This is a genomic window from Streptomyces sp. 11x1 (genome assembly GCF_032598905.1).
Lineage (GTDB): Bacteria > Actinomycetota > Actinomycetes > Streptomycetales > Streptomycetaceae > Streptomyces.
Genome location: NZ_CP122458.1, coordinates 8,780,137 through 8,836,094, shown reverse-complemented (window position 1 = coordinate 8,836,094; position 55,958 = coordinate 8,780,137). Strand labels below are relative to the sequence as shown.

53 protein-coding genes and 6 pseudogenes (2 of these 59 only partly in view) are annotated in these 55,958 nt (G+C 69.9%); 26 read left to right on the top strand and 33 right to left on the bottom strand.

Translation table 11 applies throughout. The features are described from left to right. The 3 genes in view from argB to argC are tightly spaced (each overlapping or abutting the next) and all read right to left on the bottom strand, a layout consistent with a single transcriptional unit that may run on beyond the window. On the bottom strand, window positions 1–372 hold the 5' end (the start) of the coding sequence (gene argB, locus P8T65_RS38845; protein WP_316730042.1) for an acetylglutamate kinase. Its footprint begins 543 nt before the window's first position; the window shows 372 of its 915 coding nt (coding positions 1–372); it begins with the start codon at window positions 370–372; its stop codon lies beyond the left edge, outside the window. After that, window positions 369–1,547, bottom strand: coding sequence for a bifunctional glutamate N-acetyltransferase/amino-acid acetyltransferase ArgJ (gene argJ, locus P8T65_RS38840; RefSeq protein WP_316730041.1), 1,179 nt, complete (start codon window positions 1,545–1,547; stop codon window positions 369–371). The genes argB and argJ overlap by 4 nt, the downstream gene beginning before the upstream one ends. Continuing rightward, window positions 1,544–2,572, bottom strand: a complete 1,029-nt coding sequence (gene argC / locus P8T65_RS38835) for an N-acetyl-gamma-glutamyl-phosphate reductase (RefSeq protein WP_316730039.1) — start codon at window positions 2,570–2,572, stop codon at window positions 1,544–1,546. The genes argJ and argC overlap by 4 nt, the downstream gene beginning before the upstream one ends. A 939-nt stretch (window positions 2,573–3,511) precedes the next feature. Between argC and P8T65_RS38830 the strand changes: the two genes are divergently transcribed. Together P8T65_RS38830 and P8T65_RS38825 are read left to right on the top strand one after the other, a co-directional pair. Next, entirely contained in the window at window positions 3,512–3,820 is a 309-nt protein-coding gene (locus P8T65_RS38830) for a transposase (RefSeq protein ID WP_310771210.1), read from the top strand. After that, complete coding sequence (locus tag P8T65_RS38825; protein WP_316725936.1) at window positions 3,817–4,734, top strand: IS3 family transposase; 918 nt, start codon at window positions 3,817–3,819, stop codon at window positions 4,732–4,734. Before P8T65_RS38830 ends, P8T65_RS38825 begins: the two co-directional genes overlap by 4 nt. Here the strand turns inward: P8T65_RS38825 and P8T65_RS47500 are convergent, their stop codons facing one another. The 5 genes from P8T65_RS47500 to P8T65_RS38805 all read right to left on the bottom strand — a co-directional run bounded on the left by P8T65_RS47500 (window position 4,735) and on the right by P8T65_RS38805 (window position 11,049). Beyond that, window positions 4,735–5,874 (bottom strand): TniQ family protein, encoded by a 1,140-nt coding sequence (locus tag P8T65_RS47500; protein ID WP_399103348.1) that lies wholly within the window; start codon window positions 5,872–5,874, stop codon window positions 4,735–4,737. Window positions 5,875–5,888: 14 nt separating this feature from the next. Beyond that, entirely contained in the window at window positions 5,889–7,157 is a 1,269-nt protein-coding gene (locus tag P8T65_RS38820) for a TniB family NTP-binding protein (protein WP_316730037.1), read from the bottom strand. After that, the gene (locus P8T65_RS38815; protein WP_316730035.1) at window positions 7,154–9,142 is read right to left on the bottom strand and encodes a transposase; all 1,989 of its coding nucleotides are present in this window, start codon (window positions 9,140–9,142) and stop codon (window positions 7,154–7,156) included. The genes P8T65_RS38820 and P8T65_RS38815 overlap by 4 nt, the downstream gene beginning before the upstream one ends. 71 nt (window positions 9,143–9,213) lie before the next feature. Continuing rightward, window positions 9,214–10,137, bottom strand: a complete 924-nt coding sequence (locus P8T65_RS38810) for a TnsA-like heteromeric transposase endonuclease subunit (protein ID WP_316730033.1) — start codon at window positions 10,135–10,137, stop codon at window positions 9,214–9,216. Between the two features lie 195 nt (window positions 10,138–10,332). Beyond that, on the bottom strand, window positions 10,333–11,049 hold the full coding sequence (locus tag P8T65_RS38805) for a TetR/AcrR family transcriptional regulator (protein WP_399101998.1): 717 nt from the start codon (window positions 11,047–11,049) through the stop codon (window positions 10,333–10,335). 66 nt (window positions 11,050–11,115) lie between these two features. Between P8T65_RS38805 and P8T65_RS38800 the strand changes: the two genes are divergently transcribed. Further along, the gene (locus P8T65_RS38800) at window positions 11,116–11,832 is read left to right on the top strand and encodes an NAD(P)H-binding protein (protein ID WP_316730031.1); all 717 of its coding nucleotides are present in this window, start codon (window positions 11,116–11,118) and stop codon (window positions 11,830–11,832) included. Between the two features lie 203 nt (window positions 11,833–12,035). Here P8T65_RS38800 and P8T65_RS38795 read toward each other — a convergent pair whose 3' ends face one another. Continuing rightward, window positions 12,036–12,899 carry a hypothetical protein gene (locus P8T65_RS38795; RefSeq protein WP_316730029.1) on the bottom strand — a complete coding sequence of 288 codons (864 nt, stop codon included), beginning with the start codon at window positions 12,897–12,899 and terminating at the stop codon, window positions 12,036–12,038. Between the two features lie 375 nt (window positions 12,900–13,274). On the opposite strand from P8T65_RS38795, the gene P8T65_RS38790 reads away from it, so the two are divergent. From P8T65_RS38790 to P8T65_RS38770, 5 genes and pseudogenes are all read left to right on the top strand, one after another. Beyond that, entirely contained in the window at window positions 13,275–14,276 is a 1,002-nt protein-coding gene (locus P8T65_RS38790) for a TIGR00341 family protein (protein WP_316730027.1), read from the top strand. 269 nt (window positions 14,277–14,545) lie between these two features. Next, window positions 14,546–15,484, top strand: coding sequence for a hypothetical protein (locus P8T65_RS38785; RefSeq protein ID WP_316730025.1), 939 nt, complete (start codon window positions 14,546–14,548; stop codon window positions 15,482–15,484). A gap of 312 nt (window positions 15,485–15,796) precedes the next feature. Then, window positions 15,797–16,489, top strand: a complete 693-nt coding sequence (locus P8T65_RS38780) for a hypothetical protein (protein WP_316730023.1) — start codon at window positions 15,797–15,799, stop codon at window positions 16,487–16,489. Between the two features lie 664 nt (window positions 16,490–17,153). After that, the gene (locus P8T65_RS38775; protein ID WP_316730022.1) at window positions 17,154–17,576 is read left to right on the top strand and encodes a hypothetical protein; all 423 of its coding nucleotides are present in this window, start codon (window positions 17,154–17,156) and stop codon (window positions 17,574–17,576) included. A gap of 87 nt (window positions 17,577–17,663) precedes the next feature. Further along, window positions 17,664–18,017: pseudogene (locus P8T65_RS38770) on the top strand (transposase family protein); the annotation flags it as partial. A gap of 115 nt (window positions 18,018–18,132) precedes the next feature. Here the strand turns inward: P8T65_RS38770 and ltrA are convergent. Then, on the bottom strand, window positions 18,133–19,596 hold the full coding sequence (ltrA, locus tag P8T65_RS38765) for a group II intron reverse transcriptase/maturase (protein WP_316723494.1): 1,464 nt from the start codon (window positions 19,594–19,596) through the stop codon (window positions 18,133–18,135). A gap of 593 nt (window positions 19,597–20,189) precedes the next feature. Here ltrA and P8T65_RS38760 point away from each other — a divergent pair. Continuing rightward, window positions 20,190–20,591, top strand: a pseudogene (locus tag P8T65_RS38760) (transposase family protein); the annotation flags it as partial. Window positions 20,592–20,812: 221 nt separating this feature from the next. On the opposite strand, the gene P8T65_RS38755 reads toward P8T65_RS38760, so the two are convergent. The 6 genes from P8T65_RS38755 to P8T65_RS38730 all read right to left on the bottom strand — a co-directional run bounded on the left by P8T65_RS38755 (window position 20,813) and on the right by P8T65_RS38730 (window position 26,714). Further along, window positions 20,813–21,904 carry a branched-chain amino acid ABC transporter permease gene (locus P8T65_RS38755; RefSeq protein WP_316730020.1) on the bottom strand — a complete coding sequence of 364 codons (1,092 nt, stop codon included), beginning with the start codon at window positions 21,902–21,904 and terminating at the stop codon, window positions 20,813–20,815. A 118-nt stretch (window positions 21,905–22,022) separates the two neighbouring features. Further along, entirely contained in the window at window positions 22,023–22,883 is an 861-nt protein-coding gene (locus tag P8T65_RS38750) for a branched-chain amino acid ABC transporter permease (protein WP_316730019.1), read from the bottom strand. Then, a complete protein-coding gene (locus P8T65_RS38745) occupies window positions 22,880–23,758 on the bottom strand; it encodes an ABC transporter ATP-binding protein (protein ID WP_316730018.1) in 879 nt (292 codons plus the stop codon). The genes P8T65_RS38750 and P8T65_RS38745 overlap by 4 nt, the downstream gene beginning before the upstream one ends. Continuing rightward, entirely contained in the window at window positions 23,755–24,528 is a 774-nt protein-coding gene (locus P8T65_RS38740) for an ABC transporter ATP-binding protein (RefSeq protein WP_316730017.1), read from the bottom strand. Before P8T65_RS38740 ends, P8T65_RS38745 begins: the two co-directional genes overlap by 4 nt. Continuing rightward, window positions 24,525–25,754, bottom strand: a complete 1,230-nt coding sequence (locus P8T65_RS38735; protein WP_316730016.1) for an ABC transporter substrate-binding protein — start codon at window positions 25,752–25,754, stop codon at window positions 24,525–24,527. The genes P8T65_RS38740 and P8T65_RS38735 overlap by 4 nt, the downstream gene beginning before the upstream one ends. 327 nt (window positions 25,755–26,081) lie before the next feature. Beyond that, window positions 26,082–26,714, bottom strand: coding sequence for a TetR/AcrR family transcriptional regulator (locus tag P8T65_RS38730; protein WP_316730014.1), 633 nt, complete (start codon window positions 26,712–26,714; stop codon window positions 26,082–26,084). Window positions 26,715–26,852: 138 nt separating this feature from the next. On the opposite strand from P8T65_RS38730, the gene P8T65_RS38725 reads away from it, so the two are divergent. The 6 genes from P8T65_RS38725 to P8T65_RS38700 all read left to right on the top strand — a co-directional run bounded on the left by P8T65_RS38725 (window position 26,853) and on the right by P8T65_RS38700 (window position 31,230). Next, the gene (locus P8T65_RS38725; RefSeq protein ID WP_316730013.1) at window positions 26,853–27,800 is read left to right on the top strand and encodes an MBL fold metallo-hydrolase; all 948 of its coding nucleotides are present in this window, start codon (window positions 26,853–26,855) and stop codon (window positions 27,798–27,800) included. A 69-nt stretch (window positions 27,801–27,869) separates the two neighbouring features. Further along, entirely contained in the window at window positions 27,870–28,019 is a 150-nt protein-coding gene (locus tag P8T65_RS38720; protein WP_157873169.1) for a hypothetical protein, read from the top strand. Then, a complete protein-coding gene (locus tag P8T65_RS38715; protein WP_316730012.1) occupies window positions 28,016–28,960 on the top strand; it encodes a fumarylacetoacetate hydrolase family protein in 945 nt (314 codons plus the stop codon). The genes P8T65_RS38720 and P8T65_RS38715 overlap by 4 nt, the downstream gene beginning before the upstream one ends. A gap of 113 nt (window positions 28,961–29,073) precedes the next feature. Next, entirely contained in the window at window positions 29,074–29,838 is a 765-nt protein-coding gene (locus P8T65_RS38710) for a CoA transferase subunit A (RefSeq protein ID WP_316731862.1), read from the top strand. Beyond that, window positions 29,838–30,488, top strand: coding sequence for a CoA transferase subunit B (locus tag P8T65_RS38705; protein ID WP_316730010.1), 651 nt, complete (start codon window positions 29,838–29,840; stop codon window positions 30,486–30,488). The genes P8T65_RS38710 and P8T65_RS38705 overlap by 1 nt, the downstream gene beginning before the upstream one ends. Before the next feature lie 235 nt (window positions 30,489–30,723). Beyond that, window positions 30,724–31,230, top strand: coding sequence for a transposase family protein (locus P8T65_RS38700; RefSeq protein ID WP_316730009.1), 507 nt, complete (start codon window positions 30,724–30,726; stop codon window positions 31,228–31,230). Between the two features lie 107 nt (window positions 31,231–31,337). On the opposite strand, the pseudogene P8T65_RS38695 reads toward P8T65_RS38700, so the two are convergent. Further along, window positions 31,338–31,555, bottom strand: a pseudogene (locus tag P8T65_RS38695) (transposase); the annotation flags it as partial. 324 nt (window positions 31,556–31,879) lie between these two features. After that, window positions 31,880–32,236 carry a helix-turn-helix domain-containing protein gene (locus tag P8T65_RS38690; RefSeq protein ID WP_316730007.1) on the bottom strand — a complete coding sequence of 119 codons (357 nt, stop codon included), beginning with the start codon at window positions 32,234–32,236 and terminating at the stop codon, window positions 31,880–31,882. A 102-nt stretch (window positions 32,237–32,338) separates the two neighbouring features. On the opposite strand from P8T65_RS38690, the gene P8T65_RS38685 reads away from it, so the two are divergent. Then, window positions 32,339–32,722 (top strand): Dabb family protein, encoded by a 384-nt coding sequence (locus P8T65_RS38685; protein WP_316730006.1) that lies wholly within the window; start codon window positions 32,339–32,341, stop codon window positions 32,720–32,722. 241 nt (window positions 32,723–32,963) lie between these two features. On the opposite strand, the pseudogene P8T65_RS38680 reads toward P8T65_RS38685, so the two are convergent. Further along, window positions 32,964–33,448, bottom strand: a pseudogene (locus tag P8T65_RS38680) (hypothetical protein). Between the two features lie 5 nt (window positions 33,449–33,453). Continuing rightward, entirely contained in the window at window positions 33,454–34,374 is a 921-nt protein-coding gene (locus P8T65_RS38675) for a LysR family transcriptional regulator (RefSeq protein WP_316730005.1), read from the bottom strand. A 195-nt stretch (window positions 34,375–34,569) separates the two neighbouring features. Here P8T65_RS38675 and P8T65_RS38670 point away from each other — a divergent pair, with 195 nt between their 5' ends. Further along, on the top strand, window positions 34,570–35,772 hold the full coding sequence (locus tag P8T65_RS38670) for an acyl-CoA dehydrogenase family protein (RefSeq protein WP_316730004.1): 1,203 nt from the start codon (window positions 34,570–34,572) through the stop codon (window positions 35,770–35,772). A gap of 52 nt (window positions 35,773–35,824) precedes the next feature. After that, the gene (locus tag P8T65_RS38665; RefSeq protein ID WP_316730002.1) at window positions 35,825–36,319 is read left to right on the top strand and encodes a flavin reductase family protein; all 495 of its coding nucleotides are present in this window, start codon (window positions 35,825–35,827) and stop codon (window positions 36,317–36,319) included. Window positions 36,320–36,595: 276 nt separating this feature from the next. Here P8T65_RS38665 and P8T65_RS38660 read toward each other — a convergent pair whose 3' ends face one another. Together P8T65_RS38660 and P8T65_RS38655 are read right to left on the bottom strand one after the other, a co-directional pair. Then, complete coding sequence (locus P8T65_RS38660; protein WP_399103344.1) at window positions 36,596–37,324, bottom strand: cyclase family protein; 729 nt, start codon at window positions 37,322–37,324, stop codon at window positions 36,596–36,598. 299 nt (window positions 37,325–37,623) lie between these two features. Continuing rightward, a pseudogene (locus P8T65_RS38655) lies at window positions 37,624–37,973 on the bottom strand (IclR family transcriptional regulator C-terminal domain-containing protein). A 705-nt stretch (window positions 37,974–38,678) separates the two neighbouring features. On the opposite strand from P8T65_RS38655, the gene P8T65_RS38650 reads away from it, so the two are divergent. Beyond that, complete coding sequence (locus tag P8T65_RS38650; protein WP_316730001.1) at window positions 38,679–39,419, top strand: VOC family protein; 741 nt, start codon at window positions 38,679–38,681, stop codon at window positions 39,417–39,419. 72 nt (window positions 39,420–39,491) lie between these two features. Here the strand turns inward: P8T65_RS38650 and P8T65_RS38645 are convergent, their stop codons facing one another. Next, a complete protein-coding gene (locus tag P8T65_RS38645; protein WP_316730000.1) occupies window positions 39,492–41,027 on the bottom strand; it encodes a hypothetical protein in 1,536 nt (511 codons plus the stop codon). Window positions 41,028–41,199: 172 nt separating this feature from the next. Beyond that, a complete protein-coding gene (locus tag P8T65_RS38640) occupies window positions 41,200–41,601 on the bottom strand; it encodes a DUF5997 family protein (protein WP_215450903.1) in 402 nt (133 codons plus the stop codon). Between the two features lie 117 nt (window positions 41,602–41,718). Between P8T65_RS38640 and P8T65_RS38635 the strand changes: the two genes are divergently transcribed. Continuing rightward, window positions 41,719–42,498 (top strand): LysR substrate-binding domain-containing protein, encoded by a 780-nt coding sequence (locus tag P8T65_RS38635; protein ID WP_316729997.1) that lies wholly within the window; start codon window positions 41,719–41,721, stop codon window positions 42,496–42,498. Between the two features lie 100 nt (window positions 42,499–42,598). Here the strand turns inward: P8T65_RS38635 and P8T65_RS38630 are convergent. Beyond that, window positions 42,599–43,098: pseudogene (locus tag P8T65_RS38630) on the bottom strand (carbohydrate binding domain-containing protein); the annotation flags it as partial. 124 nt (window positions 43,099–43,222) lie between these two features. Between P8T65_RS38630 and P8T65_RS38625 the strand changes: the two are divergent. Beyond that, complete coding sequence (locus P8T65_RS38625) at window positions 43,223–43,672, top strand: DUF6314 family protein (protein ID WP_316729996.1); 450 nt, start codon at window positions 43,223–43,225, stop codon at window positions 43,670–43,672. A gap of 10 nt (window positions 43,673–43,682) precedes the next feature. Here P8T65_RS38625 and P8T65_RS38620 read toward each other — a convergent pair whose 3' ends face one another. From P8T65_RS38620 to P8T65_RS38610, 3 genes are all read right to left on the bottom strand, one after another. Beyond that, on the bottom strand, window positions 43,683–44,258 hold the full coding sequence (locus P8T65_RS38620) for a histidine phosphatase family protein (protein ID WP_184896223.1): 576 nt from the start codon (window positions 44,256–44,258) through the stop codon (window positions 43,683–43,685). A 106-nt stretch (window positions 44,259–44,364) separates the two neighbouring features. Next, on the bottom strand, window positions 44,365–44,808 hold the full coding sequence (locus P8T65_RS38615) for a GNAT family N-acetyltransferase (RefSeq protein ID WP_316729993.1): 444 nt from the start codon (window positions 44,806–44,808) through the stop codon (window positions 44,365–44,367). Further along, the gene (locus tag P8T65_RS38610; RefSeq protein ID WP_316729991.1) at window positions 44,805–46,271 is read right to left on the bottom strand and encodes a PLP-dependent aminotransferase family protein; all 1,467 of its coding nucleotides are present in this window, start codon (window positions 46,269–46,271) and stop codon (window positions 44,805–44,807) included. The genes P8T65_RS38615 and P8T65_RS38610 overlap by 4 nt, the downstream gene beginning before the upstream one ends. Between P8T65_RS38610 and P8T65_RS38605 the strand changes: the two genes are divergently transcribed. Then, window positions 46,270–47,223 carry a DMT family transporter gene (locus P8T65_RS38605; RefSeq protein WP_316729989.1) on the top strand — a complete coding sequence of 318 codons (954 nt, stop codon included), beginning with the start codon at window positions 46,270–46,272 and terminating at the stop codon, window positions 47,221–47,223. The genes P8T65_RS38610 and P8T65_RS38605 overlap by 2 nt on opposite strands. A gap of 110 nt (window positions 47,224–47,333) precedes the next feature. After that, the gene (locus P8T65_RS38600; protein WP_316729986.1) at window positions 47,334–47,531 is read left to right on the top strand and encodes a DUF1918 domain-containing protein; all 198 of its coding nucleotides are present in this window, start codon (window positions 47,334–47,336) and stop codon (window positions 47,529–47,531) included. 56 nt (window positions 47,532–47,587) lie between these two features. On the opposite strand, the gene P8T65_RS38595 is transcribed toward P8T65_RS38600, so the two are convergent. Next, the gene (locus tag P8T65_RS38595) at window positions 47,588–48,847 is read right to left on the bottom strand and encodes a family 10 glycosylhydrolase (RefSeq protein WP_316729984.1); all 1,260 of its coding nucleotides are present in this window, start codon (window positions 48,845–48,847) and stop codon (window positions 47,588–47,590) included. Window positions 48,848–49,025: 178 nt separating this feature from the next. On the opposite strand from P8T65_RS38595, the gene P8T65_RS38590 reads away from it, so the two are divergent. Both P8T65_RS38590 and P8T65_RS38585 read left to right on the top strand, forming a co-directional pair. Continuing rightward, complete coding sequence (locus P8T65_RS38590; protein WP_316729982.1) at window positions 49,026–49,901, top strand: 3-hydroxybutyryl-CoA dehydrogenase; 876 nt, start codon at window positions 49,026–49,028, stop codon at window positions 49,899–49,901. 206 nt (window positions 49,902–50,107) lie between these two features. Next, complete coding sequence (locus tag P8T65_RS38585; protein WP_184896212.1) at window positions 50,108–50,365, top strand: hypothetical protein; 258 nt, start codon at window positions 50,108–50,110, stop codon at window positions 50,363–50,365. A 30-nt stretch (window positions 50,366–50,395) separates the two neighbouring features. On the opposite strand, the gene P8T65_RS38580 is transcribed toward P8T65_RS38585, so the two are convergent. From P8T65_RS38580 to P8T65_RS38570, 3 genes are all read right to left on the bottom strand, one after another. Further along, on the bottom strand, window positions 50,396–50,941 hold the full coding sequence (locus tag P8T65_RS38580; RefSeq protein WP_316729980.1) for an NUDIX domain-containing protein: 546 nt from the start codon (window positions 50,939–50,941) through the stop codon (window positions 50,396–50,398). Between the two features lie 97 nt (window positions 50,942–51,038). Further along, window positions 51,039–52,379, bottom strand: coding sequence for a transcriptional regulator (locus tag P8T65_RS38575; RefSeq protein WP_316729979.1), 1,341 nt, complete (start codon window positions 52,377–52,379; stop codon window positions 51,039–51,041). 212 nt (window positions 52,380–52,591) lie between these two features. After that, the gene (locus tag P8T65_RS38570) at window positions 52,592–53,584 is read right to left on the bottom strand and encodes a PP2C family protein-serine/threonine phosphatase (protein ID WP_316729977.1); all 993 of its coding nucleotides are present in this window, start codon (window positions 53,582–53,584) and stop codon (window positions 52,592–52,594) included. Window positions 53,585–53,966: 382 nt separating this feature from the next. Here P8T65_RS38570 and P8T65_RS38565 point away from each other — a divergent pair, with 382 nt between their 5' ends. Beyond that, window positions 53,967–55,178 (top strand): IS110 family transposase, encoded by a 1,212-nt coding sequence (locus tag P8T65_RS38565; RefSeq protein WP_316723618.1) that lies wholly within the window; start codon window positions 53,967–53,969, stop codon window positions 55,176–55,178. Window positions 55,179–55,305: 127 nt separating this feature from the next. Here the strand turns inward: P8T65_RS38565 and pheT are convergent, their stop codons facing one another. Further along, window positions 55,306–55,958: the final stretch of a phenylalanine--tRNA ligase subunit beta gene (gene pheT, locus P8T65_RS38560; RefSeq protein ID WP_316729975.1), read on the bottom strand. The gene runs 1,861 nt beyond the window's last position; the window shows 653 of its 2,514 coding nt (coding positions 1,862–2,514); its start codon lies beyond the right edge, outside the window; the stop codon is at window positions 55,306–55,308.

Below are 55,958 nucleotides of genomic sequence, written 5' to 3'. Positions count from 1 at the left end.
CGGCCCGTGCTGATTGAGCAGTCCGACCAGCTCGCGCTGCACCTGTCCGGCGAGCACCATGCGTACGACGTCCATGGCGTCCTCGGTGGTGACGCGCAGGCCGGCCCTGAACTCGCTGACGATGCCGTGCCGGTCGAGGGCGGCGCTGATCTGCGGGCCGCCGCCGTGCACGACGACCGGCTTGAGGCCGGCGTGGTGCAGGAAGACGACGTCCTGGGCGAACGCGGCTTTCAGATCTTCGTCGATCATGGCGTTGCCGCCGAACTTGATGACGACGGTCTTGCCGTTGTGCCGGACCAGCCAGGGCAGCGCCTCGATGAGGATCTGGGCCTTGGGAAGGGCGGTGTGCTTCCGCGCGGGTGTGTTGCTCATGAGGAGTACGCGCTGTTCTCGTGGACGTAGTCGGCGGTGAGGTCGTTGGTCCAGATCGTGGCCGTCTCGGACCCGGCGGCGAGGTCGGCGACGATGTGCACCTCGCGGTAGCGCATGTCGACGTTGTCGCGGTCCTCGCCGACTCCGCCGTTCTTGCAGACCCAGACGCCGTTGATGGCGACGTTGAGGTGGTCCGGCTCGAAGGCGGCGGACGTGGTGCCGATGGCGGACAGGACACGGCCCCAGTTGGGGTCCTCGCCGTGGATGGCGCACTTGAGGAGGTTGTTGCGGGCGATGGAGCGGCCCACCTCGACGGCGTCGTCCTCGGTCGCCGCGTTCACGATCTCGACCTTGATGTCCTTGCTGGCGCCCTCGGCGTCCCGGATGAGCTGCTGGCCGAGGTCGTCGCAGACCTGGCGTACGGCTTCGGCGAACTCCGCGTATTCCGGAGTGACTTCGGCGGCGCCGGAGGCGAGCAGGAGGACGGTGTCGTTGGTGGACATGCAGCCGTCGGAGTCGACCCGGTCGAAGGTCGTCCGCGTGGCTGCGCGCAGGGCCCTGTCGAGGACGTCGCTCTCCAGGTCCGCGTCGGTGGTGAGCACGACGAGCATGGTGGCGAGGCCGGGGGCGAGCATGCCCGCGCCCTTGGCCATGCCGCCGACGGTCCAGCCGTCCTTGGTGACGACGGACGTCTTGTGCACGGTGTCGGTGGTCTTGATGGCGATGGCGGCCTTCTCGCCGCCGTGCGGGCTGAGCTGGGCGACGGCCTTGTCGACGCCCCGCTTCAGCTTGTCCATGGGCAGGAGGACGCCGATGAGGCCGGTGGAGCAGACCGCGATCATCCCGGGCGCGTGACCGCCCAGGTCGTCGAGCCCCGCCGAGTTGAGGGAGTCGGCCACCTTCTCGGCGGTCGCGTGCGTGTCCTGGAAGCCCTTCGGACCCGTGCAGGCGTTGGCGCCACCGGAGTTGAGGACGACCGCGGAGACCTCGCCGCCCTTCAGCACCTGCTCGGACCAGAGCACCGGCGCGGCCTTCACACGGTTGGAGGTGAAGACGCCCGCGGCGGCGAGGCGGGGCCCGTTGTTGACCACGAGGGCCAGGTCCGGGTTGCCGTTCTCCTTGATCCCGGCGGCGATGCCCGCCGCCGTGAACCCCTTGGCTGCCGTCACGCTCACGGTGCGACTCCGATCGTGGAAAGCCCCGTCGTCTCGTGGAGTCCGAGGGCGATGTTCATGCTCTGGAGGGCGCCACCGGCGGTGCCCTTGGTGAGGTTGTCGATGGCGCTGATCGCGATGATCCTGCCCGCGGCCTCGTCGTACGCGACCTGCACCGATACGGCGTTGGAACCGTAGACGGACGCCGTGGCGGGCCACTGCCCTTCGGGGAGCAGGTGGACGAACGGCTCGTCGGCGAAGGCCTTCTCGTACGCGGCGCGCACGGACTCGGCGGTGACGCCGGGCCTCGCCTTGGCGCTGCACGTGGCGAGGATGCCGCGCGGCATCGGTGCGAGGGTCGGTGTGAAGGACACGATGACCGGCTCGCCCGCGACACCGCCGAGGTTCTGCATCACCTCGGGTGTGTGCCGGTGGCCGCCGCCGACGCCGTAGGGGGTCATCGACCCCATGACCTCGCTGCCCAGCAGATGCGCCTTGGGCGCCTTGCCCGCGCCGGAGGTGCCGGAGGCGGCGACGATCACGGCCTCGTTCTCGGCGAGGCCCGCCGCGTAGGCCGGGAACAGGGCCAGGGTGACGGCCGTGGGGTAGCAACCGGGTACCGCGATGCGCTTGGAACCCTCCAGCGCGGCGCGGGCACCCGGTAGTTCGGGGAGGCCGTAGGGCCAGGTGCCGGCGTGGGGCGAGCCGTAGAACTTCTCCCAGTCGGACGCGTCCTTCAGCCGGAAGTCGGCGCCCATGTCGACCACGAGCACCTCCGGGCCGAGCTGCTCGGCCACGGCCGCGGACTGCCCGTGCGGAAGCGCGAGGAAGACCACGTCGTGGCCCGTCAGCACCTCGGCGGTGGTCTCCTGGAGCACCCGGTCGGCCAGCGGCAGCAGGTGCGGCTGGAGCGCGCCCAGGCGCTGGCCGGCGTTGGAGTTGCCGGTCAGTGCACCGATCTCGACCTCGGGGTGGGCGAGCAGCAGGCGCAGCACTTCGCCGCCCGCATAACCACTCGCTCCCGCCACCGCCACGCGTACCGCCATGGAACCCTCCTCTTGGATGGCATGACTATACGTATCGCTGCACTTTTATGCAATCTTGTCTCCGCCGCGCGCGAGGGTCGGTGAGACTGAGCAGCCGATCTGGCGGATGAGTGCCTGACTTGGCGGGGCTGAGCGTCTCAGTTGGCGAGGGGCCTTCCGGCGTCGACGTCTCGGGCGAGTTGCCGGGCGTGCTCAGTGAGTGCTTTTCGCAGGTCAGCGTAGTGCCCGCGCGCATCGACTCGGGTGAGCTGGAACCATGTCGTATTGCGACGGCTCGCCCACTCCTGTCGGATGTGCTCGGGTTGCTCCGCTTCGAGCGGGCGTGGAGCAAAGCGGTGCTCGCCCCGAGTGGCTTCAGTCCAGACAAAGATCGATGCGGCTTGACGTTTCCGGTCATCGACAGCTGCTGGCCATCCGTTGTGGGGAGGAAGTCCCCTGACGAGGGTGTCCCAGGCTTCTGGGCTGAAGATCCATTCTCGGAGCACTTCTCGTCTCTGCTGATAGTTGATAAGCGGGCGTCGAGGGGCCCCCAACTCTTGTGCCAGAGACTGGAGTGCCCTTTCGAAGTCGGCCGGGACGAACCCTTCGCGGTGCCAGGCCCGGGCATTGTTCACCGGCTGGTACTGGTTGCCCGCAGGGTTGATACCAAGGTAGGTCGCGGCAGCTCCCATCGACCCTCCCGTGACCCACTGAACGAGTCGGACTGCGGCCGACCGGCGGAGCGTCCTGGGAGGGACGCCGGTCAGGTGGGCGAAGTGACGCTCGAACCAGTCTGGCTCCAGATAGGCAGGGATGTTCTCGGGCCGGTAGTCGTCGCGGACTGCGGCGCGAGTGCCCTGCGGTCCGCCGTTCTTGCGAAACGTGCGGGTGTGAGGTTCCCCCGAGATGCGGGAAGAGGTGACAGAGGGTCAGATGGTTCTCATGAGAGGAGCATCGACCATGGCTGCACCCAGGAAGTACTCGTTGGAGTTGCGTGAGCGTGCGGTGCGGATGTATCGCACTACGGAGCCGAGGCCGCAGATCAAGAAGCTGGCCGTCGACCTCGGCGTGCACCCGGAGGCCCTGCGCGGCTGGATCCGTCAGGCCGAGGCGGACGCCGGCGAGCGCGACGATCGGCTCACCACCGACGAGCGGGCCGAGCTGGTGGCTCTGCGCAAGGAGAACGCCCAGCTCAAGCGGGCCAACGACGTGCTGCGGACGGCCTCGGCTTTTTTCGCGGCGCAACTCGACCCGACCCGGCCCAGGTGACGGCGCTCCTCGACGAGCATCCCCGCCTGGGAGTCGAGTGCGTACTTCGGGAACTGCACATCCCCTCCTCCACCTACTACCGCTGGCGCCGCGCCGAGCGCGAGCCGTGCGAACGGCGTCAGCGTGACGTCGAGCTGACCGAGCGGATCAAGGAGATCCACACGGATTCCGGTGGCGTCTACGGCTCACCGCGCGTGCACGCCGTCCTCAAGCGGGAGGGCGTCCACGTCGGGCGCAAACGCGTCGAGCGGCTGATGCGCGAGGCCGACATCGCGGGTGTGAGCCCGAGGCGGAAGGGCTTCACGCGCCGGGATCCGAAGGCCACGCTCGCCCCGGACCTGGTGGAGCGGGACTTCACCGCACCCGGGCCGAACCGGCTGTGGGTCACCGACCTGACGATGATCCCGACCGGCGAGGGCCCGTTGTGGCTCTCGGCGATCCGGGACGCGTTCTCCCGCCGTGTGGTGGCCTGGGAGACCTCGGCCCGTGCGGACGCGGACCTGGTGCTGACCACGCTGGAGTACGCGCTCGCGTCCCGCGAGGTCGAGCCCGGCAAGCTGATCCATCACGCCGACCACGGCTGTCAATATACGTCTATCAAGCTCACAACTCGTCTGGTGAGAGCGGGAGTTCAGGCGTCCATGGGGTCGGTCGGGGACTCGTTCGACAACGCGCTCGCGGAGAACCTGTGGATGCTGATCAAGACGGAGTGCGTGCGCGGTCGCGTCTTCGCCACACGTGCCGAGGCGAACCTCGCGCTCTTCGAGTACATCGACGGCTTCTATAACTCCCGGCGCATCCAGCAACGGCTCGGCTGGCTCAGTCCGATCGAGTTCGAGGAGAAGCACTACACCAAGCAGGCGACGGCCGAACCGACGAACCTGAACACCCGTCAACCCACTCTGACCAGCTGATCAGCACCTCCCGCACAGTGGGGGAACCTCAGTGAGAGGCTCAGCGGAGGTCCTCATACGTTCGGAACAAGCGTCCTCATGTCGTGCGAACGCGGTAGTCCAGGCGAACCTGGCTCCCCGTTCTCGGAAGGCCGCCTGAACGAGGGGGGCGAGCGTGTCGGATAGATCGCTCTCGGCGAGCACTCTCTGCGCGGCCTGCAGGAGCCCTGCGCATGCAACCGCGTCACGAGGTGCTGCGTCGATGACCTGATAGCGGTGTGGGTTGCTGCTGGTGCCGCGGTGTTCTGCAGCCCGTTCGTGGACGTGGGCAGTCACATGTCCGGCAAGGCCGGTGTCAACGAGTTCCTGGGCCTGAGGCCAGGAGGCGCTGAGCAAATCGGCCACCAGCCGCAAATCTGTGAAGTACTCGGCGGCAGCCTGAGCCGGGGCGGAGGAGTCAAGTCGGCGAAGGATGTCCTGCTGGAACCTGATGAGGTGCGGTGGGGGCTGCGGCCTGGTGTCGGAGGTGTGAGGTATTTGATCAAGCCGGTATCCGCACGCTCTCGTTTTCCGCTTGGGGACGGTCGGGTCGGGGAACGTCCGTCGGCATTGAGCGGGATGAAGGGTGGCGTCGTTCGGACGCTGGATCAGCAGGGGCGAGCCGCTCCAGGAATGCTCGCACTGCGGGCAGCGAGACTGGAGGAAGGCTCGATGCTCGGCGCATATGAAGACGATGGGAAGGTGCCAGGACTTCCTCCACGGCCCTCCGTGGAGCTCTTGAGCTGACGATCCATCGCCTGCCAGACATCGCGGGCAGAACCTCGGGTTGCTGAGGAACAACCATCCGTCTGGCCGTGCTGATGAGATGCCGTTCGCGAGAGACCGCCGGATCGGTGGATAGCGGCCCTTCCACGACGACAGGGTTAGATCCGAAGCTTCCTCCGCGGTGAGCCGAGTCAGCCGAGCAAGATCAGCGATATGAGGATCATCGAGTTCGAATAGCACCGACCTGCTGAAACGATTGCCGAAGAAGCCCGTCTGCCAGCCGAGCATGCGGACAAGATGCAACGGTGGGACGCCAATACGGTGAGTGAGCCGCAGCAGGTAGCCGACGAGGGACTCTTCTGGGATCGGCTCCAGGCTCCGAGGCAGTGGGTGCATCACGGTTCCGATCCTCAGGTTCCTGTGCTCGCGGCAGGGCCGTGATCGTCGAACACCGTGTTCCGGGGACGCTTGCGTTTGACCGGGCGGTCCTTGGCAGCGGTATCGCTCCCGGTCGGTGGAGTATCGGGGATCTCTCCAGCGCCGGGATCGCGAGACGGGTCCCCGAGCGTGATGGCGATTCCTTCGAGGAGGGGTTCGGTCAGGCACTCCAATTCGGAATCAATGGCTTCCTGGCAACCGTCTTCGACCAGCCGTTCCAGTAGGCCGACCACGCCGTTCGTGCGCCCGAAGAGGTACTCGGGCATGCGGCCCGCGGTAAGCATGCCTCTGTGCGCCTTCAGTAGCCTGAGCTGGTCTTCGACGCCGGTGAGGTGGTCGATCCAGGCAGCAATCTCCTCGTCGGTTTCGTAGCGGAAACGGTCGAGTTCGACGAGGTCGAAGCGTCGTTCGGTCTGGGTCGCCTCGCGCCCGTGGACTTTGCTCTGCTGGGCGGGCGGGAACGTCACCTGGCCCGTGTCAGGATCATGTCGGCCTTCTCGCAGCAGGCCCGATCCGGGGATATCGACGCCGATGAGTACGAGAGTGACGTGCATGCTCATGAAAGCCCGGATCAGGTCGAGAGTGTCCTGGTCGTCGGCCCGGTGGAGGCGGAGCCTCGTAATGTCGTCCAGTAGAAGAGCCCTTGTTCCATGGTCATGCAGAGAGGCGGCGACCTGCCGGAGCAAGTCGGGCAGGTCCATGCGCGGGTGCAGCTGGGCGCCGTAGAAGTTGAGGATGGCCTTGCAGAGGCTCTTCGGCTTCGCGGTCACCGGGGTCTGCACGTAGGCAACGGGAACGTGCAGGTCGCGGGCCCCAGGGACGGCATCGGGGTTGAGGTGACGGTGCAGTTCCCGCCAGATGTCCTCGAACGTCGCCAGGATCTCGCAACCCGTCTCCGTTTTCCCCTGATAGCCCCCGCCCGTGACCATGACTCCGGCTCGGGTCGTCGGCTTGTGCTTGAGCGCATTGGTCATGACCCGTCCGTGCAGCAGCTTGGTGACTGCATCGGCCATCGGGGTCTGGAGCAATTGCAGATTGGCGTGGGTGGCCGACCGGTGCAGATCGTGCAGGGACTTCTTCCTGGGGCTCAGCAGCCGCCATTCGGCCAGGCTCAGCCGTGGCGCGGGCATGAAGTCGCGACGTGTGACGCGCCAGCGCTCCCAGCCCTCCACCGTGTCCCGCATCGGCGGAGGCCCCGGCAGCACGAAAGGGACAGGTCCGCTGCCGCCCTGGGTACTCACGAGGACTCCGGGCCCGGTTCTTCAGCCTGACCGGCATTATCAACTTCCTCCTCGTCGGGCAGCACGAACAGGTTGCGGGCCCGAAGTGCCTCGCCCAGCAGGGGCGGCGCTGTCGGCGGCTGTGAGACGCCGGCCTCCCGGCGTCGCTGCCGGTCCGCAGTAACAGCCCGGCGATGGGCGGCGGCCAGGTCGGCGGGCCGGGCCGGCGGAGGAAGCTCGCTCAACGGGGCCGCTGGCCGGTCGGAGGCAGCAGAGCGGGCCCGTGCCAGCTCTCGGGCCCGCTCGGACCTCTGCTTGATGGTCATCTGGGTCGGCCAGGCTGTCACCGGTGTGCGGGAGGCCACCAACTTCAGTAGTACCGGCAGTAGTTCTTTGTCGTCGCGCGGCTTGAGGCCGGCCCGCACTGCCTCGCGCAGGACTTCGCGTACGCGCGCATCGGAAAAGGCCGGGACGTCATCCCCTGGCGGCAGGCCGTTCCAGCTCAAGGCGTGCCAGAGCCCTGACTGTTCAGGGTCCTCGAAGTAGACATATCGGCAGTCCCTGGGATCGCGGCTGATGGCCCACTTGCCTGCGTGCCGACCGCTGCGGGCGGAGCGCTGGCCGCGGTACGGGTCCAGGACTGGGGCGGTGCCGCCGTACCAAAGTCCGCCGATCTTCACCCCGCGGCGGCGGTCGATCTTCACGGAGTGGGCGGGCAAGAGCTCGAAATACAGGTTCGGTTCGGGGATCTCCAGGCTGATCCCGTCGCGGGCCGCCGCAGCGGCGAACAGCGTGTTCGGACTGTGCCGCCCGCCGGGATCCCAGGCCGGCGCGTACTGGTCGAGTTTCCGGTTTTGCCACACCGCGACGATCCAGGTCGCCAGCAAGTGCTCCATCTCCGCCAGGGTCCAGACCGCGTCCCCTTCCGGGTCCACTCCACGATCAGCCACGTCGACACCCTGGTAACCCAGGAGGAGTTCCAGCAGCAGCGACTGGATACCTGCGAACGCGCGTTCGCAGGCGGCCTTGTCGGTCGGGCGCATCGCGCGAGCAGGCAGCAACTCCATCTTCAACGTGCGGGCGACGTGGACGATCTGGTGGTTCTTGTAGATGCTGCCGTGATCGCTGGTCACTGTCTCCGGAGCGAAGAACGGCAGGCCAGCCACCCGGTAGCCGGCGAACTCGGCGACCAGTGCGGCCGGAACACCGGGGTAGGGCCACTCCAGTTCCTCACCCCAGTCCGGGCGCATCGGCAGCGGCAGCAGCACGTCCCTCAGCAGCATCGCCACCTCCACCGAGGAGTCCGATACCGGCGTGAGGCGGAAAGCGACCAGCGAATGCGAGTAGGCATCCAGAGCGAGGGTGAGGTGCACGGAGATCGGAGTGCCGAAGACATCGTCGAGGACTTTCACCGGCAACGGCGTGGTGTCCAGCACGACCACCTGCCCCGGCCGGAGGATTACCACCTTCGCCTTTCCCGTCTCCACCGCCGCGGCGGAGCGGATGTATCGCTGCCTCGCCCCTTCGGTGCCGAACCACTCCTTCCACACCTTCGCCAGCGTGGTGTAGTGCGGAACGTCGACCTCCTTGCCCTTGGCCTCGAACTTCTCCCGCACGTACTGGTGGATCATCCGTTCCTTCGTCTTCATGCTCACCTTCGAGCGGTGCAACGACTCCGCGTGAACGGCCCGGATCGCCTCGGCGACCTCCTCGCTGATCGCCCAGCGGCCCCGCAGGGGCGGCGTCCACCGCCCGTCCGCCAGCCCCATCACCCCGTGCTCGTCGTATTTGGCGGCCATGCGCTCAAGCGTGCGCTCGCTGATCCACTCCAGCCCGAGCTGCTTGGCCTCCTGGCGGTCGAGTCCCTGCAGCTCGGCCACCTTCGCCCGCCGACGTTCGGTCAGTGTGGTCCGTTCCGGGTCGTATTCACCCCGAGGCTCTCCCGGCCGGGCCCACGACCGGCTGCCGCTGCGGTAGCCGGTCTCCACCTCCAGCAGATGCGCCATCCGGATCCGGGCCCGCGTCAGGTCGTGCTCGGGAAGATCCTCACTCCGCGGCCTCTGCCGCCCACCGTTCATCACGGCCTTCCCACCGGGTAGATCCACGCGGCATCGTCCAGCGGCAGGGTCAGGTCCATCGCCAGCCGACGGTGCCAGAGCAAATGGACGGCATGCGTGCGGGCCACCGCCGGCAGCGAGGTGTCCTCCACCAATTCGCCGAACCGCCGCGGCCGCTCGTGGACCTGGTCGAGCAGTTCGTCCTGTAGCCCGAGCCGGTCGGTCATCGGGCGCCGCCGTGCGGACAAGGCGTCAAGGGCGGTCAGCACCTGGCGGCGCCAGCCGGACGCCACCAGGTAGGTCCATCCCACCGCACTGGCGGCCCGGTCCGTCGCGGCAAACTTCACCAGATCCTTTTCCTTGATCAGATGGGCGGGCCGGACATCGACCACCACCGCCGTCCCGGGCAGCAGCACAAGGAAATCCGGGGTGTGGTCCTCGCTGCCGTCCGCGGTGGTGAACTTCAGCTTGAACGGCTGCGACAACACCTCGGTCGCGGCGCCGATGAAGTCCAGGGCGAGCAGCAGGTTCCGCTCGGCCAGGCTTTCGAAGCCGTGCATCCGTCCCGTGGCCAGCAGGTACTGCAGACCGGGACGGTGTCGCTGCCCCGCCCGCCAGGTGAACCCGCGTACCGGCACCGATGCGGATGCCGGGACACTGGCCAGTTCCCGGACCGGACAGATCACGTCCGCACTCGCGGTCTTCCACCTCGCCGTCCACCGCCGGGCCCAGTCCGGCCCCGTGTCCAGCCTCTCCATCACGGCTGAGTCGATGGTGTACGGCGCGACGAGATCGTCCAAGGTGCAGCTGTGCGACCACATCGGCCGAGATTCGATATCCGGCGTACGGACCGAAACCTTCATGCCTCCAGCACAGCCCGTGGCGCGGGATGCTGTACGACTTCCCAGCAAAGCGGCGCAGGTAAGCGGCGTGGCCCCTACCATGCGCGCCACCTGTACCGCTCAGCCTCGCCAAGTCAGGCACTCATCCGCCAGATCGGCTGCTCAGTCTCAGCAGCGGCTGTGACGGAGCGCTTCAGTCGGCGGCTGAGTGCTTGGCCTGGCGGCTCCGAGCGCTCGAGGTGGCGGGGCGACGCCCTGGGCAGCGGCGCTACGGCCTGGACGTCTCGTTGGGACCATCTAATCTGGGCCAGCGGTCTCGTCCGGGTGGAGGGCGTCGAGGATGAGGGTGAGGCCGAAGGTGAACTCGTCGGCGTAGTCGTAGCCGGGTTTGAGGACGTGCTCAACGGCGAGCTCCGCGAGGTGGGGGTAGGCGTTCGCGGGCATCTCCCGAAGGATGGCGCCCGCGACCTCGTCCAGCTCCGCCGAGTCGCTGAACGGCAGACTCAGCTCCTGGAGCACGAAGCCGTACAGGTAGCTGTCGATCAGTGAGAAGGCGTGTGCGGCCATCGGAACGGAGAACCCTCCGGCGCGCAGCACGCCGATGACGGCGTCATGGTGGCGCAGGGTCGCGGGGCCGGGCCGGCTGCGGGAATCCATTAGGCCGATGGCCCACGGATGGCGTCGCAGCACGGCGCGGGTTGAGGCCGCGCGGTGGCGCATGGCGCTCTTCCAGTCCGTATCGCCCGGCGGTAGCTCGATCTCGTCGAACACCGCGTCCACCATGCCGTCGAGGATGTCCTCCCGTCCCGCGACGTGGTGGTAGAGCGACATCGCCTCGACGCCCAGCGGTTCGGCGATGGCCCGCATGGTGAGTGCGGCCGACCCCTTCTCGTCCGCCACCGTCACCGCCGTGCGGATCACGCGCTCGCGGCTGAGCGGGGTGCGCGCCGACGCCCCGCGACGGCCCTTGCCTCCCTCGCGCATCCGCCCCTCCTTCTTCCACTCCACTTGCATGCCTTACGGCATAAGGTTACCGTGCCTTACGACATAAGGTTGACGCTGCGGCGAAAGGGCTGCGCCATGGGCACGGATCGTGTGAAGAAGGTCTGCATCGTCGGAGCTTCGGGCAAGCTCGGGCAGTACATGGTCCGGCACGCGCTGGACCGCGGCTACGAGGTGGTCGGTGTGTGCCGGGAGCGCAGCGTGCCGAAGCTGGCCGCGTTCGCGGACCGGATGACCATCGTGCCCGGCCCCACGAACGACCCGGAGGTGATCCGGCGGGCGGTCGCGGGGTGCGACGGGGTGCTGACGGTGCTGGCGCCGTGGGGTGTGCGGCAGTACTCGTCGGGCACGGCTCAGGCGGTGCTCGACCACGCACAGCCAGGCGCGCGCCTGGTCTTCTCCTGCGGCTGGCACATCACGCGCGACGGCAAGGACCGGTACTCGTGGATGTTCAGGACGGCCGTCCGGGTCGTCGCCTTTCTGGCCAAGCTCGTCCGCGCCGTCGAGATCGACGACCAGGTGGAGGCGTGCCGCAGGGTGTTCGCCAGCGACACCCGATGGACCGTGGTGCGCGGCAGCGACCTGGAGGAGGGCGAGAGCCAGGGCCTGCCCGTGTGGAGCCGGCACGTGGGCGACCCGGTACTGGCCAGCAACCTGACGCGCCGTGTGGACTTCGCGCTGTTCATGGTGGAGGCGCTCACCGACGACGCCCTGGTCCAAGAAGCCCCGGCGATCGTCGGCCGCCGCGCCCCCAGCGCCCTCGCCCACACCGGCGGCCCCCATGGGCACGCCTAGGCTCGGGTCCGATGTTCATGCACGCAACGCCATGTTCAACGGTGCCCCGTCGCCTCGGCTACGGCGCCGGGGGCGGCCGCATCGTGCTCCGGCGAGTCCAAGGCAGCGGGCCAGTTCGTCCACGGCGGCGCGGTCCCCGGTGGGCAGGTTCCCGCGTACCCCCAGGGAGAGGCCCACGTCGGGGTCGTCGAGCCTCGGGGTCATCACGGCAGCCCCCACGAACGGCGTGGTGGCGGGCAACCACATCGCCAGACGCTGTGCCCAGACCAGCTCGGAGCGGACCCACGCCGTGCCGGTGCGGGCGGCGTCAAAGAGGAGGATCGTGGGCCTCGTACTGGCCTGACGGAGCTTCTGGTCGTCTTCCAGGACGCGTCCTCCACGTCCATCATGTGCGGGCCCGGCTCCGCGCCCCAGAAGCCGCCGGCGACGATGATCCGCGATCCGTCCGTGAGGTCGGGCGCCTGGAAGAGGCCGACGTGGATCAGGAGGCGCTCGCGGGCCGACCAGGGCTGCTCCACGGTGGTCACCGCGGTGCCGTAGTCCTGGCTGCGCGCCCGCTGGACGGTCTCTTCGACCACCTTGTCCCGCACGGCCTTCTTGATCACGAGGGGCTGGGAGTCCGGCCTGAGTTCCACCAGGACCGACGGGGTGATGTCGGCGAGCGCAGTCTGGAGTTCGTCATGCAGGTCCCGCAGACCGTCCAGGCGGCGGGCCTTGACCTCGATGGCGAGGTTCATCTCGCGCAGCATCAGGTCCGGCTTCGTGGCGCCGTTGCTCCGGCCGAAGTCGAAGGGGATCCCGGCGCGGGCGAGCTTGGCGCCGGCGGCCATCTCCGCCCGCGGAATCAGCAGGTCGTCGGTGGTCGCTGCCTTGCGGAAGTCGTGGCGTATGCCGGCGAGCCGCTCGGGCTTCGCCTTCTCCAAGGCGTCGATGATGTTCTCGAAGGCCGTGCCGATGGCGGAGGCGACGCGGTCGGAGGCGCCGTTTCCACTGGCCGGATCAAAGTAGTCGCGCTGCGGGTGCCCCTGCGGGTGCCCCTGCGGGGCCTTGTCTATCCAGTCCTGCAAGAAGGGGAGTGAGGAGTGCGTCCCCGCTTCCGGGCGGCTCGCCAGTGCCTTCATCCCGGACGTATCGACGCGAGTCCGGAAGAGAACTACCGCAGCGAGACCACAGCGCGTACTCACGGCCCCGAAGGGCCCTCCGAGCGTTCATAGGTACTGGCCGGTATGGCAGAAGGATCCGATCCGCAGCAGGACGTCACCTGCCGACGCCGGCCGGGTCCGTGGGTCTCGAGGTGTTCGACGACGTCAATGTCAGCGACGCCGAGTTCAGCGGGCCAAGGAGAACATCCCCTGTTGGTCCACTGGCCGGAGACGGACTCGCGCAGGCGCATGCCTGTGTCCTGTATGCCGAAACTGGGCTGATCGTGATTGTTTGGGTGCATGATCGGCAAAGCCCGTGCCCGTGTCCTGCCGGCCTCTCAGCGCCGCTCGCTGGATGAACTGGCCGAGGATCTGGACCTGTCGTCCGGGGACACCACGTCCAAGCGTTCGGCGTTCTGGACGATGCTGACGCTGTCGTCGGTCATCGCGTCCGGCGGAGTGCTCACGGACTCGACGGCGACCGTGATCGGCGCGATGATCATCGCGCCGCTGTCCACGCCCATCATGGGCATCGCCCTGGGGTCGGTGCAGCGCCGCCGTACCGGATCGGCCAGGGTCGTCCTCCTTGCGTGCCTGCTGGTGATCGCGGTCGGGATGGTCATGTCGGTGGCTCTGCCCAGCGACTACGACCTGCTGTCCAACAGTCAGATCTCGTCGCGGACGTCGCCGGGCCTGATGGATTTGGTCGCGGCCCTGGCAACCGGTTTCGCCGGCGCGGTGGCGCTGGCCCGCCGGGACGTCGCCGCCGTGCTGCCCGGAGTCGCGATCGCCATCTCCCTCGTCCCGCCTCTGGTGGTGGCAGGGGTGTGCCTGGGAAAGCTGTCGGGATGGCTGGCGCTGGGCGCGCTGGTGCTGTTCGTGTCGAACCTCTTCGCCCTGGTCTTCGGGGGCATGGTGCTCTTCGCCTCGCTCGGCTACGGCGTGGAGGCCGACAAGGCAGCCGGACGTCCCGCCCGCAGGACTTATGCCGCCATGGTCCTGCTGTTCACCGTCGTGTTCGTTCCGCTGACGGCCAACACCGTGATCACACTCCTGCTCAACACGTGGACCGGACGGACCAAGGACGCGGCACAGCAGTGGCTCGCCGACGTGCCGGGCGCGTCCGTCACGAGCGTCGACGCGACCTCCCGGACGATGTACGTCCACGTCCGCAGCCCCGAAGACATCCCGCCGGTGCAGTCCCTGCTCGACCGGCTCGAAGGGCGGATCCCGGACGGTATCCCCGTCGTGGTGGACACGTCGCGTGGCCGGCGCATCGACGCCGGAGTGGTCGGCGGCTGAGCACCACCCGGGCCGGGCCGTCCCACATCGTCTGCCTGGGTACGCCAGTCGTGCCTCGTCCGGCGCTCCGGCTCGCACCGCGGGGCCGCCGTCACCAGCCGGCAGCTCCTGGGAATGGTGATCGGGACTTTGCCGGCCTCGGCCGCGCCGTCCGGAACGTCGCCGGTCGCAACCGCGTGTGGCCGCCAGGGCCGTACGGTCCTGTTTCGGTAACCCGGCCTCGGTGTCCCGTGGTGCTGCCGCGTGCGCGGCAGCACCACGGGACACCGGTGGCCACGGCACCAGCGGATGCCGTGGTCTGCGGCGCACTGATCGGCGTGGCCGACTCTCTGTTGTTCGCCACGAACTCCCGGCAGCGGATCATGAGTCTGTTCGAGGTCTCCTTCGACACCCACGACAGCCGCATGTCCTGGTTCCGCTTCTACGACCGCCACAAGAACACCTGCTCACAGCAACTGCGCGAGATCTTGAAACCGCTGGTCAATGCCACCCCGGCCACTGCCGACCGGTTCGTCCCCCGCGGCCCAGGGTTCGCGCCCCACCACGTCCCGGCCTTCCTGAAACAGGACTGGCACGAACGTTTCATCCGGCCAGCCTGCATCCCCCTCGATGAGCGCCTCGTCCGCCGTTGCGCGGCCATCCAACTCGTTCGCCGGGCCGCCCGCTGCGACACCCGCGAAGCGGCCCTCCTCCTGGGCATCCCAGTGGACAAAGTTCCCCGAGGCATAGACGACGACCGCTTCTGGATCGGCGCCAAGGACGCCCCAACAGACTTCCGCATTGCCGTGGACGAACTCGGCCTGCACCTGGGCGAGAACATCGACCAGCCGCCCGACTACCAACGGCGGCGGGACGTCCTGCGGAATTGGGTCCTCCCTCCAAGCGACTGGCTGGAAGTGACCGCCCAGCTCCCCAGGATCATCGGAAAGCAGCCCGTCCTCGACGACCGCAAGCGCCAGGTCGCCTCCATCTTCATCTGGACCCGTGTCACTGGTGGCGAGCACCTCTTTGCTCCCCGGCCCCTCGAACAGACTCAACCCCAGCACATCCAGCGGGCATGGGCCGCACGCCGCCCCACCACCTGGCACCAGCTCGTCGGCCGACCGGACCCGGGTCCGCACTACGCGGCCCTCCGGCGTCTCCTCGGCGAGTACGCCGACGACCTGATCAACAGGGTCGACGCCGGGGCACTCTCGCCAATTGAATGACTCAGCCCCGCCAACTCAGCCGCTCACCCGCCACCTGAAGCGCTCAGTCACAGTCGGCGGTGCGACGGAGAGTTTTAGTTGGCACATGGAGAACGCTGGTTGGCAAATCTTGGTCCCGTCACGCTGTGTTGCGGGCAGTACCGGCGAAACGCCCCCGTCGCCGGTCGAGTGGTGCTTCTCTGGATGAGTGGGCGAGGCAGCGAGAGCGAAGATCCCTTCGGATTCAAGTCAGCTGGACCACCTTGTCACGGCGTACGACGGGGACGCCGGAATGCGGGATCGGCTGCGGCTCGGGGACGACTGGCCGCGTCGGTGGAGTTCGACGTGGCAGGTGGGCGCCGACGAGGTCTGCTGGCCGGTCCGGGACATGGCTCACGTACCGGTGATGTCGTCCCGGCCGATGCGGGGGTTCACGTGGCGGGCGAAGCAGCCCGCCCCGGCCTGGAGGCGATGGCGTCAGCGGGCGGGAAGCATGGCTTCGAGTCGCTGAAGGAACTGAGCCTGCTGGTCGCGCTGGACTTTTTGAGGGCATCGGAAGTGCTGTCGCAGCCGTTCCGGCTGGACTTCGAGCATGCGGACGGGCGCGCCTGGCACATCCCGGACTTCCTGGCCGTGATCGGCGGTGGGATGTGGTTGCTGGACGTCCGCCCTATGGAGCTGATCAAGGAAGAGGACGCGCTGAAGTTCGCGGCGGCCAGGGAAGTGGCGGCTGCCTGCGGCTGGCGGTACTCGGTGGTCGCGGGCTGGCGACCGCATGTCCGGAGCGTTCTTGACCACCTGTCCTCGCGCCGGCGGCCGGCGAGGGACCTTCTCGGCATGCGCGAGCAGCTGCTCACCGCTATCAGCGGGCAGCAGGGGCAGGCGATGACGTTCTCCGACCTGGCGGAGGCGACCAGCGTGCCTTCCGTTGGCCGGGCGAACATCGTCCGGCTGCTCTGGCACCGCGAGCTCGGCGTTGACCTGGGCAGTCCCTTGCGCCACAGCTCACTGATCTGGGCGGTGTGATGGCAGCGAGGGGGTTCCTGCAGATCGCGCCGGGTAGGCGGGTCGCGCTCAATGGCGTCGAGTGGACGGTTGACGACGTCCACGGCCAACTCGGCCGGCTCGTCCTCGTGAATGACGACGGCCGCGCGGAGACCCGCTCGTTCCGTTGGCTCATCAACCATGCTGACCTGCGGCTTCTTCCGGCAGTCGTGTCAGGGCGCCCGCCGCCGGTCGCCCGGCAGCCGAGGACACTGGCCGACTTGACCAAGGACCAATTAGAGCGGGCCCGGCTGCGGGCGGCGCACGTGCTGGAGGCCGAGACGGGGTACCGGGAGGGCCACCCGGCTCGCGCCCTGCCGGGTGAGCCCCGGCCCGCCTACGACCCGGACCGCACGACGTTGACTCAGCGTCGGTACGCGAAGGCCGCGGAGATGGCGGCGATGCCCCGTCCGGAGGCGGTCCGGTGCGGTCTGCAGCACCTCAGCTACCGGACGCTGTACGTCTGTCGGGAGTGGCGGGCGACAGTCTTCTGCTGGCCTGCGCGGACGGGCGCTGGACGCGGCGACGCAGCGGGCACCGCACCATCACGAAGGAGGTCCGGGAGGCGATCTTCGCAGTAAGGGCCGAGTGCGGCCCACGCGCCCGCCTGAGCCAGGGTGCCAAACACCGGTTGATGCACCAGTACATGCGTGAGCGATTCCCGATGTTTCCCACTGAGAGGATTCCTTCCCGCTGGACGCTCGCGGCCGTCTGGAAGGAGTGGTTCGGGCCCGGCGGAGCCCGGCCGCGTTACGGGCGGACGGCGGAGGCGGCCGCGGAGGCCGGGGTCTCCGGCCGGATGGTGGTCCACCGGCCGGGCCAGGTTCTGGTGCTGGACTCGACCCCGATGCCGGTGAAGCTACGCGAGACCGTGTTCGGCGACGCGATCACCGCGACGCTGACCCTCGCACTCGATCTCTACACGCACGGGTTGCCGGCCTTCCGGCTTACGCTCCAGTCCGACACCTCGGTCGACATCGCGATGCTGCTGCGGGATGTGATGCTGCCGCTTCCGATGCGGGACGGCTGGGGCGAGGACATGGAGCCCTTTTCAAGCTGCGGTGCCTGACCGCGAGTTGGACTGTCCTGCGCAACGACGAAGCTCCTGGCAGACGGGTTCTCGACCAAGATCACCCGTGTCCGCCAGGAGCTTCGCGTGCTTGTCCACCCGTCCTCGATTGATCTGTCCAGCCGCACCCTGCGGTTCCTGACCGGACAACTGACAGCCCGGCGGCAGGAGATCGGAACACGGTGGCGGCGCCTTCCCGCCGCACGTCAGGCACTGCTCGCCCTGGCCCATCTACGGTGCCGTGACACCTACGCCCAGCTCGCTGCCGGGTTCGGCATCGGGATCGCGACCGTCTACCGCTACATACGTGAAGCCGTCGAGGCCCTGGCCGCCATCGCCCCGTCCCTGGCCGAGGCGATGAAGACGATCCGGACGAAGGCGTTCGTGATCCTCGACGGCACCCTGCTGCCGATCGACCGCATCGCCGCCGACACCCCGTACTGTTGAGTCGGCACGGAGCGCGGTGCTGGTGTTGCCACCGGTCCGTTTCTCCGTGCCGCTCGCCGAACCCGGCGTGCGGCTCTCACCGCACCGGGCTCTCCACGGTCTCTGCCGTTCAAGCGTGGTTGAGTGTCCAGGGGCTGGGGATCGTGTTGCCCCGGTATCGGTAGCGGGTGACCGCAATCGAGACCATGGGGAACAGTTCGATCCCGTCCGCCGAGAGCTTGTGCCACCGGCCGTTGTGGTCGGTGAAGCGCCGACGGACGTCCTTCCACCTCCAGCGATGCAGCACCATCCACCAGCTGGTCACCCGTCGCCATACGAACTGGTCCAGGGCTTTCAGCGTGGTCTTGCATACCGCGTGCTTGAAGTAGTTGACCCAGCCGCGCAGAATCGAGTTGATCCTCTTCAGCACGGTCCCCGGGTCCTGCTGCGACGTTCTGTTCGTCAGGGCACGGATCTTGTCCTTCAGCTGCCGGATGGGCCTCTTGGCGATGAAGGTGTAGACGTACCACTTGTTCGATCCTCGCTTGCGGCGCCACTGGATGTGGAACCCAAGGAAGTCGAACCCGTCCGACATGTGCACGATCCGAGTCTTGGCCGGTGACAGCCTCAGCCCGAGAGGGTGCAGTACGTCGGCGATGTCCTCGCGCAGGCAGGCGACGTCGTCACGGCTGCCGTCGACCAGGACGACGAAGTCGTCCGCGTAGCGGACGATGCGCCAGTTCGCGCGGCCGTGAAGACGATGGTGCGCCCGCCTGCCTCTGGTGGACATCCTCCCGCCCGGCTCCCACGGCTCCATCACGTGCTCGTCGAGCGCGGACAGGGCAATGTTCGCCAGCAGCGGGGAGAGGATGCCGCCCTGCGGGGTGCCGGTGAAGGTCTCCTCGCGGCCGCCGCCCTCCGTGAGGACGCCGGCCTTGAGAAACGCCTTGACCAGCCGCAGCACGCGCTTGTCCTTGACTCTCGCGCGCACCCGGTCCATCAGGGCCGTGTGGTCGATGGAGTCGAAGCACGCCTCGATATCCGCATCCAGCACCCAGCGATAGCCGCTGGTGCCGTAGCGGTGGATCTCGGCGATCGCGTCGTGTGCGCGCCGCATGGGCCGGAAACCGTAGGAGACCGGCAGGAAGTCGGCCTCGAAGATCGGCTCGAACACCAGCTTGAGGGCTGCCTGGACCACCCGGTCGGAGACGGTCGGGATGCCGAGCTTGCGCACCTTCCCGCTTCCGCCGGGCTTGGGGATCTTGCGTTCGCGCACCGGCAGCGGGCGGAATTCACCCGTCTTCAGTACGCGTTGCAGGTCCTCAAGGTAGCCCGGGAGGCCGAGTTCCCGCTCGACGTTGACGACTGTGAGGCCGTCGACGCCCGGGGTGCGGGCTCCCTGGTTGCCCGCGACCCGTTCGAACGCCACGAGCAGCGTCGCCGGGTCGCATACGAGGTTGAACAGATCGTCGAACCTGCGGCCATGGTCAGCCGCCGCCCAACGGTGAAGCTTGGTCTGCATCCCCGATACTCGCTGGTGAGACCCCAACGGGGCCTCGGGAGCACCACTGTTCAGTGGTGCGTCTTTCGGCATTGCAGCCTCCTTCCCTTCTCGAAACCGCTGCCGCCCTTCCCCATGTGCCGGGCTCTCCCCGGCTCGGAGTACTACGGCGGCTCCGCCCCGTCCCGGCCCGATCGGCCGACGATGGACCCAGCCCTCCGCCCGAACTGGACGCGCGGCAGGAGGGCGGAACCGGGACGGTTCCCGTGTTCGCTCGCTGTTCGATCGTCGGAGTAGGAGCCCGGCTATACCCCCGCGGCCTCGCCACGGCTACCCCGCAGCACTTCACCGTGGCCTCCCCGCGCGACCGAAATAGACCACCCAGGAAGTTCCCCGCCAGCCGAATATCCAGCAGGGACGCACCGCATCCAGCCGTCATCCACCAGGTTCGAGCTGGCGTGCCTTAAGGAGGCGTAGACGCCGGTTCCTCGCGTACTCCTCTCCGTCTCGCTTGCCGGACCCGCACCATCTGGCAGTACTGGCACGTCCCGGCTTTGTCGGGGCTGCTTCCCGCCCTCCCCGGCACCTCCCGGTTCAGGCTGCCCCCAGCTTCAACCGCCCTGCTGCGACAGGGCGATGGTGGCGGTCTTTCACCTCCACTCGAACAACGAGCGCCTCACGGCGCACACTCCGGGAAACACAAACGCCACGGCATGAACGTCCAGGTCCTCACCGATCCGTTCGGACGGCTGCTCTGGGCCTCGCCGGCTCTGCCCGGCTCGACTCACGACCTGACCGCCGCGCGGCAGCACGGCATCATCGAAGCCCTCGCCGATGCGGGACTCAAATGCTGGGCGGACAAGGCATACCAAGGCGCCGGCGGACCCGTCCGCGTACCGTTTCGGGGCCGCCGCCTCAAACGATGGCAGCGTCGCCACAACACCACCCACGCCAAGATCCGCTGCCTCGGCGAGCGGGCCATGGCCACCATCAAGGGCTGGCGCCTCCTGCGGAAGATCCGCTGCAGCACCAACCGAATCACCGACGTGGTGAAGGCCGTCCTCGTCCTTCACCACGCATCAGCGTGAGGTTGGAAAAGGCTCATCGACTCGGGTGCAGGCAGATAACCAACGGTCATCCAGTCGGGTGGCCCGAGGGGATCTCACCCTCGGGCTCCCACAGATCCGGGACGCCGGCCACGCCTGAACACACATGCCTGTTCCCGCAGCCCTGGCTGCGGGAACAGGCACCGAATCCGCGGTCGCCGGGCGAGAACGGGCGACCGTACGCGAGACTCACCGGTGAGGTATCACGAGGACGCTCGCCCAGCGATGCGGCGCTGCCACGCGTCGCGCAGTGCAGGGACGATGCCGCGCGGCAGGAACAGCACGACGAGGATGAGAAGCGCGGCGTACACGGCGTAGTTGAGGATGCTGGGGGCGCTGGCGGGCATGCCCGGCCTGGAGCCCAGGTCGTTGAGGAACTGCACGATCAGGGTGGTCGCGGTGGCGCCCAGGAGCGCGCCCCAGATGGTGCCAAGCCCGCCGACGACGGCCATCACCAGGAACTGGATGGACAGCAGGACCGGGAACGACCCCGGATTGATGTAGCCGATGAAGAAGGCGTAAATCCCTCCCGCCAGTCCGGCGAACGCGGCAGCCAGCGTGAACACGGCGAGTTTGTAGCGGGCCACCGGCACTCCGCTGGCGCTCGCCGCCGTCTCGCTGGTGGCCAGCGCGCGCAGTCCGCGGCCGGCCCGTGAGGTGACGACGTTACGGGCGACCAGGACGGTGGCGGCCACAGCAGCCCAGGCCAGGTAGGCGTAGTGGATGTCCTCGCCGAGTTCGGTACCTCCGGCGGAGAGTCGTGGGATGCCCTGCAGACCGACCGAACCACCGGCCCAGTCCGCCTCGCCGAGCAGGGAGATGAGGATGAGCTGCAGGGCGATGGTGGCGAAGGCCAGGTGGTGCCCCCGCAGTCGCAGCAGCGGTCCGCCGATGGCGGCGGCGAACAGTGCGGCGATCAGTGGTGCCGCGGCCAGCGCCAGCAGCGGTGGCGTGCCGTGGACGCCCAGCAGGCCGGCCGCGTAGGCGCCGATGGCGTAGAACGACGCCTGGCCGATGGAGACCTGGCCCGCGTAGCCCATGAGCAGGCTCAGCCCCACGGTGACCACGGCGGACAGGGCGAGCAGGATGTACACCGAGAGCTGGCCGGCGGTCAGCATCGGAGGCAGGGCGAGGGTAACGGCCACCGCCGCGCCGGCCGCGACGAGGCCGGCCCGCCTTCCCCGGCCGGCGAAACGGGCGCCGAGTGGCACTCGGGCGTCCGACGACTCGGTGTCCCCCGCACCGCCGGAGGACTGGGAGGTGGCCCGGTCACGGCCGGAGGTGACGGCGCTCATGTCGTGCTGCCTTTCTGGTGCGGCGGATACGGATCGAGCACGGCCGGGGTGCCCCGTGCGTGCATACGCCCGGTGTACGCGGAGGGCAGCGGGCATCCCACAGAGGACTGATGAGGCGTCATCCGGCCTCCGCCACGACGCTGTGGGTACGGGCCGCCTGCCCGATCATCAGCGCCAGGACCAGACCCAGCGCCACCACGGTCTGGTACGTGGCGCTTCCATAGCCCGCGACCATCGCTTCGGCCACTCCGAGGAACAGCGCACCGGCCAGGGTTCGGCCGATGTGATGCATGGACCCGACGACCGCCGCCGCGAAACCGTTGATGATCAGCGCCACGTCGGAGTCGAAGGCCATCGAGTTCATGGGCGCCAGTAGAACGCCGGCCAGACCGCCGAGAGCGCCGCCGATGGCGAAGGCGATCAGCCCCATGCGGGTGACGGAGATCCCGACGACGCGGGCCGCGTACGGGTTGGAGGAACACGCGGAAAGGGCCTTGCCCGCGTAGGTACGGCCGAACAGCACGGCCATCGCGGCGAAGACGGCTGCGGTGACGCCGATGATGAGCAGATAGTGGGTCTGGATACGAGCGCCGAACACGGTCACGGCACCGGAGAGCCCCTCGGAGGACCGGCCCTGGTCCCCCCAGAGCATGACCTCCACGGCGTACGCCAGAATGCCCAGTCCCAGGGTGACCATGAGCGCGGCCTGGGGCGAGGTGCCCCGCCGGCCGATGGCGACCATGCCGAAGAGCAGTCCCACGACGGCGGCGACGGCGACCCCGAGCAGTTCGGCGAGCCCGTGCGGGAGGCCGGCGTCGAGGAGCGAGATGGCGGTCAGCGCCCCGACGACGGCGAAAGTGCCCTGGGCGAAGTTGACCACCCGCGTCACCCGGTGGATGAGCACCAGGCCACTGCCGATCAGCGCGATGCCGCAGCCGGTGCCCAGTCCGGTGATGAGGTAGACGAGGAAGTCGCTCATTTCGCCTCCCGTGCCGCGGCGTGCGAGGCCTGGACGGTGGTGCCCTGGTTGCCCCGGGCGGTCTTGGCAGTGCCGGGTGTGGGTGCGGGGTCGGCCGTGGCCCGGTCGTGCGGACCCGTGTCGTCCGGACCCGGGTCGTCCTGAGCGTCCGGTGGGCTCGGGAGTCCCTGGGCCTCGCCGAGGTAGGCCCGGGCGATGTCGGGGCTGGCGGCCAGGTCGGCACTATTGCCTTCGGCGGCGATCCGTCCCGCTTCCAGGACGTAGGCGCGGCTGCACAGGTCCAGTGCGAGCCGCGCGTTCTGCTCGATGAGCACAACGGCCGTGCCCTGCTCCCGGTTGAGCTCGGCCAGGTGCTCGGCGAGGTCGGCGACGATGAGGGGCGCGAGGCCGAGGGAGAGCTCGTCGATCACGAGGACCTCCGGCCGGCTCATCAGGGCGCGTCCGACGGCGACCATCTGCTGCTGGCCTCCCGACAGCCCGCCCGCCTTCCGGTCGCGTACCCGCACCAGGTCGGGAAGGAGCTCGTACACCCATGAGGTGTCACGCTGCTTGCGGCGGCTTCGGCCGCGGCCGGACAGCTGCCAGGCGCCCAGGCGCAGATTGTCGTCGACGGTGAGGTCGCCGAACATCTGCCGCCCCTCGGGTACCTGAGCGATCCTGGTCCGTACCTCCACGCTGCCGAAGGCCGGTGTCAGGATCCCGGTCAGGGTGTTGACCAGGGTGGACTTGCCGGCTCCGTTGGGCCCGACGAGGGCGACCATCTCACCGGGCGCAACCCGCAGCGAGACGCTGTCGAGGGCCGTGGCCGCGCCATAGCGGACCACCAGGTCGCGTACCTCGACGACATCGCTCTGGGACGGTGGCGAGACGTTCATGCCGCCGCCTTCGTGCCCAGATACGCGGTGACGACCCGCGGGTCGGTACGTATCTCGTCCGGTGTGCCGTCGGCGATGACCTTGCCCAGGTCCAGGACGGTGACACGGTCGGCGAGGCGGCCGACGAGAGCGACGTCGTGTTCGACGAGCATGATGGTGAGTCCGTCCACGCGCAGTTGCTCGATGAGGTCGGCGAGTCGGTCCCGCTCCGCGGCCCGCAGACCCGAAGCGGGTTCGTCGAGGAGCAGCAGGGTGGGTTGCCCGCACAGGGCGCGGGCGACCTGGAGCGCGCGCTGCTGCCCGAGCGGCAGCAACTCCGCGGGGCGGTCCGCCCAGTCTTCGAGCCCGACCCTCCGTACCGCCTCGTGTGCCCGCTCGGCGATCAGGCGTTCCTCCCGGCGGTGGCGCGGCAGCCTGAGTGCGGCTGCCGCGAACCCTGCGCCGGTGGTGGCGTGGGCTCCGACCATCGCGTTCTCCAGCACGCTCATCCCGTGGAAGGTGCGGGCGCCCTGGAAGACGATCGCGATCCCCAGGCGGGCCCTGTGGTGGGGTGGCAGCCGGTCGATGCGTCGTCCGTCGAGTAGGATCTCGCCCCGCTCGGCAGGCAGTTGACCGCTGACCAGGTTGAACAGGGTCGACTTGCCCGCCCCGTTGGGGCCGATGACGCCGAGGACGCTGCCACGGGCCACCGTCAGGTCGACGCCGTCCACGGCGTACACCCCGCCGAACGACCGTGACAGGCCGCTCACCCGGAGCAGGGGCTCGGTCACTTGGCCACCTTCTCCAACTCGCTCTTCGACCAGACGGTCGGCGCGAACTTGCCGTCGGTGACGGCGTTGACCGAGATGTAGTCGGGGGACAGACCCGAGTGGTCCTTCGCGCTGTAGCGGTAGGTGCCGTTCGGGGTGGTGAGCGTCAGCTCCTCCATCGCCTGCCGGATCTTCTCGTGGTCGGTGCTCTTCGCCTTCTCGATGGCGGCGGCCAGCAGCTGGACCCCGGTGTATCCGTCCTGCGCGAACTGCGGCGGCGGGTAGTTGTACTTCTGCGTAAACGGCTTGTTGACGGCCTCGATGGCCTTCTTCTGCGCTCCGTCCGGCAGCGTGTCGCCGACCAGGCCGATGGAACCGGCGACGACGGCGCCCTCGGCGGCCTTGCCGGCCGGGTCGAGCCACAGCTTGCTGGCCTGGGAGCCGGTGAAGGAGATCGGGATGTCCAGTCCCGAGGCGGCGTACTGCTTGGTGAGGACGACGGAGGCGGGGCCGGTCACCCACACCGCGAGCGCCTGTGCGTCGCTGCCCTTGACATGCGTGAAGACAGCGCTGAAGTCGGAGGCGGTGCTCTGGATCTCCTCGGTGGCGACGATCTTGATGCCGTACTCCTCGGCCTTCGCCTTCATCGCCTTGTAGCCGGCGGTCGGATACGCGGTCTTGGTGTCGTAGGCCACGGCCAGCTTGGTGATGCCCTCCGACTTGTAGTACTGCAACAGCCGCTCGGCGTAGTCGGAGGCCAGGGCCGGTACGACGAAGACGTAGGGGTGGACGGGCGCCACCTGCTCGTCGGCCGGAGACAGGGAGATGTACGGGATCTCCGCCCGGTCCACCGCGGGCAGCGTGGCCAGCGCCGACCCCGCGGACGGTGAGCCGAGGACCGCGGTCACGCCCTGGTCCTTGAACGCATTGAAGGCCAGTACGGACTGGTCGGGCAGGCTCTTGTCGTCCTTGACCGTCAGTTCCAGCTTCCGTCCGAGGACCCCGCCGTCCTTGTTGATCTGCTCGACCGCCAGTTCCGCGGCCTTGCGGCCCTCGGTACCGAGGGTCTGGAGCTGACCGGTGAGCGAGGTGATCATGCCGATCTCGATCGGGCCGTCATCAGCGGAGGAAGACTCGGACGAACCCCCTCCGCACGCTGTGACGGCAAGCGCCAGACCGGCGGCGAGAGCAGCAAGGGGGGTACGAGGGCGCACGGGAACCTCCCGGTTACGGAGCGGGAACGGCATGAAGGAAGGGGCACACGCATCCGGAGGACACCGAACGTGCACAAAGTTGAAGCAGGAAGAGTCGTTTTGCGGGCTTTCGCGGCTTGCTACCCGATCGACGGGTTGAACATAAGCCGGGGCCACATGGCCGTCAACACTTCAAGCCAAGATTCTTGGACTCAAGTCCAAAGCTACCCTCGGGTCCACCAATGGCCGGAACGAGGTGGCGGCGCGAGGCCGTCGGCGAGCCGGGCGAGGCCGCCGTAGGCGGGACACAAACGATCACACCCCTCGGCCGGGGCGGAAGCCATGCCGCTCCAGCGGCGCCGTCCCGCTTCCCCCTGCCGGTCAGGAATGCGCGAGGATGCCCAGCAGGACGATGTCGAGCGCCCCACCGAGGCGACCGGGCAGGTCGAACGGCGGCGGCTCCTCCCGGATCCAGCGCAGAACCGAGGAGAAGTAGCAGGACGCCAGCAGAGCGCCGGCCTGGTCGGCGTCGACCTGCGGCCGGATCTCTCCGCGCCGCCGCCCCTCCTCGACGATCTTCGCGAGTTCGGTCTCCAGGGAGGGGTCCTGCAGCAGGTGGCCGAAGCGTGCGGAGGCGTCCATCAGGACAGTGGTCTCCGCACGGGAGGCGACGTTGAGGTCGGCCATCTCCCCCAGGTAGCGGCGCAGCCGGTCACCGACCGGCAGGTCCTCGGCATGCTCCTGGCCGAGGATGGCCGCGACCCGGGCTCGGCGGCGGACGCCCCACTCCTCCAGGAAGCCGACCTTCTGCGAGAAGTGGTTGAAGACGGTGGCTCGGGCGACGTCGGCGGACTCGGCGATCTGCTCCATGGTCGTCGCCTCATAGCCCTGGGCGACGAACAGTTCCACCGCGGCGCTGTAGAGCTGGTCGCGCACCTGCTGCCGCTTCCGCTCGCGCCGCCCGAGGGGTGGGGAGCCCTGTGCGGGTGCGCCCCCCGCCTCAGAGATCGTCATGGGTCCAGTACAGCACAGGGACGCACAGGTATTGACCCTCCCCGAGCCACCTCTTTAGATTACGCCCCACGAATGGACTCCAGTCCATCAATGGATCCCAGTCTCGACTTTTCCGCTTCGGGACGTGGAGGAGGCAGCGTGGCTTCCGTACTTTCCCCAGCCGGCCGGATCGACCTCGGCCACGGCTGTCATGCGTGGGTAGCGGGTACGGCCGGATGGGGAATGAGCAACGCCGGGCTGGTCACCGGCCGGGGCGAGTCCCTGCTCGTCGACACCCTCTACGACCTGCGCCTCACCCGGGCCATGCTCGACGGGCTGGCGCGGGTGACCGACGCCGCGCCCATCTCGACCGTGGTCAACACCCACGGCAACGGCGACCACTGGTTCGGCAACCAGCTCGTGGCCCACGCCGAGATCATCGCGGCCCGCGGCTCGCTGACCGACATGCGGCAGGTGGGCCCGGCCGAGATGCGGGTACTGACCAGCGCGGACACCGCCGCAGGACGGTTCGCCCGCCGGATCTTCGGCCGCTTCGACCACTCGGAGATCCACCCCGTGCTTCCGCACCGGGTCTTCGACGGCGAGACGGTCCTGGACATCGGCGGGACGGAGGTCCGTCTGATCGACGTGGGCCCCGCGCACAGCGCCGGGGACACGATCGTCCATGTCCCGCGGGCCCGGATCGTCTACACCGGCGACATCGTCTTCGCCGGTTCCACACCCGTCATATGGCACGGCCCGTTCGCCAACTGGCTCGCCGCCTGCGACCTGCTCCTCGGCCTCGACGTGGACATCATCGTGCCCGGACACGGCCCGGTCACCACGAAGGAGGCGGTCCGCACCGTCCGCGACTACCTGTCGTACGTCCACGAACAGGCCACGGCCCGCTTCGGCGCGGGCATGCCCGCCGAGGCGGCCGCACGTGACATCAGCCTCGGACGCTTCGCCGACCTCGACGAGAGCGAACGCCTTGCCGTCAACGTGCACACCGTCTACCGCGAGCTCGACCCCTCACTGCCCCCGCTCGACGGCCCCCAGTTGTTCGGCCGCATGGCCGGCCTCGCCTGCCCCTGTCCCGGCCTCTGAGCCGCATGAGCCCCCGGTCCGCTGCCTGGCCGTATCGCCTCGGTCTCCACGGACCCGCCAAGGAGAAACATGGTCACCAGCACCGTCCGCGGCGCACCCGCCGTCCCTTCCGGCGGTCCGCCCGCCCGGCACACCGGCGCCGTCATCGCCGGATGCCTGGCGATCCGCCCCGCCTGGCTCCACCCCGCCCCGACCGAGACAGAGGAGAGCGCGGCGTGAAGTTCGCGACCTTCGTACACGACGGGAAGCGGCAGGCGGGAGTTGTCGCCGACGACCATGTCCACCCCTTCCGGTACCCCGCCGAACTGCTGGACCTGATCGTGGAGGGCGCCGAGTCCCTGCGCGCTGCGGGAGAGCACGCCCTGGCCGGCTCGCTGCCGGTGCCCGTGGCCGATGTCGTGCTACTGCCGCCGCTCCAGCCGCCGACCGTCCGTGACTACATGACCTTCGAGAGCCATGTCGCGGGTGTCGCCCGGGGATACGGTGACACCGTCCCCGAGGAGTGGTACGCCGCGCCCGCGTTCTACTTCACCAACCCGTACGCGACGATCGGCGCACACGATGACGTACCCGTGCCACCCGGCTGCCTCCGCTTCGACTTCGAACTCGAGGTGGCCGCCGTCATCGGCAAGGCCGGCCGGGACCTGACCCCCGAGCGGGCTCGCGAGCACATCATCGGCTACACGATCCTCAACGACTGGTCCGCCCGCGACCTCCAGGGCCGCGAGATGAGGGTCAAACTCGGCCCCGCCAAGGGCAAGGACACCGCCACCACCCTCGGTCCCTGGCTGGTCACCACGGACGAACTCGAACCCCACCGCGACGCGGAGGGCTTCCTCGACCTGGCCCTCACCGTCCAGGTCAACGGCGAGACGATCGGGCGGGACAGGTTGGCCAACATGGCCTGGACGTTCGAGGAGATGGCGGCGTACGCCTCCCGCGGCACCTGGATCCACCCCGGCGACGTCCTCGGCTCCGGCACCTGCAGCAACGGTGGCTGCCTGGCCGAACTCTGGGGCCGCAACGGCGCCCTGGAACCCCCACCGCTCATCCCCGGCGACCACGTCACCATGACGGTCGAGGGCATCGGAACCCTCAGCAACACCGTCGTCGAGGGCGTCGCTCCGGTTCCTCTGCCTCCTGCTCGCCGCAGGCGATGACCGCCGCACGTCCGGGAAACAGGGGCGGGGTCACCCACCGGCGTTGACGACACTTTGACGACACCCCGGTGCCGGACCGCCCGTCCGGCACCGGCAGAGAGGCACAAGACAACGTGGACAAGGTCATGGCCTCGGCCGCCGACGCGGTCGCCGACATACCGGAAGGCGCGTCGCTGGCGGTGGGCGGCTTCGGGCTGTGCGGCATCCCCACCGTCCTCATCGGCGCCCTGCACACCCAGGGCACCGGCGGACTGCGCGTGGTCTCCAACAACTGCGGCATTGACGGCCATGGGCTCGGCGTCCTGCTGACGGCCGGCCGGATCGCCCGGGTCACCGGCTCCTACGTCGGGGAGAACAAGGAGTTCGCCCGCCAGTACCTCGCCGGTGAACTGGAGGTGGAGCTCACCCCGCAGGGCACCCTCGCCGAACGGCTGCGCGCCGGCGGCACCGGCATCCCCGCCTTCTACACCCCGGCCGGGGTCGGCACCCAGGTCGCCGAAGGCGGACTGCCCTGGCGCTACCGCCCCGACGGCAGCGTCTCCGTGGCCTCCGCGCCCAAGGAGACACGGGAATTCCGCGGCCAGACGTACGTCCTGGAGGAGGCCATCACCACCGACTTCGCCCTCGTGCGGGCCGCCCGCGGCGACCGACACGGCAACCTCTACTTTCACCGCAGCGCCGCCAACTTCAATCCCCTGGCGGCCATGGCGGGCCGTATCACGATCGCCGAGGTCGAGGAACTCGTCGAACCCGGCGCCATCGACCCGGACGCCGTCCACCTGCCCGGCATCTACGTCGACCGGGTCGTGGGCCCCGTCCCCACCGACGACAAGGGCATCGAGAAGCGGACCGTCCGCACACGGAAGGAGCGGCACTGATGGCCTGGACCCGCGACGAGATGGCGGCACGCGCCGCCCTCGAACTGCCCGACGGCTCCTACGTCAACCTGGGCATCGGTCTGCCCACCCTCATCCCCGACCACCTCCCGCCCGGCGTCGACGTGGTGCTGCACTCGGAGAACGGCATCCTGGGCACCGGCCCCTACCCGGCGGAGGACGAGGTCGAACCCGACCTGATCAACGCCGGCAAGGAGACCGTCACCGTCCGGCCCGGCGCCTCCTTCTTCGACTCGGCGCTGTCCTTCGGGATGATCCGCGGCGGCCGCATCGATGTGGCCGTGCTGGGCGGCATGCAGGTCTCCGCAGCCGGGGACCTCGCCAACTGGACCGTACCCGGCAAGATGATCAAAGGCATGGGTGGTGCCATGGACCTGGTGCACGGCGCCCGCAAGGTCATCGCCCTCATGGAGCACACCGCCAAGGACGGCACGCCGAAGATCGTTGACGAGTGCACGCTCCCGCTGACCGGGCGTGCCTGCGTCCACCGGATCATCACCGACCTCGCCGTACTCGACATCACGGCCGACGGCCTGTCCCTGGTCGAACTCGCCCCTGAAGTGTCCCTCTCGGACGTCCGCGCGCGCACCGGACCGAAGGTGGGAACGGCGCTCTCCGTCCGCCACAGCTGACCTCCACCAGGAAGAGCGCTCCGTATGTGTCCTGTCCTCACCAACCCTTCCAACAGGCAGCGGCTTACTCCGGGGCCAGGCGGCGCCGCTTCCTCCAGAGACTGGGAAGGATCGCGGTCGTTGGCGGACTGATGTGTGCTCAGAGCACGAAGGCCCTTCCGTCCGCCGGACGGAAGGGCCCATGACCAGGTGTTTCTCTGGGCCTCCGGCAGGTTTCGAAGCTGCGACATCCGCTTTGAACGATACGACGGTGCTGCTCGGTCTCGACGGGGTGTCCGTCGCCCGGGTCGAGCGGCCGGCGGATGGGACACGCCGAGTCCACTTGGTCACCGCCGATGAGAGGGCCTGGGCCTGCCCGGCCTGCGGAGTCTTCGCCACCCGGGGGAAGGGCTCCGCGACCACCCGGCCCCGCGATCTGCCGTACGGCGAGAGCGGACTGGAGTTCCGCCGGCACAAGCGTCGCTGGTGGTGCCGGGAGCCCGGCTGCCCGCGCCGGTCCTTCACCGAGCAGATCCCGCAGCCACCGGCCGACGCGCAGATCACCATGCGACAGCGAGGTGCCGCCGGGCGGCGAATCCGCGACGCCGCCCCCACCGTCATCCAGGCCGCCCGGGATCTGCACCTGTCCTGGCAGACCGTGAAGGACGCCTTCCGCGCCTCTGCACGCGAGGTGATCGAGGCACCGCTGCCAGAGGTGCGGGTGCTGGGCATCGACGAGACCCGGCGCGGACGGCCGCGCTGAGAACAGGACCCCGCCACGGGAAAGTGGAGGCTGACGCGCGACCGGTGGCACGCCGGGTTCGTCGATGCACTCGGCACCGGCGGCCTGCTCGCCAGGTCGAAGGCCGCCAGCGGGAGGGCACCGATGGAAGCGGGCTGGTCGACGATCACCAGGACGGTGCGAACTTGGTCTTCAGCTTCTCGAAGACGTTCCGCAGTTTCGGTTCGGTGTTGGGCAGCTGCTTGTCGAAGACCTTCTTGCCGGCCGGGGTGAGCCCGTGCCCGTGGTGGGCGGTCTTGCCGACGTCCAGACCGAGGAAGACGCCTATCTCGTCGCTGACGTACAAGCCGTCATCCCGAACGGATGTCGTGCGTGCTGGCCGGGGCGTTGGTGTCGTGCGCGCATCCGCGTTATGCAGACCTGCCGCCCGCGAACTGCCCGGCATTGCGCCGGACCGGACGGTGGCCGGACCTGGTATCAGCGTCTCCAACGGCGCCTCTCGGGTCCGGTGGCGCCCTCCAGGTCATCAGTTCGACAGGGGAACAGCCACGCGGGGCCCGGAGGCCAGCGGCCCTCTTGCAGGACGACGGACCACATTACGGGGGGCATCACGTGGCGGGCGATGCCTGCGGATTTCCCCGCGTGGGACCGTGTCTGCGCCAGGCCGACGTCAAAGGCCGGGCTGGCTGCGGGATCGCGTCCATTGGTCGAGCGCGCTGATGGCCCGCCGCAAGCCGAGACCGTCCTCGGTGAGCCGGTACTCGACGCGGGGCGGAACCACAGGGTGGGCGGTGCGTGCGACCACGCCATCGGCTTCCAGTGCCCGCAACTGCTGGATCAGCATTTTCTGCGTCACGCCTGGAATGAGCTTCTCCAGTTCAGAGAATCGCAGGACGGGGTGCCGGAACAGGTGGTAGACGATCACCAGTTTCCAGCGGCCCTCCAGCACCCGCAGACCGGCCTGAGCGTGATCGACCACGCACTCGACATCTGGCACCGACCTTACTTTTTTGTCAGTACTTGTCATTTGGTCAGCTTAACTTAGTGTTGCCGGTGGACATCGTGTCGCACGGGAAAGTGCAGCTCACAAACTGTGTGACCCCTTCTAGCGGACAGGAATCACTCGATCATGAGCATCACTCACATCAGCCTCTGGTGGCTGAAGGAACCCGATAACAGCGAGCATCACTCCCAGATCCAGAAGGCATTGGAGTCGCTGCGGGACGTCCCCGGCGTCCGCGATCTGACCTACGGACCTGTGTTGTCCGGAATTCCGAAACCGGCCGGGACCTACCCGCGTTTCGAACAGGCCGTCAGCGCCCTTCCCATCGAGTACGACGCCACCTACGACTACGGGATCTCGATCACGTTCGACTCCACAGAAGGGGTGGACGCCTATCAGCCCCATCCGGTGCACGTCGCCGCAGTCGATGTCATCGGGCAGTTCACCCGAAGGATCTACACGCTCTACTTCGATGACTCGGCGGTTCACGCCGGGGCTGCCGTCCGATAACCGCTGAATCTCAGCTTGACGTTTGCCGTCTACGGTCGAACATGGCCTCGAACTTGCTGACGATTTCGGCTGAGTGCCTGACGTGAGAGGGGCCTTCGCCTGATCCTGTGCTCCGTCACAGAAGCACTTGACCAGTGGCAAGGTCGTAGCCATGAGCCCGCTTCAGCGGGACGTTCCGCGGGATGCGTTTGCCGAAACACCACCAGCACCGAGGCGATGATCTACCGGTCGATGACCCTGCTCATGACCTGCCGCCTGGCCCGCTCACCCTGCGGGCAGGCCTGAAGCGGCCCGGCGCCGGCCCGGTCAGCCAGCCGCGCGCGACCAGGCGTTTGGCCTTCGACCTCAACGCCTCCACCCGCTCCGGAACCAGGTCCGTGCCGAACAAGGCGGCCATCTCCTGGCAGGTCAGCGGACCCTGCCCGAGCCGGGCCCGGTCCGTGAGCGCGGCGAGGATGCGCTGGTAGTCCACCGACAACGCCGACCACGCAAGCCCTTCACGCCACACCGGCACTGCGACTTCGTCTTCGCCGATTCCGGGGTTGGCGACGCCTCCTGGGCCTGCCCGTCGGCGGCCGGCGCCGGCCGATCGGCCCGGTCGCCGCCATGCCCGGTACCGTCCGCCGGGGCAAGCACCTCGCCCACCCGCGAGCGAGCGATGGCCCATTCCTTTGTATGACGCCCCGTCTCAAGTGGCGACCAGCAGGCCGGGCGGGAGGTCGGCATTCTGGTCACCCGGAGGCGGCCAAGTGGGGCGTTGCGGTGCTGAAGGTGGCCGGAGTTGACCAGTCCTGTTGTCGGAGCAGGTCCAGCAGGGCGGTTTCGGCCGGTCCCGGGTCGCGGCGCAGGCCGGCCAGGACCCGTTCGGAGAGGGCGGGGGTCAGTGGCTTGGCCAAGTGGGTGTAGGGGGTGGGGACGGCGGAGGCGGGGATCATGGTCACGCCCAGGCCGTGGGCGACCAGCCGTACCGCTGTGGAGATCTGGGATGCGCGGGCCACGGTCGCGGGAGTGAGTCCGGCGTCCTTGAGGACCTGGCCGAGTTGTCCGTCCAGAAGGCTGCCGCGGGTGAACCGCACCCAGGCTTCGCCGGCCAGGTCCTCCAGCCGTACGGAGTCGGCCTGGTGCAAGGGGTGGTGGGCGGGCAGGACTGCGGCATAGGGTTCCTCGCCCAGTTCGTAGGGGTCGTAGCCGCACTCGGGGGTGAGGCGGTGGTACAGCACCAGGTCGACCGTGCCGAGGTGGTCGAGGTGTTCCATCTCCACCGGCGTGGGTTCTTCGACGAGGGTCACCTGCAGGCGCGGATGGATGCGGCGCAGTTCGCCCAGGGCAGCGGCAAGCTGGTTGGTCGCCAGGCCGGTCGAGGCGACCACGACGAGTTCGCCCGTCAGATCGCCTCCGCTGGCACGTGCCACGACGCGGGCTCTGCGAGCGGCGTTCACGGCGATCTCAGCCTCTTTGAGGAAGGCCCGCCCGGCGACGGTCGCGGCGACTCCGCGCGGGATCCGGGTGAAGATACGGACGCCGAGATCCTTTTCCAGCGTCGCGAGCTGTTGGGAGACCGTGGGCTGGGCGACGCCGAGCCGGGCGGCGGCTGCGGTGACTGAGCCTTCCTCGGCCACGACCAGAGCGTATTCGTACTGGCGCAGGTTCATCGGGTTTCTCCCCCAGATCGATCCATAGAGGAACTCTATACCAGCCATGTAAATGGACTATTTGCTTCTATGCTTCGTCTCTTCCTACCGTGATGCCCACGACGCGGTCAACGCGAGAAGTTCCTGCGGAGCACCGTTGCCGCGCGCCTTCCCTGAAGACGGCGAATGCGTTCCGTCACTGACACAGGAGTGGAAATGGGAGAGAAGTCTGCATTTCTGGACCGAGAAGTCCAGGAGCTGATCGACAGGGCCACGGAACTCATCCCCAAGCTCGCCGACATCGGCAACCGCTCGGACCGGCTGAGCGAGGACCCGACGGCGGCGATGAGACTGCTCAACGACGCCGGCTTCTGGCGCCTGCAGGTCCCCGCCGCGTACGGCGGGCTCGGCGACGGCCGGATCGGGTTCGGACTGGAGTCCCTGTACAAGATCTATCTGTCCATCGGTCGCGGAGATGCCGCCGTCCTGCTCAACACCATCGTCGGCTCCGTCGCCCTGGCCGAGTTCTTCAGCAGCGACTTTCCCCAGGCGACCAAGCGTCAGGTGGCCGAGGAGATCGCCACCGGCCGAAGGTTCCGGTTCGTCGCGTCAGGCTCGGAGACCGGTGTCACCACCGGCCCGACCACCGCACGCAAGGTCGACGGCGGGGTGATGGTCAACGGCACCAAGTCCTTCAACAGCAACAGCGGCAGCGCGGCCGAAAGCTATGCCAGCGTCTCAGCCCAGCTGGAGGGCTCGACGTCCCTGGTCACCTCTCTGATTCCGCTCGACGACCCGGCCGTGCGCCTGCACGGCGACTGGGACGTGATGGGCATGCGCGGCACCCAGAGCCAGCGCATCACCTACGACGACGTCTTCGTCCCCGACGGCTGGTACACCGTCCAGGCCGCGCGCGATCCCCTGCTGTTCCCGCTGGCCCAGGCCGGCCAGGCGATGATCGTTCTCGGCCCGGCCTACGGGGCGCTGGACGCGGCGATCGACTACGTCAAGGCGTCCACGACCCCCACCGTGAAGATCTACGACTCCATCCAGGTCGACCCCTTCGTCCGGCGACGCATCGGCGAGTTCCGCATCAAGCTGGACTCGGCCCGTGCCCTGCTGATGGAACTCGTCCGCACCATGGAAAACGCCGACGAGACGACCGACATGGCCCAGCTCATGATCGACGCGCTCTCCGCCAAGACCGCCGCGACCAGCATCGCCGTCGAAGTCGCATCCGGGATCGTCGACCTCACAGGGACCCGCAGCGCCGCCGCCAAGTACAACATCGACCGCTTCTGGCGCAACATCCGCACCTTCTCCCAGCACGACCCCAAGGTCGATGCGGCGCAGTACTTCGTCGGCGGCTACCACCTGGCCGGAGAGGTCCCGGGCATGGAGGTCTACGTCCGTGTCTGACCGACTCCAGCACTCCCCACCGGCCCAACACGACACAGAAAGGGAAACCCCCGTGACCGAACCCCACAACGACATCGAGATCGCCGGACCCTTCCGGGAGGCCATGGCCTCGTTTCCCAGCGGCGTCACCATCGTGACCACGGTGGACGAGGACGGACGCCCCTGGGGGTTCACCGCGAGCGCCTTCTCCTCGGTCTCGGCCGAACCACCGCTCGTCCAGGTGTCCCTGTCCCGGTCAGCCGAGTGCCACCCGGTGTTCGAGCGCTCCTCACGGTGGGCCATCAACATCCTCCACGACGGTCACCACGCGCTCGCCCGCCGGTTCGCCACACGAGGTGCGGACAAGTTCGCCGGCAACGAGTTCCGCCTCACCCCCGAGGGCCTGCCATACCTGCCCGACGCGTCGGTGCGTCTGGACGTCTCCGCCTACGACCGCCACGTCTCCGGCGACCACACCATCCTCGTGGCACGCGTGCACGACGTCCAACTCGGCCAGGAACCCGCGACCGTCTACTTCCAGCGCGGCTTCCACGCACTGGCAAGCTGAGATCCACCCTTCCGGTGAGTCCACCGCCCAGGGGCCGCACGTTCAGCCGTGCGGCCTCCGCATGTTCCCGAGCACCCGCGACCGGTCAATGCCCGGATCGGCCCTTCGGAGCGAGAAACGCAGTGCGGAGTCCCACCGACACTTACTCCAGCTCACGCAAGGTGAAGCACGGAGTATCCATGATCGAACCCTCACCGGCGTCGGCGAGGGACGACCGCCGCTGATCGGCTTCCGCACGGTACCGACGCCCCGGGTGTGGCCCAAGGGCCCGGTTCGTCAGCGCAGTGCGATCGCGTTGGCGGGTGATCCCACTTCCCCGACGATCGTCCGTGGCGCGGCGGTGAGGAGAAAGGACCAGCGGTTGTCGGCGGCGCAGGCCGCAGCCAGCGCGTCGAGGTCCCACAGTTCGCCGAGCGGCATGCCGAGCAGTCCGATCAGGGCCCGGTGCATGATGCCGGAGTGCGGGTCGCGATGGCCGTCCTCGCGTTCGGCGCGGGTGAAGAACGGGCTGTCGGACCGGGCGGGCCAGCATTCGAAGGCAAAATTGTCCGCTGCGGCGAGGCTGACACGGCGGTCCCACAGCCAGGCGAGGATGTCGTGCGACTGGTCGAGGCCGGGGTGCACCAGGGTGTGTTGCAGGTGGGTGCGGGTCTCCTCGGTGGCCGACTCGCGGTACCAGGTCAGCCAGCCGAACCGGATGAGCACGATGTCGCCGGGGCGGATGGCCGTGCCCTGTGCCTGCCCCGTGTTCTCCAGATCCTCGGCGGTGACGGCCTGACCGCCCTCCTGGTCCAGCGGACGCCCGGCCTCGCGCAGGAAGCGTTCGACGTCGAGCATTACGGCGCGTCCCGCGATCGGTAGCGCGGCGAGGTGATGGATGCTCAGCAGTTCGTCGCCAGGTGTGAAGCGCGTTGGGTCGGCGCCGTTGTAGAAGCCGTGTTCCGGATGCGCGATGTGGCGCAGGCCGTCGAGCTGGGAGCCGTACTGCGGATAGAAGCGGTTCAGCCATTCGTCGCGGTGGAAGGGGGTGCGCTCAAAGATGTGATGCTCCGCGGGACTGCGCGTCGGGGCCGGCGATGTGGAGATCGCGGTGGACGGAAGGTCCAGGGAGAACGCCTCGCCGGTGCGTACCTCGGCCGCCGCGGCGGTCAGCGAGTTCAGCCGGAGCAGATTCAGGGTGCGGAGTTGGTCGTCCTTTCCGAACAGGTACCAGCTGGCCCCCCGGAGGGTCGTCGGTGCGGGCGAGCAGTTGCTCGTAGGTGGGGAGATCGCTCAGGTCGGGTGTCACATTCACCAACTCCGGTTCATGCGGGCGGATGTGGATCGGTGCGGGGTGCGCGGCCCCCTCCGATGGCTTCGCTGATCCGCCGGGCGGCGTGCAGCAGGGGCGGCAGCAGCTCGTCGACGAGCCGGTCCATCGAGCACTCGACGGTCCCGCAGGACAGTGCGAGCGTGGCTACGACCCGGCCGTCACCGTCGGTAACGGGGGCGGCGGCGGAGCGCCGGCCGAGCTCGAGTTCCTGGTCGACGGCGTCCCAGCCGCGCTGCCGGACGAGTTCGAGTCGGGCACGCAGGGTTTCTGCCTCGGTGACCGTCCGGCCAGGTACTGCTCCAGCTCGGCCGGTGTCAGATCGGCCAGCAGGACATGTCCCATGGAGGTCGCGTGCGCCGGAAGCCGGGTCCCGACGGCGAGGTTGATGCTGGTGACCCGCTGCCGCTGCACGCGGTCGACGTAGACGATCTCCGCGCCGTCGAGGGCGGCGAGGGAGGTTCCGATGCACAGGTCGTCGGTGAGGGACTCCATGATCGGGCGGGCCACGTCGGTGAGGCGCACGGAGGACAGGTAGGCGTACCCGAGGGCGAGCACCTTGGGAGTGAGCGCGTAGAGGTTGTCCTCACCGCGCGCGTAGCCCAACCGCTCCAGGGTCAGCAGGATGCGCCGGACCGTCGGCTTGCGAGATGATGGATTTGAGTAGCTAGGCCACCACTCGGCCGCGCTGGTCGTGGGTGGGCGGGGTGCAGGCCGCCGGTGGTGGGGGCGGGCACCAGGATGAGTCACGCGGGCATCGGCGGAGATCCAGACCAGCGAGGCATCGGTCAGCGGGCGGCCCGGCTTCCTCCTGGCCGGGTCAGCGCTTCGGCGACCGCCGAGAACGGCGCGTCCAGCCTTGTGCGGCGCACTCAACCTCTCGCGGCATCGTCGCTGGTAGAGCGACCACCAGTGACAGAGAGTTAACGAGTGCCTTCATGATTTGCCAACAAGGATTCTCCACTCACCCCCGACCTGCGCGTCTCAGACCATGATTCGCCGACTAGAGTTCTCGGTCACAGGCGGGAGCGGGCGCATAAGATCGCCGGCATGGCGCTGCGACCCGTTCAAGTGAACATCAAGGCTCTCGACGCCGGGGCGGTCGGACGGTTCTGGGCGGAGGCGCTCGACTGGACCGCCTACAGCCCCGGCGTGACCACCTATGTCGGGCCCGCCGGCGGTCTGGTCTGGCCGCACCCGGTCGCGGTCGGCATCGACGTCGTTCCCGTCCCCGAAGGCAAGACGGCGACGAAGAACCGTACGCATCTCGATCTCGCCACCGCTTCCGGGGCGCACCAGGCGGAGCTGGTCGCGCGGCTGCGGGCGCTCGGCGCGACGCCCGTCGACGTGGGCCAGGGCGACGTCCCGTGGACCGTCCTCGCCGACCCCGAGGGCAACGAGTTCTGTGTGCTGGAGCCCCGGGAGGTCTACCGGGACACCGGCCCGATCGCCGCGATGGTCGTCGACTGCGCGGATCCGCGGGCCATGGCCCGGTTCTGGGGCGGGGCGACGGACTGGGCCGTGCACGAGGTGACCGACGACCAGGCCGTGCTGCGCTCCGCGCAAGGGGTCGGCCCCTACCTGGAGTTCCTCCGCACGCCCGCCAACGCTCCCGTCCCGGACCGTGTCCATCTCGATCTGCTGCCGTACCCCGGTGACGACAAGGCGGCCGAGGTGGCCCGGCTGCGCGCCCTCGGCGCCACCGACCTCGACGTCGGTCAGGGCGAGGTCCCGTGGACCTGCCTGGCCGACCCGGAGGGCCACGAGTTCTGCGTCCTCGCGCCGTCCTGACGCACCGTCCTGACGCGGGGCCGCGATCGCCCCGGTCCCGTCACCCCGGCACCTCGTGCACGGCCCTCCCTCTCAGGAGGCCTGCCCGTCGATCGCCCTCCTGGTCAGTACCTCCATCACGGCGAGCGGCAGGGACGGGTTGGCGGCCGCGGCTTCCGCCACCGGGGCGGCGGGGTCGGAGAGCAGCTCGACGACCATCTCCGGCGGGAGCGCCGGGTGGCGGGCGGCGAGGGGCCGGAAGCGTGCGTCCGCCAGGCAGGGCAGGAGCGCGGGGGCCGTCGCCCGGGGGTGCCGGGCGATCTCGCGCAGCGCCTTCCGCACCGGCGGCCGGTGCCGGGCCACGCGCTCCAGGACGGCCGGGGTGGCGTCCGGATTGGCCGCCGTGCCGGTGAGGACCTGGGCGCTGTGCCGGTCGACCATGGCGTGCAGCCGGGCCTCGGTGAGACCCGGGTGCGCGGCGACGGCCGCGACCACCTTGGCGTCGGGATCGTCGGCCAGCGCGTCACGAATGCCGTCCGGCAGATCACGCCGTCGCGCCAGGAGCGCGCGTACGGCGGCGTGCGGCGACCGGGCCAGCTCCTCGACCTCGGCGGCCGTGGCGGAGGCGATCCGTGGCAGTGGCATGGCACCGATCCGGGTGGTGGCGGTCAGGTCCGCGAGGACGTCGAGCGGCACGCGTGGGTTGTGCGCGAGCGCGCGCCGCACGTCGGGCGAGCTGTCGCCGGCCAGCACGCGGATCAGGGTGTCGTCGATCGCGGGGTTCGAGGCGAGGTCGGCGCGCACACCGGGCGTGGGGTCCACGGCCAGTCGCGCGTACGCCTGCGGAGGCAGGCCGGGGCGGGCCGCGAGCGCCCAGCGCAGCAGCATGGAGGGGTGGTCGGCGAAGCCCGCTGCCGCCTCCGCCGGTGTGGCCGGGTTCTCCAGGGCCGCCCGCAGGATGTCGAGGGCGGTGGACTCGTGGGAGCCGTCGCAGGAGGCGCCCGGCCGCAGCTCACAGTCGGGCCGCGGGCAGTCCGGGCTGTGTGCGAACGGCGGCTCCTCCCGGTCGCAGACCAGGCAGTGCCGGGCCGGAGGCAGCGCCTCGCCGCCGACGAGGGCGGCCAGCACCTCCGGTGGCGTCGTCTCGTTGGCCGCCACCGCGCGGCGGACCTCGGCGTGCGGATGCCGGGCGAGCCGCGCGGCCACGTCCGGCTCGCCCCACAGGGCCAGCTCCACGACGACCCCTACGTCCGGGTCCGCGGCGAGGGTCTCCACCACATCCGGCGGCAGTCCCGGGCAGGCGGCCAGCCGCTCCCGGTGTGCGACGACCGGGGACGCGGCGAGGAGGCGGGCCCACGCGGGGTCGCCGGCGCGTTGGTCCAGCAGGGCGAGGGCGACGCGTGGCTGTGCCGTGGGGTCGGCGTCGGCGGCGGTCAGCAGGCCCTCGTACGCCAGCAGCACACCGCCCGCCTCGTCCCGCGCGGCCAGCGTGATCGCCTGGGCCCGGCCCAGGTCGTCGCGGCGGGCGAGTTCGTCGTCGATGTCGGGGTCCGCGAGCGCAATCAGCCCGTCGACCAGCGCGACAGGCAGCGCCGGATTGCCGGCGAGCCCGCACAGGAGAGGATCCACAGGGGGCATCCTGCCCCGGGCTCCCACCGCGCGGCTCCTGGTTTTCGCCGCCGCGGGGCCTGGTTTGACCGCCGCACGGCTCCTCCCCTTACCGCCGCGCGGCTCCTGGTATCACCGCCGCGCGGCTGTTGTGGTGCCTCGGCAGTCCACGTCCGCCCGCCGCGTCGCGACCCTAACGCCGGTCGTCCGCCTGGGCCGCCCGCTCGGCGTTGCGCTTCTTGATGCGGGCGCCCTCCTTGCGGACCTCGGCCTGGGTGGCGCGCTCCTTCTGCAGCCACTCGGGGCTGTCCTGCTTCAGGGCCTCGATCTGCTCGGTGGTGAGGGGCTCGGTGACTCCGCCGCGCGCCAGTCCCGCGATGGAGACGCCCAGCTTCTCGGCGACCACCGGGCGGGGGTGCGGGCCGTTGCGGCGCAGTTCCTCCAGCCAGGCCGGCGGGTTCGTCTGGAGCGCGCTCAGCTCGGCGCGCGAGACGACGCCCTCCTGGAACTCGGCGGGCGTGGCCTGGAGGTACACACCCAGCTTCTTCGCCGCGGTGGCGGGCTTCATGGTCTGGGTGGTCTGGTGCGACGTCATGGGGTCAAGGGTATCGAGCGCGTGCGCGACCGCCGACCACGCCGCTGCTCGGCGCCGGGAACACCACTGCCCGGCGGCGAGGACCGGGCCCGTCGCCCCGCCCGTTAGCCTGGTCACGTGACAGGCTCGGAAGCACCCTCCTCGCTCCCTTCGTTCCGGCTCGCCTACGTCCCGGGGGTGACGCCCGCCAAGTGGGTGCGGATCTGGAACGAGCGGTTGCCCGACATCCCTCTGACCCTCCTCCAGGTGTCCGCCGCCGAGGCGTTCGGTGTGCTGCGGGACGGCGGGGCCGACGCCGGTTTCGTACGGCTGCCGGTGGACGGCACCGACCTCAGCGCGATCCCCCTCTACGCCGAGACCACGGTGGTCGTGGTCCCCAAGGACCACGTCGTCGCGGCGGTCGAGGAGGTGACCACCGAGGACCTGGCGGACGAGGTCGTGCTGCATCCCCTGGACGACACCCTCGACTGGGAACGCCCGCCGGGAGAGCCCGCGTTCGAGCGTCCCGCCACCACGGCGGACGCGATCGAGCTGGTGGCGGCCGGGATCGGGCTGCTCGTCGTGCCCCAGTCGCTGGCCCGGCTCCACCACCGCAAGGACCTCACCTACCGGCCGGTCACGGACGCCCCCGAGTCCCGTGTCGCCCTGTCCTGGCCCCAGGACGCGACCACCGACATGGTCGAGGACTTCATCGGCATCGTCCGGGGCCGCACGGTCAACAGCTCGCGGGGCCGGGCGAAGCCCCCGGAGGAGAAGAAGCCACAGCAGAAGGCGCAACGGGAGCCCAAGCGCCCCGGCACCGGCAAGCCGACCGCCCGCACCCCTCGGGCCGGCTCGTCCGGCGGCAGGAACGCCAAGAGCGGCGGCAGGCCCGGAAAGCCCCGCCGCCGCTCATAGCCGCCCTCGACGGGCCGCAGGCCCGATCAGGGGCGCGGGACGTGTCATCTGCGGCTCCGCCGCGTGGGCCGACGCTCCGCGTCGTGTCCTTCCACTGGTGCGAGCGCTTGCGCTCCCAGCCGCCCTTGACCGACACCCGACGGGCCTCGGGGAGCGTGCCGCCGGTGTCCTGGAGGGCGACGTCAGCGCCGTACGGCCGTCGGCGCGCGCCCATACCGAGAAGTCGTACTTCTTGCCCTCCTCGACGTGGACGCCGGTGTTGCAGCCCGCGTTGGTGACGGCCGAACCGGCGCCCAGGGAGAGGCAGTTGCGGTTGCGCTCGCTGAGCCGGCCGGCGTCGTTCACGACGTGCGCGGTGCCGTCCACGGCCCACGAGGTGAGGGGGGTGTAGGCGCGGTTGTCGGCGGTCGAGTACTCGAAGGACCGATTCTGCACGAGTTCGGCGTACAGGCCGCCTTCGGCGGCCCGGTTGATGTCCTCGAAGAAGACGCCGTACATCGTGTCGTCGATCTTCGCGCCCTTGGCCCTGGGGTCGACGCCGATCGCGCAGTCGGTGACGTCCTCGGCATGCACGGGGGCCGGGACGGAGGCGGCGGCCACCTACCTGGATGGATCTGTTCGAAATCCTGAACGGCGATCAGTACTTCGAACGGCAAGATAGGGAGGTGACCAAGACACCGTCAACGGGTCGCACGGCACCGAAAGTCTCGGAGAAGAAGGACGGATGAGCGGTCTCCTGCCAGTTCCCGACGCGTCGGCGTATCTCCGCGGAGAGTGGCGGGTCCTGCGGTCCGTGCGGGATCTGGCCAGCGGCGCGGGAGGAGAGTTCTCCGGGACGACCGTTTTCAGCCCACTGGACGGCGGCGGCCTCCTGCACCGGGAGACCGGAACTTTCGTCTGGCAGGGCGTCCCCCGTCCCGCCGAACGCACGCTGCGCTTCCTGCCGGGGGCCGCGCCCGGAACGGTGGACGTCCGCTTCGCCGACGGCCGCCCCTTCCACGACCTGGATCTGACGACGGGCCACTGGCGGACGGAGCACCCCTGCGCCGCCGACCTCTACCGGGGCGAGTTCGCGGTGTACGACGAGGACCACTGGCGGACGACGTGGCGGGTGGGCGGCCCCGCGAAGGACCAGCTGCTGGTCACCGACTACACCCGGGACCCTCCGGCTTGAGCCCGTCCGCTCACTGCGCGGCGCCCAGCCGCAGGTTCCAGCGACCCGCGTGGCCCGCGACCGTGACCGTCGACAGGGGACGGATGTCCATGTTCCAGTACGACGACGGCGGGGCCTTCAGGGCGTAGACCAGGGCGGCGCGCAGCACGGACGGCTCGGCCACCGCGACGACCCGGCCACCCGCGCCCGCCGGCCGGGTCTCGAGCCAGCCGCCTATGCGGGAGATGAAGCCGACCAGCGACTCCCCGCCGTGCGGGGTCGCGTGTGGGTCGGCGAGCCAGGCGTCCACGGCCGAGGGCTCCCGTGCCATGGCCTCGCCCAGAGTGAAGCCGCGCCACCGGCCCATGTCGCAGTCCCGCAGCGCGGGCTGGGCCAGCGGCGCGTAGCCGAGGGCGTCCCCGGTGGCCCGGCTGCGCGGCGTGGGCGAGCAGTAACGCAGCTCGGCCGCCGCCAGCGGCACCAGCTCATGGGCGGCGCGCTGCACCTCGTCCCAGCCGGCCTGGTCCAGCGGCCGGTCGTCCTCGAAACGCTCCGCGAGCAGCGAGGAGCAGCGCGCGGCGGCGACGAACGTGACCCGAAGATGCATGCGGTGATGGTGGAACGGGGTTCTGCGCAGGTCAAGAGGCCGTTACTCAGGAGTTACCCGGGGTACCGCACCTGGAGTTCCGGTCACCCGCCCGCACACCCGCCCCTCAGTCGAACAGCAGCGCCATGTACTGCTCGGGCTTGGCGAGCGGCTCGAACCCGAGCTTCGCGTAGACGCCGTGCGCGTCGTGCGTGGCGAGCAGGAGGCGCCGCAGCCCCGAGGGCCGCAGGTGCTCGCGCACGGCCGCGACCAGCGCGGTGCCGAGCCCGTTCCCCCGCGCCGAGGGGGCGACGTAGACATCGCAGAGCCAGGCGAAGGTGGCCCCGTCGGTCACCACCCGCGCGTACGCCACCTGCTCCCCCGAACCCACCTCGTACACCCCGAAGTTGAGGGATCCCCGGATCGCGCTCTCCTGCTTCTCGCGGGCGCGGCCGATGGCCCAGTACGCGTCGGTGGACAGCCAGTGGTGGACCCGTTCGACGTCGATGCGTCCGGGATCGTCGGAGATCTCGTGGCCCCTCGGGACGGCGGGCTGCAACTCGTCTTTCATGGCGGGACGTTCGCAGTCCGGGCGCCCGCTGTCGAACCCTTTACGGCCTCCTCCAGCCGCCGCACCCCTTCCGCGATCTCGCCCGCGCCTGCGACCCCGGCGAAGCTCAACCGCAGGTGCCCGGCCGGGGGTTCGGCGCTGAAGTAGGGGCGGCCGGGGGTGACGGCGACGCCCGCGCGCAGGGCGGCGGCGACCAGGGCCGCCTCGTCCGTGCCGTCGGGCAGGCGCAGCCAGAGGTGGTAGCCGCCGGAGGGGATGTGGGGCAGGGCGAGTTCGGGCAGACGCGACCGCAGCGCGGATGTGAGGGCGTCCCGACGGAGCTTCAACTCCCTCGACACCGCTCGGAGATGGCGGGGCCAGGCGGGCGAGCCGACGAGTTCGAGTGCGGCCTCCTGAAGGGGGCGCGGCACGAAGAAGGTGTCGACGACCTGGATGGCGCGCAGCCGCTCCAGGACCGGGCCCCGTGCGGCCAGGGCGCCCACCCGGAAGCTGGGCGAGGTCGCCTTGGTCAGCGAGGAGACGTGCACGACCACGCCGTCCGGGTCGTCGGCGGCCAGAGGCCGGGGCAGGGGCCCGGCGTCCTCGTGCGCGAGTCGGCGTACGAAGTCGTCCTCTACGACGAAGGCCCCCGCCTCGCGGGCGATCCGCAGCACCTCTGCCCTGCGGTCGGCCGACAGGGCGGCGCCGGTGGGGTTCTGGAAGAGCGGCTGGCAGACGAAGACCCGCGCCCCGGACGCCTTGAACGCGTCGGTGAGTAGGGCGGGTCTGACCCCGTCCGCGTCCACCGGCACCGGTACGGGTCGCAGCCCGGCGGCCCGCGCGATCGCCAGCATGCCGGGGTATGTGGGCGATTCGACGAGCACGGGCGCCCCGGGCGGCGCGAGGGCGCGCAGCGCGGTGGTCAGGGCGGACTGGCCGCCCGCCGCGACGATCACCTCGGCCGCGGTGATCGCCCCGCCGATGCTCCGCGCGAACCACTCGCGCAGCTCGGGCACCCCCTCGACCGGCGGCCGCGCCCACACTCCGGGCCGCCGCCCGGCCCTGGACAGCGCGGCGGCCATCGCCTGCTCCGGCTGGAGGGAGGGGTGCAGATAGCCGCCGTTGAACTCGATGACGCCGGGCGGCGGAGAGGCGAGCGAGACCAGGACCCCCGAGGCGTCCACCGTGCGGGGCGACGGCTCGGCGCTGCCGTCCGCGCTCAGCGCGACCTCCTGCCAGGAGGTGTCCCCCACCGAGGCCGTACCGCTCTCGCGCGGGCTCGCCCGGAAGGCTCCGGCACCCGGCCGGGTCACCACCAGCCCCTCGGCGGCCAGCTGCGCCAAGGCTCGCGACACGGTCACCGGGCTCACCCGGAACCGCCCGACGAGGGCACGGCTCGACGGCAGCTTTCCACCAATGGAGTAGCGGTCGAGCTCTCTTCTCAGCTGTTCCACCAGTTCCGCAACGCTGCTACGCTCGTGCATGAGAGTAGAGAGTAGCGCTATCACCGGAACATCAGTAGCGGTGGGCGGCGACCGGGCAGCCGCCGGCCCCGCCGCTCCGCCACCCGGCCCACGTCTTCGCGCCGGCGGCACGCTCCAGGCAGCCCTCGGTGTCACCGCCTTCTCCCTCACCTTCCCGGCCACAGCCTGGGGCCTGGAAGGGTTCGGCCCCTGGTCACTGGTGGCCGTCCGCAGCGCCCTGGCCGCCGTCATCGCGGGCGGGTGTCTGCTGGCCCTGCGGGTCCCCCTGCCGGGCCGTCGGCACTGGGCGGGGCTCGCGGTCGTGGCCGCCGGTGTCGTGCTGGGTTTCCCGATGCTGACCACGCTCGCGCTCCAGACCTCCACCACCGCGCACGCCGCCGTCGTGGTCGGGCTGCTCCCGCTGACGACCGCCCTGTTCTCGGCCCTGCGCATGGGCACCCGTCCCTCGCGCACCTTCTGGACCGCCGCCCTCGCCGGAGCCGCCGCGGTGCTCGCGTTCACCGTGACCCAGAGCGGCGGCGCCCTGACCACGGCCGACCTCTGTCTCTTCGGCGCCCTGCTGGTGTGCGCGGCCGGCTACACCGAGGGCGGCCGACTGGCCCGGGTGATGCCGGGCTGGCAGGTCATCGGCTGGGCCCTGGTGCTCTGTCTGCCGCTGAGCCTGCCGGGCGCACTGCTGGCCCTGTCGTACGAGCCGGCCCGGCTGACCGCGCACAGCGTGGCCGGGCTGTTGTGGGTGGCGGCCGGGTCCCAGTTCCTGGGGCTGGTCGTCTGGTACCGGGGCATGGCGGCGATCGGCATACCGAAAGCCAGCCAGTTGCAGCTGGCGCAGCCGCTGCTCACACTGGTGTGGTCGGTGCTGCTCCTCGGCGAGCAGCTCACCCCGGCCGCGCCCCTGACGGCCGCCGCCGTGCTGGTCTGTATCGCGGTCACCCAGCGCTCGTCCGCCTGAGTCGGGTGCGGGAGCGCGTGAGAGCCGTACGCACACAGGTCCGTCCGGCGCCGCCCGCAATAGACTGCGGGCACGGACCGCCACTCCCGTGCAGAACGAGGAGGCCCCCGATGCGAGCAGATGTAGGCGACACCCTGCTGGTGCACGGCAGGACCGTCGGGCACCACGACCGGACCGCGGAGGTCCTGGAGGTGCTCGGTCAGGACGGCAATCCGCCCTACCGGGTCAGGTTCGACGACGACGGGCACGAGGCGCTGATGTCCCCCGGCCCGGACACGGTCGTCCGCCACCCCGGGGACCCCAGGTAGCTGTCCCTTCCGGCGCCCCCCCGGACCCAGTACCACGAACCTTCCCCCGGGCTGCGTCAGCGCGGTGGTTCCGCCGGCCGCTGGTAGTGGTCGGCGACCACGCGTGCCATCGCGCCGATCTTGTCGAGGCCGACCTCCTTGGCCGAGAAGAAGACGTGTCCGCGCGCCTCGGGGAAGTCGCGGGCCAGGGTGAGGTGCGCCGACAGCTCGGCCGGGTCCTGCCAGGCCGCGGGCTGCGCCGGGTCGCCCGCCTTGTAGAGGGCCTCCCCGATGTACAGCCGCGTCCCGCTGCCCCGGGCGGTCTCCGCCCACCAGGGCAGCAGCTTGGCGTAGTCGGCGGCGGCGAAGCCGATGTTCCAGTACAGCTGCGGGACGATGTAGTCGATCCAGTTCTCCCGGACCCACTTCCGGGTGTCCGCGTGCAGGTCGTCGTAGGTCTGCACGCCCGCCCGGGTGTCCGAGCCCGACGCGTCGGTCTCGGCGTTGCGCCACACGCCGAAGGGGCTGATCCCGAACTGGGTGCCGGGGCGGATCGTCTTGATCTGGGCCGCCGTCTCCCGCACCAGGAGGTCGATGTTGTCGCGCCGCCAGGCCGCCCGGTTGGGAAGGCTCGCGCCGTACCGGTCGTAGGCCTCGTCGTCGTCGAAGACCTGACCGGCCACCGGGTACGGGTAGAAGTAGTCGTCGAAGTGCACGGCGTCGACGGCGTACTTGCGCACGGCGTCGAGCATGGCCTTCTCCACGAAGGCGCGGACGGCGGGGATGCCGGGGTTGTAGTAGAGCTTGCCGCCGTAGGGGACGACCCAGTCGGGGTGCTGCCGGGCCGGGTGCGAGGCGACCAGCCGGCTCGGGTCGGTGTGGACCGCGACCCGGTACGGGTTGAACCAGGCGTGCAGTTCGAGCCCCCGGGCGTGCGCCTCCTCGACGGCCGTGCCCAGCGGGTCCCACCCTGGGTCCTTGCCCTGGGTGCCGGTGAGGTACTGCGACCAGGGCTCGTGCGGTGAGGGCCAGAGGGCGTCGGCGCTGGGGCGGACCTGGAAGATCACCGCGTTGAGGCGGCGGTCCACGGCCGTGTCGAGGTGGGCGAGGAGTTCGGCGCGCTGTTCGGCGGCGGTCAGACCGGCCTTCGAGGGCCAGTCCCGGTTGAGGACGGAGGCCAGCCACATACCGCGCAGTTCGCCCTCGCCTGCCCTGCGGCGGGGGCTCGGGTCGCCGCCGGCGATGGCGGTGCCCGCCGCCACGCCGCCGGCCGCCACGAGGGTCGCCGCCGCGGTCGCCCAGAAGGCCCGCCGTGACATCCGTGGCTTGCGATGCATCCTCGTACCTCCGCGTACCGCGTCCCTCGTGTCCGCCCCGACGCGGACCGTTCCCGGACCAAGCCTTCCATGTGACACCCGGAATACTGATCAGTAGGCGTCGCGGGTAACGTGCAGGTTTGGCGCAGGCCCCCACCAGGGGTATCTGCCAGGCACGAAATACAGTGAAAGGGACGATGTGACGGACATCCCGGCGGGAGACATTGCACGCGTCGGAGTCGTGGGCTGCGGCCAGATGGGAGCGGGCATCGCCGAGGTGTGCGCCCGCGCCGGACTGGACGTCAAGGTCGCCGAGACCACCGGCGAAGCCCTGGAGATCGGCCGTACCCGGCTGTTCAACTCCCTGTCCAAGGCCGCCGAGCGCGGCAAGATCACCGAGGCGGAGCGGGACGGGACCCAGGCACGCCTGAGCTTCACCACCGATCTCGGCGAGTTCGCCGACCGTGACCTCGTCATCGAGGCGGTCGTGGAGAACGAGCAGGTGAAGACGGAGATCTTCCAGGTGCTCGACCAGGTGGTGACCCGCCCGGACGCGATCCTCGCCTCCAACACCTCCTCGATCCCGCTGGTGAAGCTCGCGGTCGCCACCTCGCGGCCCGACCAGGTCATCGGCATCCACTTCTTCAACCCGGCCCCGGTGCAGAAGCTCGTCGAGCTGATCCCGGCGCTGACCACCTCCGAGGGCACGCTCAGCCGGGCGCAGCTGTTCGCCGAGAAGGTGCTCGGCAAGCACGCCGTGCGGGCCCAGGACCGCTCGGGCTTCGTCGTCAACGCGCTGCTGGTGCCGTATCTGCTCTCCGCGATCCGGATGTTCGAGTCGGGCATCGCGGGCCGCGAGGACATCGACAACGGCATGGAGCTGGGCTGCGCCCACCCGATGGGGCCACTGAAGCTCTCCGACCTGATCGGCCTGGACACCATCGTCTCCATCGCCAACAGCATGTACGAGGAGTACAAGGAGCCGCTGTACGCCGCTCCCCCGCTGCTCCAGCGCATGGTGGACGCGGGGCGGCTGGGCCGGAAGTCGGGGTCGGGCTTCTACGCCTACGCCTGATCCCCCGGCCGTCCGACTACGCACGGTCAGTTCCTTTCACGCGCGGGCCCGGCACCGGAGACGGTGCCGGGCCCGTCGTATTCACACACCGTGTGCGCGGCGGACCCGCATATGCCGCTCGCACACTCTCCCCACGCGCCCACCAGGCGAGTTGACTTCACGTGCGCATGCAAGGGATGACGACGACTACAGAAAGGAGCGGACTCGTGGCCATCGACCCCGAGCATCCCGTGCTCCATGGCGAACTCGCAGAGTTACGCCGCCGTCTGGACGTGGCGCACGCGCGCGTCGAAGGCGGGCACACCCTGCTGAGCCACCGCGCCGAGCAGACCGCCAAGGAACTGGACGATCTGAGCGCGCGGGTCGTCAGCCTGGAGCACGCCCGCTGGCCGCTGCCCGCGGTGGCGGCCCTCACGGCCCTGGGCGCCCTGGTGGTGTCCATCTGGCAGGCGTTGGGCCGGTGAGGGCCCCTCGGGCGGGACGCGACGGGGGAGTCAGGACTGGGCGTCCTGCCCGAGCCGTAGGTGGTGCAGCAGGAGCAGAGCGGCCGCCATGTTGGCGGCCGGGACCTCGCCGCGGGCGACCATGTCGGGGACGAGCTTGAGGGGGACCCATTCCCGACGGTCCGACTCGAAGTCGTCCACGGGGTGACCGACGTACGCGCCCTCGTCGGCCCAGTAGATGTGGTGCCGGGCGTCGGCGAGCCCGTTGGAGGGCTCGACGCTCATCAGGTGGCGCAGGGGTCCCGGCCGCCATCCGGTCTCCTCCTCCAGTTCACGGGCCGCCGCCTCGGCGATGGCTTCGCCGTCCTCGACGACGCCCGCCGCGAGCTCCCAGCCCCAGCTGTCGGTGATGAAGCGGTGCCGCCACAGGAGCAGCACCTCGTTCGACTCGTTGACCACGGTGGCCACGGCGACGGGCCGCAGCCGTATCAGGAAGTGATCGAGGTGCCGCCCGTCCGGCAACGCCACATCCGCGAGATTGACGCTGAACCAGCGGTTCGAGTACACAGTTTGTTCGCTCTGTTTCGTCCACTGCACGGTTCTGCCACCTTCCGCCGAGTAAGTGGCAATATCGCAGCAGGAGCTTGGTGACAGCAGGCGCACAGCCGGTGCACGGCCGCGCCCCGGGACGGCGTCAGAGCGGTACGCGCAGTGCCCCGTCGATGAGTTCGGCGGCCTCGGAGGTTCCCGCGCAGCCGCTGCGCACGAGGTGCTCGCGGACCGCCCGCAGTCTGTCACGCAGGCGCATGGACTCCATTCCGCGTGCCCGCTCGGCCATTTCGACGGCGGTGGCCACCGCCTTGTCCGCGTTGCCCTGCCGCAGTTCGATCTGGCTGAACATCGCGAGCCGGTGCACCCGCCCCCGGTCGTGCGCCGGGGAGTCGACGGCCGCCGCGGCGTGCTCCGCCGCGGCCGTCAGGTCACCGAGGCTGAGCAGTGCCTCCGCCACCTGTACGTTCACCAGGCCGGGTTGGACATAGCCGGTCTCATCGGGTTCGCACCCGCGCCGGATGCGCTCGGCGGCCTGCTCCGCCCGCCGGATGCAGGACAGCGAGCTCGTGCCGTCGCCGAGGTGCGCGTACGCCTTCGCCTGCATCGCGTACAGATCGGAGGCGAGCGCCGGGGTGATGTCCGTGCCGGCCGTGCGCAGCGCCGCCTCGGCGAAGGCGACGGCCTGCCGGTACTCCCGCATGAACAGCGACTGGTTGACCAGGAGCGCGATCACGTACGCCCCCAGCCCCCGGTCCCCGCTGGCCTTGGCCAGCCGCAGCGCCTGGTGGAAGTAGCGCTGGGCCAGACCGTGGGCGTCGGAGTCGTACGCGCAGATCCCGGCGATCGCGACCAACCCCCCAGTGGCCCGGTGCAGTTGGCGGCCGGTGGCGTCGGTGTAGCTGCCCCGCAGCAGCGGCGCGGCCTCGGCGTTGAGGAACCCGACGATCCGGGTGCGGGTGGCGACGCCCCCGGCCTTGCGGTACAGCTGCTCGTAATGCGTCCGGGCGGCGCGCAGCATCTCGATGTCGGCCATGCTGACCTGATGCCGTCCCCCACGGGAGACGTCGACGTCCTCCGGCGGGTTCTCCCACTCCCAGACGGGCATCACGGCGGGGGTCCCGGTGACGGCGGGGGCGCCCAGGACATGGGGCCGCTGTTGTTCGTCGGAGCGCCACAGGGCGGTGGCGCGCTCCACGAAACCGGAGAGCCCGGCACCGTGCGGGGAGGCGGCCTCGCCCGGCACGCCGAGCCCGATGTCGTCGAGGGTGACGGTCCTGCGCAGCCGCCCGGCGAGCACCTCACAGATCAGGTCGGGCACCTGTCCTCGCGGCCGCTGCCCCTTCAACCACCGTGCCACGGCGGTGTGTTCGTATCTCAGCGCCAGCCCCCGGGCCCGCCCCGCCTGATTGACGTGGGCGGCGAGACCGGCGTGGGAGATACCGGCCTCGTCGAGGATCGCGTCGAGCAGGGTGTTGGGCTGCATGGAGGCCCTCCGGTGGCTCGGTGCCGGCGAATCGCAGCGTAGCGCCTCCCCCTTCACACGGGGTGTGAAGGGAACGCCCCAATCCGGGCTGTGTGCGCGCTGTCGCAGAGAGTTTCGGACAGGTTGACTGGGATCCCTCGCCAAGAGGCCGGCCGGGCCGCCGGCTCCCCCTCGTACAGTGCGGTGGCCCTGGCCGGGTGGGACGGGGGCGACTACGGGGTGGGGGCGACCGGTGGGTTGTCGGGTGCGGGTGCATCGTGGCTGATCGCGCAGTTCCCCGCGCCCCTAAGAACAAACGGGCGGTCGTTACGGAGTAGCAGTATCGCGATGTCGTCCATGGGCCTTCCTCCTGTGTGGCGGAGAAGTTGCCAGAACACGGCCCGCAGGACGGCCTGGGGACAGACGGGTCGGCCGCGTACGGCTTCCCTCAGCGTGGCCGCCAGGGGGAAGAAGCGGCCCTGGCCGTCCCTCGCGTCCTCCACTCCGTCCGTGTGCAGGAACAGGGCCTCGCCCGGGAGGAGTTGGCCGCAGGGCGTGACCGGGAGCTCGGCGGGCAGCGGGAAGAGGCCGAGCGGGGGCAGGGGGTCGGCCCGGGTGACGGGCGACGCGCGGCCGACGCTGAGCAGGTAGGGCCAGGGATGGCCGCAGTTGAGGGCGTGGAGATCGCCGTCGGGGGTGATCTCCAGCAGGAGGACGGTGACGAATTCCTCCATGGCCTCGGTGCGGGCGCGGTCCCGGAGATGGCGGGCGAGGGCACGGTCGAGGCGGGTGAGGACGCCGGCGAGTTCGGCCTCGTCGTGGACGGCCTCGCGGAAGCAGCCGAGGACGGCGGCGACGGTCCCGACGGCGGGGAGGCCGTGGCCGCGTACGTCGCCCATCACGACCCGTACCCCGTGCTCGGTGGCGATCACCTCGTACAGATCGCCACCGACGGTCGCGCCCCGGTCGGCGGAGAGCTGGGCGGCGGCGGTGGCGAGCCCGTCGATCCGCGCGGGCAGCGGCCGGAGCAGCAGGCTCCGGGCGACGCCCGCGACCGCGCGCGCCTGCCGCACTTCCCGCAGCAACTTCCGCCTGACGTGCAGCATCATCCCGGTGCCGGCCGCGAGGACCACGGCACCGCCGACGATCCCGGCCCCGAGCCGACTGGACAGGCGGCGCCCCCGGGACCACGCACGACGAGGAACCCCAGCCCTGTTGCGAATCATGCCGTTGGCCCCCCATCAGGCCCGGACAGCGTGTACGGCCCAGAGAGGCCGGTCCGATTCTGTCGACCACGTGCCCTGTTCGGGTAGATCACCCGAGATTGTCACCCGGATGAGTGAGGTGACCGCTGAGGGCTGATGGGGGTGTGGGGGGCTCGCCCATTACCTTCTTCGTAGAGCCCGGTTCGGGTTCGTGGCCATCGGGGCCGGTATGACTCTTTGCCCCTGTCCTTGATGATCCGGGGGGTGCTGTCACTGGTCCCGGCGGCACCGGTTGATCGCTGATGGAAGCGTGTCCGCCCATGGGCAGGGCTGCGTAATGTGGCTGCCGATCTCCGGTGTCCCGGCAGGCCACCCATTGTGCCGGGAGGGGAGGGAAAGCCCGGTGACCAGCAACGACTTCCCATCGATCGATGTCTTCTGCGCCCTGGACGTCGGCAAGTCCGAGCATCACGGCACGGCCCTGCTGCGTGATGGCCGCACGGCCTTCGACAAACCGCTGCCCAACAACGAGCCCCAGCTGCGCGAGCTGTTCAACCGCCTGGGGCGCAAGGGGAAGGTCCTGGTCGTGGTCGACCAGCCGGCCTCCATCGGCACCCTGGCGGTCACCGTCGCCCGCGCCTGTGGATGCGAAGTCGCCTACCTGCCCGGCCTGTCGATGCGCCGGCTGGCCGATCTGCACCCCGGCACCGGCAAGACCGACGCTCGCGACGCCTACGTCATCGCCGATGCCGCCCGCACCATGCCCCACCTGCTGCATTCCATCGATCCCGACGAGAGCGTGCGGGCCGAACTGACCATGGTCCTGGGCCACGACGACGACCTCGCCCAGGACGCCACCCGCACCTCCAACCGGCTGCGCGGCCTGCTCACCTCCGTCCACCCCGCACTCGAACGCGTCCTCGGGCCCCGCCTGCGCCACCCGGCCGTCCTGGCCCTGCTGCAGACCTACGGCTCCCCCACCCAGCTGGCCCAGGCCGGCACCGAGCAGATCGCGCAGGTCATGCTCCAGGCCGCCCCGCGGATGCGCAGCGCTCACACCCTGGCCGACCAGATCACCACCGCCCTGGCAGAGCAGACCGTGCAGGTTCCCGGCACAGCCTCGGCGGGGGAGATCGTCTCCGGTCTGGCCGAGGCCCTCGCCGTGCTCCTCAAGCGCCGGGACGTCCTGGAGACGCGGGTCGCCGCACTGCTGGAGGCCCACCCTCTCGCGAAGGTCCTGACCTCCATGCCCGGGGTCGCGGTCAGGACCGGCGCCCGCATCCTGGCCGAGGTCGGCGACGCCAGCGCGTTCCCCACCGCCGCCCACCTGGCCTCCTACGCGGGACTGACCCCCACCACACGCCGCTCCGGAACCTCCATCCGGGGCGAAGGACCACCCCGCGGCGGCAACAAGACGCTCAAACGGGCCCTGTTCCTGGCCTCGTTCGCTTCCCTGAGCAGCCCCGAATCGCGGGCCTACTACGACAGGAAACGCGCGGAGAAGAAGCGCCACAACGCCGCCCTCATCTGCCTCACCCGCCGCCGCGTCGACGTCCTGCACGCCATGCTCAAACACCGCACCCTCTACCAGCCCGGGCACGAACAAACAGCCTGACCAAGCCCACAGCCCTTGACCGAACAGATAGAAGCACCCCCCCCACAAGGGGCGCGGGGAACTGCGCGACAAGCCACGAACGACCCGCAGCCGCCGTACGACCGCAGTCCCCCACCCCTCAAACGCCCTAACTACGCAGCACGGCCCCCGTACGCTCGCCCGCGAGGGCGACCGCCGCGTCCCGGGCCGCCGACGCCTCGTCCACGGTCAGCGTGCGATCCGCGGCGCGGAAGCGCATCGCGTACGCCAGCGACTTCCGCCCGTCACCCAGCTGCTCGGCGTTCTCGTACACGTCGAACAGCCGGATGCCCTCCAGGAGTTCACCCGCGCCCTCACGCAGCGCGGCCTCCACGTCGGCGTGCGGCACGAACGCGTCGACGACGAGCGCGACGTCCTGCGTGGCGACCGGGAACGTGGAGATGCTCGGCGCCTGCGGGGTGCTGTCCCCCACCTGCTCCAGGGCGTCCAGGTCGATCTCCATCGCGGCGGTCCGGGCCGGCAGCCCGAGGGCCTCCAGGACGCGCGGGTGCAGCTCACCGGCGTGGCCGACGACCCGCTCGGTGCCGTCGGCGACGACCACGAACTCGGCGCAGCGGCCAGGGTGCCAGGGACCGTACTGGCCCTTGCGGACAATCAGTTCGGCACCGGCCTCGCGGGCGACCGCGCGGCCCGCCTCGACGGTGTCGGCCCAGTCGGCCGGACGGCCCTTGCCCCACCAGCCGGCCTGCTCACGGGCCCCGGCGACGACGACGGCGACGTGGCGCGGCTGCTCGGGCAGCG

Bases quoted from the DNA above. Each gene is read 5' to 3' on its own strand.
- argC (WP_316730039.1), bottom strand. From the start codon at position 2,572: ATGGCGGTACGCGTGGCGGTGGCGGGAGCGAGTGGTTATGCGGGCGGC.
- P8T65_RS38830 (WP_310771210.1), top strand. From the start codon at position 3,512: ATGGCTGCACCCAGGAAGTACTCGTTGGAGTTGCGTGAGCGTGCGGTG.
- P8T65_RS47500 (WP_399103348.1), bottom strand. From the start codon at position 5,874: ATGCACCCACTGCCTCGGAGCCTGGAGCCGATCCCAGAAGAGTCCCTC.
- P8T65_RS38815 (WP_316730035.1), bottom strand. From the start codon at position 9,142: ATGGCGCATCTGCTGGAGGTGGAGACCGGCTACCGCAGCGGCAGCCGG.
- P8T65_RS38810 (WP_316730033.1), bottom strand. From the start codon at position 10,137: ATGGTAGGGGCCACGCCGCTTACCTGCGCCGCTTTGCTGGGAAGTCGT.
- P8T65_RS38805 (WP_399101998.1), bottom strand. From the start codon at position 11,049: ATGCAAGTGGAGTGGAAGAAGGAGGGGCGGATGCGCGAGGGAGGCAAG.
- P8T65_RS38800 (WP_316730031.1), top strand. From the start codon at position 11,116: ATGGGCACGGATCGTGTGAAGAAGGTCTGCATCGTCGGAGCTTCGGGC.
- P8T65_RS38790 (WP_316730027.1), top strand. From the start codon at position 13,275: ATGATCGGCAAAGCCCGTGCCCGTGTCCTGCCGGCCTCTCAGCGCCGC.
- P8T65_RS38775 (WP_316730022.1), top strand. From the start codon at position 17,154: ATGCGTGAGCGATTCCCGATGTTTCCCACTGAGAGGATTCCTTCCCGC.
- ltrA (WP_316723494.1), bottom strand. From the start codon at position 19,596: ATGCCGAAAGACGCACCACTGAACAGTGGTGCTCCCGAGGCCCCGTTG.
- P8T65_RS38755 (WP_316730020.1), bottom strand. From the start codon at position 21,904: ATGAGCGCCGTCACCTCCGGCCGTGACCGGGCCACCTCCCAGTCCTCC.
- P8T65_RS38750 (WP_316730019.1), bottom strand. From the start codon at position 22,883: ATGAGCGACTTCCTCGTCTACCTCATCACCGGACTGGGCACCGGCTGC.
- P8T65_RS38745 (WP_316730018.1), bottom strand. From the start codon at position 23,758: ATGAACGTCTCGCCACCGTCCCAGAGCGATGTCGTCGAGGTACGCGAC.
- P8T65_RS38735 (WP_316730016.1), bottom strand. From the start codon at position 25,754: ATGCCGTTCCCGCTCCGTAACCGGGAGGTTCCCGTGCGCCCTCGTACC.
- P8T65_RS38730 (WP_316730014.1), bottom strand. From the start codon at position 26,714: ATGACGATCTCTGAGGCGGGGGGCGCACCCGCACAGGGCTCCCCACCC.
- P8T65_RS38720 (WP_157873169.1), top strand. From the start codon at position 27,870: ATGGTCACCAGCACCGTCCGCGGCGCACCCGCCGTCCCTTCCGGCGGT.
- P8T65_RS38705 (WP_316730010.1), top strand. From the start codon at position 29,838: ATGGCCTGGACCCGCGACGAGATGGCGGCACGCGCCGCCCTCGAACTG.
- P8T65_RS38690 (WP_316730007.1), bottom strand. From the start codon at position 32,236: ATGACAAGTACTGACAAAAAAGTAAGGTCGGTGCCAGATGTCGAGTGC.
- P8T65_RS38685 (WP_316730006.1), top strand. From the start codon at position 32,339: ATGAGCATCACTCACATCAGCCTCTGGTGGCTGAAGGAACCCGATAAC.
- P8T65_RS38675 (WP_316730005.1), bottom strand. From the start codon at position 34,374: ATGAACCTGCGCCAGTACGAATACGCTCTGGTCGTGGCCGAGGAAGGC.
- P8T65_RS38670 (WP_316730004.1), top strand. From the start codon at position 34,570: ATGGGAGAGAAGTCTGCATTTCTGGACCGAGAAGTCCAGGAGCTGATC.
- P8T65_RS38650 (WP_316730001.1), top strand. From the start codon at position 38,679: ATGGCGCTGCGACCCGTTCAAGTGAACATCAAGGCTCTCGACGCCGGG.
- P8T65_RS38640 (WP_215450903.1), bottom strand. From the start codon at position 41,601: ATGACGTCGCACCAGACCACCCAGACCATGAAGCCCGCCACCGCGGCG.
- P8T65_RS38625 (WP_316729996.1), top strand. From the start codon at position 43,223: ATGAGCGGTCTCCTGCCAGTTCCCGACGCGTCGGCGTATCTCCGCGGA.
- P8T65_RS38620 (WP_184896223.1), bottom strand. From the start codon at position 44,258: ATGCATCTTCGGGTCACGTTCGTCGCCGCCGCGCGCTGCTCCTCGCTG.
- P8T65_RS38615 (WP_316729993.1), bottom strand. From the start codon at position 44,808: ATGAAAGACGAGTTGCAGCCCGCCGTCCCGAGGGGCCACGAGATCTCC.
- P8T65_RS38605 (WP_316729989.1), top strand. From the start codon at position 46,270: ATGAGAGTAGAGAGTAGCGCTATCACCGGAACATCAGTAGCGGTGGGC.
- P8T65_RS38610 (WP_316729991.1), bottom strand. From the start codon at position 46,271: ATGCACGAGCGTAGCAGCGTTGCGGAACTGGTGGAACAGCTGAGAAGA.
- P8T65_RS38600 (WP_316729986.1), top strand. From the start codon at position 47,334: ATGCGAGCAGATGTAGGCGACACCCTGCTGGTGCACGGCAGGACCGTC.
- P8T65_RS38595 (WP_316729984.1), bottom strand. From the start codon at position 48,847: ATGCATCGCAAGCCACGGATGTCACGGCGGGCCTTCTGGGCGACCGCG.
- P8T65_RS38575 (WP_316729979.1), bottom strand. From the start codon at position 52,379: ATGCAGCCCAACACCCTGCTCGACGCGATCCTCGACGAGGCCGGTATC.
- P8T65_RS38570 (WP_316729977.1), bottom strand. From the start codon at position 53,584: ATGATTCGCAACAGGGCTGGGGTTCCTCGTCGTGCGTGGTCCCGGGGG.